The sequence below is a fragment of the Pseudomonas citri genome, assembly GCF_025336485.1.
Lineage (GTDB): Bacteria > Pseudomonadota > Gammaproteobacteria > Pseudomonadales > Pseudomonadaceae > Aquipseudomonas > Aquipseudomonas citri.
Map to the genome: position 1 here is coordinate 1 of NZ_JAODAB010000035.1, position 46,627 is coordinate 46,627.

Annotated in this window: 43 protein-coding genes; 26 read left to right on the forward strand and 17 right to left on the reverse strand. The window is 60.9% G+C overall.

All coding sequences use genetic code 11. The features are described 5' to 3' along the window. From N4Q37_RS25490 to yjiA, 3 genes are all read left to right on the forward strand, one after another. Nucleotides 1-408: carbon starvation CstA family protein (locus N4Q37_RS25490; protein ID WP_313958333.1), on the forward strand; the 408-nt coding region annotated here is incomplete at its 5' end. Nucleotides 409-424: 16 nt separating this feature from the next. Then, nucleotides 425-622 carry a YbdD/YjiX family protein gene (locus tag N4Q37_RS25495; RefSeq protein ID WP_260962866.1) on the forward strand — a complete coding sequence of 66 codons (198 nt, stop codon included), beginning with the start codon at nt 425-427 and terminating at the stop codon, nt 620-622. 113 nt (nt 623-735) lie between these two features. Next, nucleotides 736-1,707, forward strand: a complete 972-nt coding sequence (yjiA, locus tag N4Q37_RS25500) for a GTPase (RefSeq protein WP_260962868.1) — start codon at nt 736-738, stop codon at nt 1,705-1,707. Here the strand turns inward: yjiA and N4Q37_RS25505 are convergent. From N4Q37_RS25505 to N4Q37_RS25530, 6 genes are all read right to left on the reverse strand, one after another. Beyond that, nucleotides 1,696-2,415: a GntR family transcriptional regulator gene (locus tag N4Q37_RS25505; RefSeq protein ID WP_260962869.1), complete on the reverse strand. Its 720-nt coding sequence runs from the start codon at nt 2,413-2,415 to the stop codon at nt 1,696-1,698. The genes yjiA and N4Q37_RS25505 overlap by 12 nt on opposite strands. A 22-nt stretch (nt 2,416-2,437) precedes the next feature. Further along, nucleotides 2,438-3,142 (reverse strand): FadR/GntR family transcriptional regulator, encoded by a 705-nt coding sequence (locus tag N4Q37_RS25510; RefSeq protein ID WP_260962871.1) that lies wholly within the window; start codon nt 3,140-3,142, stop codon nt 2,438-2,440. A 59-nt stretch (nt 3,143-3,201) separates the two neighbouring features. Beyond that, nucleotides 3,202-4,515 (reverse strand): C4-dicarboxylate transporter DctA, encoded by a 1,314-nt coding sequence (locus N4Q37_RS25515; RefSeq protein WP_260962873.1) that lies wholly within the window; start codon nt 4,513-4,515, stop codon nt 3,202-3,204. Nucleotides 4,516-4,821: 306 nt separating this feature from the next. Beyond that, nucleotides 4,822-5,352, reverse strand: coding sequence for a hypothetical protein (locus tag N4Q37_RS25520; RefSeq protein WP_260962875.1), 531 nt, complete (start codon nt 5,350-5,352; stop codon nt 4,822-4,824). 205 nt (nt 5,353-5,557) lie between these two features. Then, nucleotides 5,558-6,811, reverse strand: a complete 1,254-nt coding sequence (glyA, locus tag N4Q37_RS25525) for a serine hydroxymethyltransferase (RefSeq protein WP_260962877.1) — start codon at nt 6,809-6,811, stop codon at nt 5,558-5,560. A 278-nt stretch (nt 6,812-7,089) separates the two neighbouring features. After that, on the reverse strand, nt 7,090-10,938 hold the full coding sequence (locus N4Q37_RS25530; protein WP_390897962.1) for a sensor domain-containing protein: 3,849 nt from the start codon (nt 10,936-10,938) through the stop codon (nt 7,090-7,092). 269 nt (nt 10,939-11,207) lie between these two features. Here N4Q37_RS25530 and ettA point away from each other — a divergent pair, with 269 nt between their 5' ends. After that, entirely contained in the window at nt 11,208-12,872 is a 1,665-nt protein-coding gene (gene ettA, locus N4Q37_RS25535) for an energy-dependent translational throttle protein EttA (RefSeq protein ID WP_260962879.1), read from the forward strand. 91 nt (nt 12,873-12,963) lie between these two features. On the opposite strand, the gene lanM is transcribed toward ettA, so the two are convergent. The 6 genes from lanM to N4Q37_RS25565 all read right to left on the reverse strand — a co-directional run bounded on the left by lanM (nt 12,964) and on the right by N4Q37_RS25565 (nt 20,033). Then, a complete protein-coding gene (gene lanM / locus N4Q37_RS25540; protein ID WP_260962881.1) occupies nt 12,964-16,035 on the reverse strand; it encodes a type 2 lanthipeptide synthetase LanM in 3,072 nt (1,023 codons plus the stop codon). 88 nt (nt 16,036-16,123) lie between these two features. Further along, nucleotides 16,124-16,282, reverse strand: coding sequence for a hypothetical protein (locus N4Q37_RS25545; protein ID WP_260962883.1), 159 nt, complete (start codon nt 16,280-16,282; stop codon nt 16,124-16,126). Between the two features lie 304 nt (nt 16,283-16,586). Beyond that, nucleotides 16,587-17,078 carry a GreA/GreB family elongation factor gene (locus N4Q37_RS25550; RefSeq protein WP_260962884.1) on the reverse strand — a complete coding sequence of 164 codons (492 nt, stop codon included), beginning with the start codon at nt 17,076-17,078 and terminating at the stop codon, nt 16,587-16,589. 70 nt (nt 17,079-17,148) lie between these two features. Further along, nucleotides 17,149-17,505: a hypothetical protein gene (locus N4Q37_RS25555; protein ID WP_260962886.1), complete on the reverse strand. Its 357-nt coding sequence runs from the start codon at nt 17,503-17,505 to the stop codon at nt 17,149-17,151. Nucleotides 17,506-17,603: 98 nt separating this feature from the next. Then, on the reverse strand, nt 17,604-19,457 hold the full coding sequence (locus tag N4Q37_RS25560; RefSeq protein WP_260962888.1) for an Lnb N-terminal periplasmic domain-containing protein: 1,854 nt from the start codon (nt 19,455-19,457) through the stop codon (nt 17,604-17,606). An 87-nt stretch (nt 19,458-19,544) separates the two neighbouring features. Further along, the gene (locus tag N4Q37_RS25565; RefSeq protein WP_260962890.1) at nt 19,545-20,033 is read right to left on the reverse strand and encodes a DUF3015 domain-containing protein; all 489 of its coding nucleotides are present in this window, start codon (nt 20,031-20,033) and stop codon (nt 19,545-19,547) included. A 250-nt stretch (nt 20,034-20,283) separates the two neighbouring features. Here N4Q37_RS25565 and N4Q37_RS25570 point away from each other — a divergent pair, with 250 nt between their 5' ends. From N4Q37_RS25570 to N4Q37_RS25585, 4 genes are all read left to right on the forward strand, one after another. Beyond that, nucleotides 20,284-22,722: a Lon protease family protein gene (locus N4Q37_RS25570; protein WP_260962891.1), complete on the forward strand. Its 2,439-nt coding sequence runs from the start codon at nt 20,284-20,286 to the stop codon at nt 22,720-22,722. Between the two features lie 275 nt (nt 22,723-22,997). Continuing rightward, a complete protein-coding gene (locus tag N4Q37_RS25575; protein ID WP_215005809.1) occupies nt 22,998-23,339 on the forward strand; it encodes a PA4575 family protein in 342 nt (113 codons plus the stop codon). 134 nt (nt 23,340-23,473) lie between these two features. Continuing rightward, complete coding sequence (locus N4Q37_RS25580; RefSeq protein WP_260962898.1) at nt 23,474-23,962, forward strand: TIGR00645 family protein; 489 nt, start codon at nt 23,474-23,476, stop codon at nt 23,960-23,962. 201 nt (nt 23,963-24,163) lie between these two features. Continuing rightward, nucleotides 24,164-24,781, forward strand: a complete 618-nt coding sequence (locus N4Q37_RS25585) for an FKBP-type peptidyl-prolyl cis-trans isomerase (RefSeq protein WP_260962899.1) — start codon at nt 24,164-24,166, stop codon at nt 24,779-24,781. 67 nt (nt 24,782-24,848) lie between these two features. Here N4Q37_RS25585 and N4Q37_RS25590 read toward each other — a convergent pair whose 3' ends face one another. The 3 genes from N4Q37_RS25590 to N4Q37_RS25600 all read right to left on the reverse strand — a co-directional run bounded on the left by N4Q37_RS25590 (nt 24,849) and on the right by N4Q37_RS25600 (nt 26,737). After that, nucleotides 24,849-25,106 carry a PA4570 family protein gene (locus N4Q37_RS25590; protein WP_260962901.1) on the reverse strand — a complete coding sequence of 86 codons (258 nt, stop codon included), beginning with the start codon at nt 25,104-25,106 and terminating at the stop codon, nt 24,849-24,851. A gap of 196 nt (nt 25,107-25,302) precedes the next feature. Beyond that, on the reverse strand, nt 25,303-25,644 hold the full coding sequence (locus N4Q37_RS25595) for a zinc ribbon domain-containing protein YjdM (RefSeq protein WP_158960870.1): 342 nt from the start codon (nt 25,642-25,644) through the stop codon (nt 25,303-25,305). Between the two features lie 124 nt (nt 25,645-25,768). Beyond that, nucleotides 25,769-26,737 carry a polyprenyl synthetase family protein gene (locus N4Q37_RS25600; RefSeq protein ID WP_260962907.1) on the reverse strand — a complete coding sequence of 323 codons (969 nt, stop codon included), beginning with the start codon at nt 26,735-26,737 and terminating at the stop codon, nt 25,769-25,771. Between the two features lie 239 nt (nt 26,738-26,976). On the opposite strand from N4Q37_RS25600, the gene rplU reads away from it, so the two are divergent. From rplU to N4Q37_RS25625, 5 genes are all read left to right on the forward strand, one after another. Next, nucleotides 26,977-27,291: a 50S ribosomal protein L21 gene (rplU, locus tag N4Q37_RS25605; RefSeq protein ID WP_003176051.1), complete on the forward strand. Its 315-nt coding sequence runs from the start codon at nt 26,977-26,979 to the stop codon at nt 27,289-27,291. Nucleotides 27,292-27,326: 35 nt separating this feature from the next. Continuing rightward, nucleotides 27,327-27,584 (forward strand): 50S ribosomal protein L27, encoded by a 258-nt coding sequence (rpmA, locus tag N4Q37_RS25610; RefSeq protein WP_016773121.1) that lies wholly within the window; start codon nt 27,327-27,329, stop codon nt 27,582-27,584. Nucleotides 27,585-27,773: 189 nt separating this feature from the next. Further along, nucleotides 27,774-28,997 carry an Obg family GTPase CgtA gene (gene cgtA / locus N4Q37_RS25615; protein ID WP_260962915.1) on the forward strand — a complete coding sequence of 408 codons (1,224 nt, stop codon included), beginning with the start codon at nt 27,774-27,776 and terminating at the stop codon, nt 28,995-28,997. A gap of 249 nt (nt 28,998-29,246) precedes the next feature. Further along, entirely contained in the window at nt 29,247-30,365 is a 1,119-nt protein-coding gene (proB, locus tag N4Q37_RS25620; RefSeq protein WP_260962948.1) for a glutamate 5-kinase, read from the forward strand. Between the two features lie 9 nt (nt 30,366-30,374). Next, nucleotides 30,375-30,839 (forward strand): CreA family protein, encoded by a 465-nt coding sequence (locus N4Q37_RS25625; RefSeq protein ID WP_260962917.1) that lies wholly within the window; start codon nt 30,375-30,377, stop codon nt 30,837-30,839. A gap of 127 nt (nt 30,840-30,966) precedes the next feature. Here the strand turns inward: N4Q37_RS25625 and rpsT are convergent, their stop codons facing one another. Further along, complete coding sequence (rpsT, locus tag N4Q37_RS25630) at nt 30,967-31,245, reverse strand: 30S ribosomal protein S20 (protein ID WP_260962920.1); 279 nt, start codon at nt 31,243-31,245, stop codon at nt 30,967-30,969. Between the two features lie 253 nt (nt 31,246-31,498). Between rpsT and murJ the strand changes: the two genes are divergently transcribed. From murJ to ispH, 6 genes are all read left to right on the forward strand, one after another. Then, the gene (gene murJ, locus N4Q37_RS25635; protein ID WP_260962921.1) at nt 31,499-33,037 is read left to right on the forward strand and encodes a murein biosynthesis integral membrane protein MurJ; all 1,539 of its coding nucleotides are present in this window, start codon (nt 31,499-31,501) and stop codon (nt 33,035-33,037) included. Nucleotides 33,038-33,166: 129 nt separating this feature from the next. Then, on the forward strand, nt 33,167-34,105 hold the full coding sequence (ribF, locus tag N4Q37_RS25640) for a bifunctional riboflavin kinase/FAD synthetase (RefSeq protein WP_260962923.1): 939 nt from the start codon (nt 33,167-33,169) through the stop codon (nt 34,103-34,105). Nucleotides 34,106-34,118: 13 nt separating this feature from the next. Further along, nucleotides 34,119-36,950, forward strand: a complete 2,832-nt coding sequence (gene ileS, locus N4Q37_RS25645) for an isoleucine--tRNA ligase (protein WP_260962925.1) — start codon at nt 34,119-34,121, stop codon at nt 36,948-36,950. Beyond that, nucleotides 36,943-37,467, forward strand: coding sequence for a signal peptidase II (gene lspA / locus N4Q37_RS25650; protein WP_260962927.1), 525 nt, complete (start codon nt 36,943-36,945; stop codon nt 37,465-37,467). Before ileS ends, lspA begins: the two co-directional genes overlap by 8 nt. Then, a complete protein-coding gene (gene fkpB, locus N4Q37_RS25655; RefSeq protein WP_260962929.1) occupies nt 37,460-37,897 on the forward strand; it encodes an FKBP-type peptidyl-prolyl cis-trans isomerase in 438 nt (145 codons plus the stop codon). Before lspA ends, fkpB begins: the two co-directional genes overlap by 8 nt. A gap of 192 nt (nt 37,898-38,089) precedes the next feature. Continuing rightward, the gene (ispH, locus tag N4Q37_RS25660; RefSeq protein WP_260962931.1) at nt 38,090-39,037 is read left to right on the forward strand and encodes a 4-hydroxy-3-methylbut-2-enyl diphosphate reductase; all 948 of its coding nucleotides are present in this window, start codon (nt 38,090-38,092) and stop codon (nt 39,035-39,037) included. Here the strand turns inward: ispH and N4Q37_RS25665 are convergent. After that, a complete protein-coding gene (locus N4Q37_RS25665) occupies nt 39,014-39,529 on the reverse strand; it encodes a GspH/FimT family pseudopilin (RefSeq protein ID WP_260962933.1) in 516 nt (171 codons plus the stop codon). The two genes, ispH and N4Q37_RS25665, sit on opposite strands and share 24 nt — an antisense overlap. A gap of 115 nt (nt 39,530-39,644) precedes the next feature. Between N4Q37_RS25665 and N4Q37_RS25670 the strand changes: the two genes are divergently transcribed. Genes N4Q37_RS25670 through thiO form a run of 7 tightly spaced genes read left to right on the forward strand, consistent with a single transcriptional unit; the run spans nt 39,645 to nt 46,432 of the window. After that, nucleotides 39,645-40,118: a GspH/FimT family pseudopilin gene (locus N4Q37_RS25670; RefSeq protein WP_260962935.1), complete on the forward strand. Its 474-nt coding sequence runs from the start codon at nt 39,645-39,647 to the stop codon at nt 40,116-40,118. After that, the gene (gene pilV, locus N4Q37_RS25675) at nt 40,115-40,573 is read left to right on the forward strand and encodes a type IV pilus modification protein PilV (protein ID WP_260962937.1); all 459 of its coding nucleotides are present in this window, start codon (nt 40,115-40,117) and stop codon (nt 40,571-40,573) included. Before N4Q37_RS25670 ends, pilV begins: the two co-directional genes overlap by 4 nt. Continuing rightward, entirely contained in the window at nt 40,570-41,283 is a 714-nt protein-coding gene (locus tag N4Q37_RS25680) for a PilW family protein (RefSeq protein WP_260962939.1), read from the forward strand. Before pilV ends, N4Q37_RS25680 begins: the two co-directional genes overlap by 4 nt. An 11-nt stretch (nt 41,284-41,294) precedes the next feature. Next, nucleotides 41,295-41,771, forward strand: coding sequence for a pilus assembly PilX family protein (locus N4Q37_RS25685; RefSeq protein WP_260962941.1), 477 nt, complete (start codon nt 41,295-41,297; stop codon nt 41,769-41,771). After that, nucleotides 41,758-44,865, forward strand: coding sequence for a pilus assembly protein (locus N4Q37_RS25690; protein WP_260962942.1), 3,108 nt, complete (start codon nt 41,758-41,760; stop codon nt 44,863-44,865). Before N4Q37_RS25685 ends, N4Q37_RS25690 begins: the two co-directional genes overlap by 14 nt. Before the next feature lie 10 nt (nt 44,866-44,875). Continuing rightward, entirely contained in the window at nt 44,876-45,277 is a 402-nt protein-coding gene (locus N4Q37_RS25695) for a type IV pilin protein (RefSeq protein ID WP_260962944.1), read from the forward strand. 54 nt (nt 45,278-45,331) lie between these two features. Next, nucleotides 45,332-46,432 (forward strand): glycine oxidase ThiO, encoded by a 1,101-nt coding sequence (gene thiO / locus N4Q37_RS25700; RefSeq protein WP_260962946.1) that lies wholly within the window; start codon nt 45,332-45,334, stop codon nt 46,430-46,432. The last annotated feature ends 195 nt before the right edge of the window (nt 46,433-46,627 follow it).

A 46,627-nucleotide genomic window follows, 5' to 3' on the forward strand; every position in this document is an offset into this window, starting at 1 on the left:
CAGATGCTGGCCGGTATCGCCCTGATGCTCGGCACCGTGGTGCTGATCAAGATGAAGCGCCAGCGCTACGTCTGGGTTACGCTGCTGCCGGCGAGCTGGTTGCTGATCTGCACCACCACGGCGGGCCTGATCAAGCTGTTCGACGCCAACCCGGCGATCGGCTTCCTGGCGCTGGCGCGTAAATACAACGAAGCCCTGGCCGCCGGGCAAGTCCTGGCCCCGGCCAAGAGCATCGAGCAGATGCAGCACGTGGTGTTCAACGCCTACACCAACGCGACGCTGACGGCGCTGTTCCTGTTCGTGGTGCTGAGCATCCTGTTCTATGCGCTCAAGGTCGGGGTTGCTGCCTGGAGTGCCAGGGAACGCACGGACAAAGAAGCGCCATTCCAGGCCCTGCCGGACGCCTGAAGCGAGGATTGCAACGATGTTCAATGACCTGAGTCGCCTCGGTAAATACCTCGGTCAGGCCGCGCGCCTGATGGTCGGCATGCCCGACTACGACAACTACGTCGAGCACATGCAAACCAAACACCCGGACCAGCCGCCGATGGACTACGAGGCGTTCTTCCGCGAACGCCAGGAAGCCCGTTACGGCGGTAAGGGTGGGCCGAAGTGTTGTTGAGCCACCTGCCTTGAGATGATCTTCTATGGGAGCAAGCCTTGCTCCCACAGAAGCTTGCCCCTCAGTGATTCTTGTGCATTTTCCTTTAACTTTTTTGAAACAGGAGAATCCCGTTGTCCTCTCCCATTCCGGTCACGATCCTCAGCGGCTTCCTCGGCGCCGGCAAGACCACGTTGTTGCGTCACCTGCTCAAGGCCGAGCATGGCCTGAAGATCGCTGTGATCGAGAACGAATTCAGTGACGCCGGTATCGACACCCAATTGCTGGGCGCTGAGCCGGTGCAAGTCATGACCCTGGCCAATGGCTGCGTGTGCTGCAGCATCCACACCGACCTGACCAAGGCCTTGTACCTATTGCTCGAACGGCTGGACAGCGGTGAGATCGCCTTCGATCGACTGGTGATCGAATGCACCGGCCTGGCCGATCCGGCGCCGGTGGCCCAGACGTTTTTTATCGACGAGGAGCTGCGCGAGCGCTATATCCTCGACGGCATCCTGACCCTGGTGGACGCCGCCCACGCCGAACTTCACCTGACCCAGGCCATCGCCCAGGCCCAGGTCGGGTTCGCCGATCGCCTGCTCCTGAGCAAGACCGACCTGGTGGACGCCGCCCATGTCCAGGCCCTGAGCGAGCGCCTGACGCGTATCAACCGGCGCGCGCCGATCCGGGTGGTCGAGCACGGCAAGATCGACCTGGCCGAACTGCTCGATATCCGTGGCTTCAACCTCAATGCAGACCTCGGCGCTGGCTTCAGCCTGCGGCCGGTGAGCAAGGCCACCACCGCCGACCGCATCAGCAGCCTCGTGCTGCGCACCGACCAGCCGCTGGATATCGACAGGCTCAGCGAGTTCATGAACCAACTGCTGGAGGAGCATGGCAAGCAACTGCTGCGCTATAAAGGCGTGTTGAACATCGCTGGCGAACCCCGTCGACTGGTGTTCCAGGGGGTGCTCAAGCTGTACGGTTTCGATTGGGACACCGAATGGGCCCCGGAAGAACCCCGCGAAAGCGTGATCGTGTTCATTGCCGACGAGTTGCCCGAAGAAAAGATCCGCGCAGGTTTCGACGCTGTCCTACTGCGATGAATCGGAGCCTGCGGCCTTCAACAGCTTTTGCTCAAGATGGTCCAGGTGCTCGTTCATCAAGCGCGTCGCTTGCTCGACGTTGCCGGTTTCGACGGCATCGGCGATTTCCAGATGCTCTTGCCATGCGCAGTGCCGGCGCGACTTGATCTCGTGGCGCGCCAGGGCCAGCGAGGTCAAGGGCACCAGGCTGCCGAGGAACTGGGCCAGCGGCGCATTGCCGGCCATGGCGGCCAATTGCAGGTGAAACTCACCGGACAGGCGGATCGCCGGGCCGCGCTCGCCGCGATCCAGGCACTGGCGCTCGCGCTCCACCAGATCCCGCAAGCGCTGCACATCCGCAGGCAACGGCGCCCGGCAGGCCAGGCGCACCAGGGTCTGTTCGGCCAGGCGCCGGGCGTGCAGGATCTGCCGGGTCTGCTCCAGGTCGGGCGCGGCGACTTGTGGCCGATGGTTGGGCCGCAGGATGACCACTTGCTGATGGGACAGACGCGCCAGGACGCGACGAATGATGCTGCGACTGACGCCGAATACGTCCCCCAGGCTTTCCTCGGTAAAACGGCTGGCCGGGGCGATGCGCTGTTCAAGGATGGCGTCGAAGATCCGCGGGTAGATATCGTCCACCGATGGTTTGCCAACCCGGCCGGGCAGCGGCAGGGAGGCAAGTACGTGACGGTTGTGCAGGTCTTGCTGGGGCATGAGGTGGTTCATGGCGGTCTCCGCAGGCCGTGGTTCAAGCGCCGAGGTTGTCATCCGGAATATTCAGTTCGATGCCCATGCGCTGGCCTTCCCGAAGGATGTGGCGGCGCATTTCGGCGCTGGCCTGGGCGCTGTTCTTGCCGCGGATGGCGCGTACCACGGCTTCGTTCTCTTCCAGGCGTTCGGCCAGGTGCTGAGGTGAGTTGCGCAGCACATCGGCGCTTTGCTTGAGCGCGTTGCTGGTTTGCTGCACAACGCTCTGGAAGATCGGGTTGGACGTCAGGGCAAACAGCTCTTCGTGGAAAGCGATGTAGGCGTTGGCGCAGGCATCGGTGTCGTTGGCGTCCAGGGCTTCACGCATGTCCATGAGGGTCAGGCGCAACTGGCCGACCTCCTTGCTGCTGATGGACTGGGCCACCAGGCCGACAATGAAGGGTTCCAGGGTGTAGCGCAGTTGCAGCACATCTTCCAGGCTCGCGCCGGCCATGGCGCTGCCTTCGTGGGGGGCGTCGCTGAGGCTGGCTTCCAGCACCACGACACCCTTGCCGGGCATCGAGCGCACCAGCCCCAGGGTCTCCAGCACGATCACCGCTTCACGCAGGCTTGGCCGGCTGATGCCCAGTTGTTCGGCCAGTTCCCGCTGGCCGGGCAACATCTCGCCCGAGCGCCACTGGCCCCGGGCGAGGGCGGCGCGTAGTTTCTCCACCACGGAATTGACGACGGTTGATGAACTGATCACAGGTAACTCCTTGGCAATCAATCAGGCGATGCCGGCGCGCGGGCCGGCATCGCCGTCTTTCAGAATTGCTGATGGTGGGTGTTGCCCACCGGTTTTCTGGGTTGGAAGGTATAGCCTTGTTGGCCGGACAACACTTTGCGCGCCCGAGCGACGTCGATGTCTTTTTCCCAGCGGGCAATCGCCACGGTAGCGACGCAATTGCCGATCAGGTTGGTCAGGGCACGCCCGATGCCCATGAACCAGTCGACCGCCAATACGAGCACCAGGCCGACCACCGGAATCGCCGGGATGGCCGTCAACGTCGCCGCCAGGATCACCAGCGCCGAACCGGGAATCCCGTGGGCGCCCTTGGAGGTGATCAGCGACACCAGCAGGATGGTCAGCAGATCGCTCAGGGCCAGCGGCGTACCGGTGGCGTTGGCGATGAACACAATCGCCAGGGTCAGGTAGATCGAGAAACCGTCCAGGTTGAAGGAGTAACCGGTGGGAATGACCAGGCCCACGGTGGAACTGCCGATCCCCAGATGTTCAAGCTTGCGCATGACCTGAGGCAGAACCGCGTCGGACGAAGCGGTGCCGAGGACAATGAGCAGCTCCTCGCGCAAGTATTTGAGGAACGACAGCATCGGTAGGCCCGATGCACGCATGACGACGCCCAGGATCACGGCGACGAAGGCGACGCAGGTGAGGTAGAACAGGCCGACCAGGCTGCCCAGGTGTTGCAGCGAATCCAGGCCGTATTTGCTGGTGGTGAAGGCGATGGCACCGAAGACACCGATGGGCGCCAGACGCACGATCATGCCCATGATGCGAAAGATCACGTGGCTCAGTTCGTTGATCAACCGTGAGATGCTGCTGGCCGCGTCGCCCACCAGGTTCAAGGCGCTGCCGAACAGCACTGCAAACAGCAGCACCTGCAGGATGTTGTTTTCAGCGAAGGCGCCGATCACCGACGTTGGAATCAGGTTCATCAGGAATTGGGTGGTACTGACCATGTGCTGGCCGCGCTGGGCAATGTCGCCCATGTCGGCGCTGGACAGTTGCTCCAGATGGATATTCGCCCCACTGCCGATGCCGGTGGTAAAGGCAAACACCAGGCCGATGAGCAGGGCGATGGTGGTGAGGACTTCGAAGTAGATAACCGACTTGAGGCCGATGCGCCCGACCTTCTTGAGGTCGCCAGCGCCGGAGATGCCGCTGACCACCACGCAGAACACGATCAGGCCGATGAGCATCTTGATCAGCTTGATAAAGCCGTCGCCGAGGGGTTTGAGCTGGGTTGAGTATTCGGGAAGGGTAAGCCCGCAGACGATGCCGAGCACCAGTCCGAGGACAACTTGAAGGAAGATCGACCGCGAGCACCATTTGAGCATGGGAGAGATTCCTGGTTCGGTGTCCTTTTTCGCCGGCGCTGGGCAGATGGCGTCAGGACTTCATTATTGTGGTCTTACCGGTTTGTCCAGTGCAGGCGCAGTCTAGGCGCGGATTTTACAGTGAGGCAAGCAAAATTATGACGGTTTGGCTTTACCGGTCTTACCAGTTGCGACGAAAGCCTTGTGCTTGAGCCTTTCTCCGGGTCGAAAAAATTTATGATGATCCTGCCAGTCGGCATGGAGCCCTGTAATGTCAATCTGTGGCGAGGGGATAAATCCCCTCGCCACAACGGCTGTATCTCGTTATTAGAGAATGCTCAGAATGAACATCACTTTTGACGGTTCTTCTGTCTCGGCAAGATAGAAATAAGGCGAGCCGCGTAGCCTTAATCCTCCTACATGTTTTTTATGGGCAGTCATGAGCGTGATGGGGGTGTGGCTGGAGGTAATGTTTTTTCGCGTGATGATGTTTTGTTGATGATCGACAAGAGTGAAAAGCGTCGGGTTCCGAGTGTTGGGATCTCTTGCGCCAAGTACTTCGAACCAATGTTTCCCCAATTGTTTGTTGTAGTGTTCGCCCCTGTTTTTCAGGGTCAGGACATACCCGTCGGGGGTATGGCCGAAGTGCAGTCGCAATGGCTCGCTGCGCACGTCCTGCCCTTCAGGGCGCATGCCCAGGAGGTTCGAGTGGTCGTGGGTCTGGGGCTTGCCGGTAAAGAATCCACCGCTGAATGAACTGATGGTTGCCATTGCAGGTTTGCCATGCAGATTTTCCAGCAGGTTGATGTGGGTCTTGAACATGCCGAGAGTTGCATAAAAAGATTGTTCACTGTCCATGTGAATAAGACTCCTGTCTTTAATGACTGTGTTTGGATTGGAAGGGACAGGATCTTATTGATTTATTAAGAAAGTGTGGTTTTTTCTATATTGCAGGAAATTAAATGCTGGCTTGCCTTAGTTGTTTTTTTATGTGTTTGCAGGGCAATAAAAAAGGCCCGCATCTTTCGATGCGGGCCTTTCAAGAGGCACTCTGACGAGCGGATTAAGCGCCGTACACCGGCAGCTTCTTGCAGATTGCCTTGACCTTCTCACGCACGGCGTCGATCACCGCTTCGTTGTTCAGGTCAGCCAGGATGTCGCAGATCCAGCCAGCCAGCTCCTTGCACTCGGCTTCCTTGAAGCCACGAGTGGTCACGGCCGGGGTGCCGAAGCGCAGGCCCGAAGTGACGAACGGCGAGCGTGGGTCGTTTGGCACCGAGTTCTTGTTCACGGTGATGAATGCCTTGCCCAGCGCGGCGTCGGCGTCTTTGCCGGAGATGTCCTGCTTGATCAGCGACAGCAGGAACAGGTGGTTCTCGGTACCGCCGGAGACTACGTCGAAGCCGCGGTCGATGAACACGCCGGCCATGGCCTTGGCATTCTTCACCACTTGTTGCTGGTAAGCCTTGAACTCAGGCTGCAAGGCTTCCTTGAAGCAGATCGCCTTGGCGGCAATCACGTGCTCCAGTGGGCCACCCTGGGCACCCGGGAAAACAGCGGCGTTCAGTTTCTTCTCGATGTCGGCGTTGGCGCGAGCCAGGATCAGGCCGCCACGTGGACCGCGCAGGGTCTTGTGGGTGGTGGTGGTGACGACGTCGGCGAATGGCACCGGGTTCGGGTAGACGCCAGCGGCAACCAGGCCGGCCACGTGGGCCATGTCCACGAACAGGTAGGCGCCGACCTTGTCGGCGATGGCACGGAAACGTGCGAAGTCCAGCACTTGCGAGTAGGCGGAGAACCCGGCCACGATCATTTTCGGCTTGTGCTCGACCGCCAGGCGCTCGACTTCGTCGTAGTCGATCAGGCCGTTGCCGTCGATGCCGTACTGGATGGCGTTGTACAGCTTGCCCGAGGACGAAACGCTGGCGCCGTGGGTCAGGTGACCGCCGTGGGCCAGGCTCATGCCCAGGATGGTGTCACCGGCCGACAGCAGCGCCAGGTAAACGGCGGCGTTGGCCTGGGAACCGGCGTGGGGCTGGACGTTGGCGTAATCGGCGCCGAACAGCTCCTTGGCGCGATCGATGGCCAGTTGCTCGACCACGTCGACATACTCGCAGCCACCGTAGTAGCGCTTGCCCGGGTAGCCTTCGGCGTACTTGTTGGTCAATACCGAGCCTTGAGCTTCCATCACCGCGGGGCTGGTGTAGTTTTCCGAAGCGATCAGCTCAATGTGTTCTTCCTGGCGCTGGGCTTCTTGCTCCATGGCGGCAAAGAGATCGGCGTCGTACTTGGCAATGGTCAAATCACGGCTGAACATGGCGGTCCTCAAGGATCGGGGGGCAGAAAAGGGAGGCATTCTACCCCAACCGGTTTTGGAAGGCATATGAAAGGACGTCATGTCGCGGACGAATGGGGTTCATCCATGAGGGATGTTGCCTGTGCGGGCCTCATCGCGGGCAAGCCTTGCTCCCACAGAAGCGGACTGTCTCCAAGGGTTGGATTTGTGTCCAACTTCTTGGGGACAGTCCAGAAGTCTGAGTTCCCCTGTGGGAGCAAGGCTTGCCCGCGAGGGGCCGGCCCAGAGGGTGCAAGGCCTCAGTCAAGCATGAACAGCGCATCATTGCTGAACTGCGCTTCGAACCGGTTGGCCGGCATCGGGCGGCCGAACAGGTAGCCCTGGACTTCGTCGCAGCCGTGTTCGCGCAGGAAGTCCAGTTGCTCATGAGTCTCGACACCCTCGGCGATCACCGCCAGGTTGAGGCTGTGGGCCATGGCGATGATCGCGCGGGCGATCTGCGCGTCCTGCTCGCCGGACGGCAGGCCGTCGACGAAGGTGCGGTCGATCTTCAGCACGTCGATGGGGAATTGCTTGAGGTAGTTGAGCGACGAATAGCCGGTGCCGAAGTCATCCACCGCGATGCTCAGGCCGAGGTTCTTCAGGCCGGCGAGGATCTGCATCGCCTCGCTGACTTCGCGCATCAGGATGCTTTCGGTCAGTTCCAGTTCCAGGCAGGCCGGTGGCAGGCCGGTGCTGCGCAGAATGTTGGCGATGCGTGTCCCGAGCTGACCGTCGGAGAACTGCCGGGCCGAAATGTTGACCGAGACTTTCGGCACCCTGACCTTGGCCTGGTGCCAGGCCCTCAGTTGCCGGCAGGCCTCGTCGATGACCCAGTCACCGACATCCACCACCAAGCCGAGTTCTTCGAGCACCGGGATGAAGTCCCCTGGCGGCACCAATCCGCGTCGCGGATGACGCCAGCGCAGCAGGGCCTCTGCGCCAGTCAAACGTTTGCCATCGCCGCTGAATTGCGGCTGGTAATACAAGATGAATTCGTTCTGCTCCAAGGCGTGGCGCAGGTCGCTCTCCAGTTCCAGTCGCTCCAGGGCGCTGGCGTTCATATCCGCCTGGTAGAACTGGAAGTTGTTCTTGCCGCGTTCCTTGGCGTGGTACATGGCCGTGTCGGCGTTCTTCATCAACTGGCTCAGTTCGTTGCCGTCCTGGGGGCTCAGGGCGATGCCGATACTGGCGGTGACGAAGAACTCCCGCCCTTCGAGCACGAATGGCCGCACCAGGCTGGCGAGGATCTGCTCGGCCACGGCAATGGCCCGGTTCAGCGCCATGTCGCGGCTGGCGCGCGGTTGCAGGAGCAAGGTGAACTCGTCGCCGCCCATGCGCGCCACGGTGTCGTCGTCGGCGACGCAGCCCAGCAGTCGGGCGGCCATTTCCTTGAGCATCCGGTCGCCCGCGGCATGGCCCAGGGAGTCGTTGATCGGCTTGAAGCGGTCCAGGTCGAGGAACATCAGCACCACCCAGGTCTTCTGCCGATCGGCCGATTGCAACGCGGTGTGCAGGCGATCCTGGAACAGCGTGCGGTTGGGCAGGTGGGTCAGGGCGTCGTAGTAGGCCAGGCGATGAATGCGTTGCTCGCTGGCCTTGCGTTCGCTGATGTCGCTGAAAAAACATACATAGCTGGCCAGGTCACCTTCGTCGTCGAGCACCGCCGTGATGCCGACCCACGCCGGGTAATGCTCGCCATTGCGGCGCTTGAGCCAGACTTCGCCTTCCCAGGTGCTGTGCTGTTGCAATTGCTTGAGCACATAGCGCAGGTGGGCTTCCTGCTGGTCGTCCACGGTCAGCATGTTGGGCAACTGGTCCAGCACTTGCGAGACGGCGTAACCACTGACGCGGCTGAAGGCCTCGTTGGCCTGCACGATGTAGCCGGCCGGGTCGGTGATCAGGATCGCCGAAGTCGAGTGTTCGAATACCGTGGCGGCCATGCGCAGGTCTTTCTCGGCGCGTCGCTGCTGGCTGATGTCGCGGCCCACACCCAATACGCCCTCGAAAGCACCCCATTCGTCCCACACCAGCACCAGCCGCAATTCAATAGGGATCTTGCGTCCATCGGCACGCAGGCAGTCGAACAGGAACAGCTGGGTCTGCATCTGGCTGCGCAGCTCGGCCAGTTGTTCGGGCATGTCGAGGGCCCTGCTGACCCGGTCGAACAGGTTGTAGATACCGCTCAGTTGTTGTGGGTTGGCGATGATCGATTGCCAGCCGTTCTGGAAGATCCAGTCAGCGTTGTAGCCCAGCACGGCTTGCACCGATGGGCTGACGTAATTGAAGGCAAGCTTGTTGTCGGTGGAGAAAATCACATCACTGATGCTTTCGGCGAGCATCCGGTAGCGTTGCTCGCTGTCGCGCAGCGACTCGCTGGCCTCGATTTGTTCGGTGACGTCCTTGGCCACGCCAATGATTCGCGTCACTTGATCGTAGCGGTCGCGGGCCAGCGCCTGCTCACGGATATCGAAGCGTCGCCACTTGCCATTGCGATGGCGAAAGCGCAGTTGGCATTGCAGCAGTTGTGTATACCCGCCGCGTCGTTGTTCCTGGCGCAGGTGGTGGTAATGGTCGGCGTCTTCGCTGTGCAATAGGATTTCCCAGAAGTATTCGCCCATCTGGTGCAGTTCGGTGCGGTCGTAGCCCAGGGTCTGGCCCAGGTGATGGTTGCTGAAGATCATCCGCTGGCTGATGACGTCCTGCACGTAGAGATGGTCCGGCACGGTGCGCACGACATCGGACCAGAACCCCTCGCGTTCGAGCAACGACAGCTCGATCAACTTGCGACTGGTGATGTCGCTGATGCTCAGGATGACCGCGTTGTAGTCCTGTTGTTTTTCCGGCAGGCGCAATACCAGCCACAGGTGTTGATCGCGGCCATGGGTGTCCTGGAGCTTGATTTCCAGTTCCAGCTGTTTGTGCTGGTCGAGCAGTGCCTCGAGCAGCTTCGAGCCCACCGGGTGGTTGTCCTGCGCACCCTTGCCGACCAGCAGTTCCCAGGCCTGTTCGCGGGACTCGACGTTGAGCAGTTTCAACGCCATCTGGTTGACTTCGGTGACGTGGATTTCCTGGCGCAGTTGCTCGAGCTGATGCGGAGTCTGCATCCAGGTGCGCAATTGATCGCCATTGTGCAGGCCGGCCCGTCCGAAAAAGCCCTTGAGCCCCGACAGATCGAGCACGCACAAGGCCACGCCAGTGCCTTCGAAAATATCCTGGTAGCGACGACGGCCTTCATGCAGTTGGCGCTGGCGCCGGCGCATGCTCAACAGCGCGATCACCGGCAGCAAGGAAAGCGCCAGGCCCAGCAAGCATTTGCCGATGAAGGCCGGTAGCAACTGCTCGATCACCTGGCTGCTATCGAACAGCCCGCGCAATTGCCAATCGCTGCTGCTCAAGGGCACGGTCAGTACGGTGTTGTCCAGGTCTTGCTGGGATACGCGGGCAGGGCGGGTGGGGGGAGGGGCTTCGTCGCGGCTGATGATCTGTTGGTTGAGATGATTTTCCACCAGCCACAACGGGCGCAGGCCCGCGTCGGCCTGTTTGGTCAGCGTGGCGAAAAAGTTCGGGGTCAGGCGCAGGGCCCAGTAGCCACGGTTGCTGCCGCTGGCCTGGTGCAGGAGCAAGTGCACCACCGAGCCGTCGTCGGCGTTGCTGAAATAGTGCGCCTGGGCATGGCTGCGTCGCACCAGTTCGCCCAGGTAGTTGGCATCCTGGCTGGCGGTGTCGCTGTCGCTCAGGACCTGGCCGGAAGGGCTCAGCAGCGCCAGGCTGCGAAGCTCGGGCAGCGATTGCTGAAGTTTGTGCACCAGGGCCTGCTGTTCGTCGGCTGTTTGCGGTTGTTCGACGATCGGTAGCAGATTGAGGGCGACCTGGGCGTTCAGGGCCATGTTCAGGCTGATTTGTTCGGCCAGGTCGGCGCTGTAGTCGATGGTGTACTGGCGTTGCTGCTGTTGGGTTTCGCGCAGTTGGTCGAGCAATTGCCAGAAGAGCAGCCCGAGCAACAACAGCACCAGCATCGCCAGTGCGCCCTTCAATGACCCGCGCAGGGGCGAGCCAGCCACCGCAGTCGGTGCACGAGGGGACAAGGGCGGCATGACGTTGGACAAGCTGTGATCCTGCGGTTTGCTGGATTGGCGCGACGTGCACTATAAGCTGACGCCCGAAGGGCGGCTAGCATGCCTTGACTTGTGGCGAAGTGCCAGCCCTCGGCGGCTGGACCTTGACGGACGGTTGAGGTAGCTTTGCCGGTCAAACTGAGCGCGCAAGCTCCGGATCCCCAGGCTTTTCCTGCCCGCAGGCGTTGATGACCATCGAGCGCCGGCGCTGCGCATGGCCTGGCTCGTTTTTTTCACCTGTCACTGACGCTAGGTTCACCATGGCTCAATACGTCTTCACCATGCATCGGCTGAGCAAAGTTGTTCCGCCGAAGCGGGAAATCCTGAAAAACATTTCATTGTCGTTCTTCCCCGGCGCCAAGATCGGCGTGCTGGGCCTCAACGGTTCGGGTAAATCCACGTTGCTGAAAATCATGGCCGGCGTCGACAACGAATTCGACGGCGAAGCCCGTCCGATGCCCGACCTGAACATCGGCTACCTGCCCCAGGAACCCCAGCTGGATCCGACCAAGACCGTGCGCGAAGTGGTCGAGGAAGCGGTCAGTGTGATCAAGGATGCCCAGGCCCGCCTGGACGAAGTCTATGCCGCCTACGCCGATCCGGACGCCGACTTCGACAAGCTGGCCGCCGAGCAGGCCAAGCTCGAAGCCATCCTGCAAGCCAGCGACGGCCACAACCTGGAGCGCCAACTGGAAGTCGCCGCCGATGCGCTGCGCCTGCCGGCCTGGGAAGCGAAGGTCGAACACCTGTCCGGCGGTGAAAAACGCCGGGTGGCCCTGTGCCGTCTGCTGCTGTCCGCCCCGGACATGCTGCTGCTCGACGAACCGACCAACCACCTGGACGCCGATTCGGTCGCCTGGCTCGAACACTTCCTGCACGACTTCCCGGGCACCGTGGTGGCGATCACCCACGACCGGTACTTCCTCGACAACGTGGCCGGCTGGATCCTGGAACTGGACCGCGGCGCCGGCATTCCGTACGAGGGCAACTATTCGGGCTGGCTGGAAGCCAAGTCCGAGCGCCTGGCCCAGGAATCCAAGCAGCAGTCGGCCCATGAAAAAGCCATGAAGGAAGAACTGGAGTGGGTGCGCAAAGGCGCCAAGGCCCGCCAGTCCAAATCCAAGGCCCGCTTGCAGCGCTTCGAGGAAATGCAATCCCAGGAATTCCAGAAGCGCAGCGAAACCAATGAGATCTACATCCCGGCCGGTCCGCGCCTGGGCGACAAGGTCATCGAATTCAAGAACGTCACCAAGGGCTATGGCGACCGCGTGCTGATCGACAACCTGTCGTTCTCCATGCCCAAGGGCGCCATCGTCGGCGTGATTGGTGGTAACGGCGCCGGTAAATCCACGCTGTTCCGCATGCTGATGGGCAAGGAAACCCCGGATTCGGGCAGCATCGAAGTCGGTGAAACCGTGCAACTGGCCTGCGTCGACCAGAGCCGCGAGGACCTGGACGGCAGCAAGACCGTGTTCCAGCAGATCTCCGACGGTTCCGACCAGATCCGCATCGGCAACTATGAAATCCCGTCGCGTACCTACGTGGGGCGTTTCAACTTCAAGGGTGGTGACCAGCAGAAATTCGTCAAGGACCTGTCCGGTGGTGAGCGCGGTCGCTTGCACCTGGCCCTGACCCTGAAAGAGGGCGGCAACGTCCTGCTGCTCGACGAACCGTCCAACGACCTCGACGTCGAAACCCTGCGTTCCCTGGAAGAAGCCCTGCTGGACTTCCCGGGCGCCGCCATTGTGATCTCCCACGATCGGTGGTTCCTCGACCGCGTGGCGACCCACATCCTGGCGTACGAAGACGATTCGCAAGCGGTGTTCTTCGAAGGCAACTACACCGAGTACGAAGCCGATCGCAAGAAACGCCTCGGCGAAGCCGCTGCCCAGCCGCACCGCGTACGGCACAAGAAACTGGCCTGATCCGGTTGGTTGCATGAAAAAACGGAGCCTGCCAAGGCTCCGTCTTTTTTATGGGTCCAAATCCCCTGAGGGCGCTAGCCTGCGCGTTCCCTCAGTTATTGAGCTGCGTCGGCGCCGCGAATTCGAGCGAGAGGATGTTGGCAAGCGTCGGGTCCATCTCGTACAGCAGCGCATAACCCACGCCCGTTATTCCCGTCAGCAGACTGACATCGGGAACCCGGTCGCTATCCAGGGACGGTCCCTCGAAAAACTGCCGGGTGGCTTCATCGAGTGCTTGCCTGACTCTGTCGAGGCCTTCGCGGTTGCCTGAATCCCGATACCCGTCATACAGGCAGAGCAGATTGCCGAAATCGCCATGGCACAGGTTATAGCCATCACCAAACCCGTGCTGCCAGAGATTGTTCTCGCATTGCCGTATGTCCTTGAGCACTGTCTGCCGGGTCGCTTCGTCCAGGGCAGTTCCCATGGATTTCATCAACTGTCGCCGGGCGATGAGGATGCCGGCGTCTCCGTGGCACCATTTGGACATATGCTCCGCAGGCCCCAGGTTTCTCAGGTCCAGCCAGAACCCCTCCCGACTCAGGCGGTTCTCGCCCTCGAGCATCTGGAGGGCCAAGGGGATCAGCGCCACATCGCCCGTCGCGTCATAGGCTTTGCACAATGCATGGATGACGCCGGAGAGACCGTGGGACAGGCCCGTCAAAATGACAGAGCGGTCGTCGCGCCGTAGAAGCTGGCCTTCTTCGATCAGTACTTGGTCCTTCAGGTAGTCGACCATGCGACGAATGGCCGGCAGCACGGCCGCTTGCCCCGACAATCCATGGATGTTGGCCAGCAGCGTTACCGCACCGCAACAGCCGCCCAGGAAGTCGAAATCGTAGTCTTCAGGCGGGATCTCGATCAGTTGGGTCAGCAGGCTGGCGATTTTCTCATCGTGCTTCGGATTGCCCGTTATCTGGCGACGATTGATGAGCAGATAGAGATAGGAGCCCAGCCCGTGATAAGCACTGACGGTCAGGTCGGTTCGGAAGTAGCCAAAGTGCTGCTCCATCGAGTCCAGGACCCGATCTGTGCGCGACAGCCAGTGTGGCATGCCGCTCACCTTGAACAGGCTCAGGTAAAACAGGCCAATCCCGGCGAGACCGGAATACAACCCGTGATCCATGGGGCGAGGGTATTTCCTACGGGTGGTAGGGTGCGTATGGAAAGACAACCAGCGTCTGTCTTTTGCCGCGCCAATGACCGCCAGTTCCTCAAGGCGCGAGGCAATGCTCAGGATTGCGTCGAGGCGGTTTGTCCGAAGTGGAATTTCCTGCTTCGGCGGGCCTCCATTCGACTTGGGAAACAAACAGAGTTCGAGCAATGTGAGTTGTAGAGCCCTGTCTGCCTGGGACAGGTTGGCGATTTTCCGCAGGCAGCCTTTTATGGGGGGCTCTACGTGGGGCATTTCGATGGGTTCATCTTGTGCGCTCGTCAGGCAGTTGGACCTGAGGGGCAAGCTGAAGCAGGGAATGCTGGATCTCTGCAGGTCGGCTATTTCGTAACGGGGAATGGCCGCCGCCAGATGCGAGCCCTTGGCATCTTTCCACAGGGTGGCGAGCAGAAGTTCTCGATCCGGCATGTTTTGCATAAACCGTGGATGACGGCTCAGCCCGATAAAGTCAACGTACCGCTGGGAGTTCTTGAACAATAGACGTGTTGAAAGTAGGTCTGCGGCTTGTTCAAGCATCTGCGCAATCACGTGCTGATGTTTAATCAATTCGCCATAGGCATATTCAAAACCATGGAGAAGTTCTGTTTTATACGCTTCCAGTCCCTGGCGTTCGCCCTGTAGCAGCGGCAAATGTTTTTGCATCAGGTGGTGTTCGAAGTTGGTTTTGCGCAAATGGTAAAAACCATTCTCGAAAATCAATGCGTGGCGGGTGGAAATGAACAGTGCTTGTCGGGTCAGTCCGCTCTGGTCGTTATGGGCATCTTGTGAATAAGGCAAAAAGCCGCTGGAACATACCGACTGCTGAATGATTTTAAAGGTATTGAATAATGCGCAGTCGCCAGGCAGTTCGAGCAGCGGATCATTGGTGGCGGTGGTAAACAGGCACTCGAGATCGATCATCACGGGGTCGCTGGCGCAGGCGATAATATTCTCGTAGTGGAAGTCGATGCCATTCAAGGCATGAATGACCGCCATTTGTGCGCCCATCTTCTGATAGAACAGTTGGACATCCGCTTCGCTGTCGCAAGGCCGGTTGTCGATCTGTTCTACCCAACTGTGTCGCCCGCGACTGAGGATTATTGGCGCGTAGACAGAAAAACAACCCGCTCCCGTTTGTGCTTGCAAATACTGGAGAAGCTGATTGAAAAAAATCGCCTCCCGACTTGCCCTCGGTTTGTAGATCAATGAGGTCGTGCCGATCTGCACGTGGCAGACCGTTTCGCCACGACCATGGGGGTCTCCCAGGCCGAGCTCGATGGCGTCGATGGTCCGGGACGAGATCGAAAACGCCGTCTTCAGCGCTTCAATATCGTCGGCGAAGTCGAGAATGACCGCATAAAGATAGTCGAGGGTGTCTTCCAGCAACTCCAGCAACAGTGTCGCCAACACCGGATAGGATTCGAAAAATGTGAGCAATGGCAACGTGCGCAGGTGTTCGTTGAAACGGCTCAAATCGATGTCGTCGCCCGCGGCAATTCGCGTGTTCAGGTGATGGACCAGGCTTTGTTCCGACGTGCGTCCGACCCGGGCCAAGAGGTAGCGCTCGAGGCTTGCCAGCAGGGTGGTTTCATCAATGTGCTGCGAGGCTTTGCAATAGCGCCTGTCCGCTTTGAATGTGTCGATGAAAAAAAGAAAAAAACGGTAGCCAAACCAATAGAAATTGCCGTTGCCGCCCCCAGCCTTTCCCGTGTCGACGTCAATGCGGTCAAGGCGGGTGAGTTTTTCCTGCAAGGCCATCAGGGCCGTTTCGCCGTCGATGGGCAGGCGATGGTTGCCGATGGGTTCCTTGGCGTACGCCGCCAGTTGCTGGCTGTCCAACCCGAAGTGATTGAGCAAGGCCTGGTCATCGGCATGCAGGCGGCTCAGATTGTTTTCGAAAAGGGCGATGTCGCCGTCGGAAGAGAATCGGTACTGACCTCGCTGATTCAACTTCAAAGCATTAACAAGCATGCCGTGGCTCCTGACATGAATAGAGCAGGCATTGCCTGCTCTATGTTGTTACATGGTGGCCGGTCCTGACGATCGGTCGAGGGACTGATTAACAGCCGAGCGACGAGCAGCCGATATTGGTGCATGTTCCAAAGGTGTTGCATTCGATCGTTGTTACAAATATTTCTCCCATGTTGTTGACGGGAGTCTGATAAGCATCGAACTCGAGATCGAAGTCGCCGGACATATTCAGGATGTGTTCGCTCATGGTGTTTTCCTCATGATCTTTTAATTTTAATTACAGCGCCCCGTGGGCAAAGGGAGGCCCGTCGCGTCCAACCGCGTAGGCGGTTGGCGAGATGTTGTTATTGGTTGAGGCTACTGCAAGCACCGGCTGGGGTGCGGGGGGCACAGTAGCATGCTTCGGAATTAACGCCAGTCTGCGGTTATAAGCTGATGTTGCAGTTACATATGGCTACAGGCATGTTGTGGAACATGACTTGCTCGTAGTGTTAGAGGCGTTGCTGAACTTGTACGAGTGTTCGATGTGATAAGCGAGTCAGCTAGCAAAGTTATCGCAGATCGATTGCAAGCACTTCAATGGCGAGGTCGCCCACCGGTCGTTTCCAGGTCACTTCATCCCCGACCTTCGCCCCCAGCAACGCTCGTCCCAGTGGCGAGCCCCAGTTGACCAGGCCATTGGCGGCATCGGCCTGGTCCTCTCCGACCAATTGAACTTGTTGCTGGTGATCCTGTTCATCGACAAACGTCACCCAGTGCCCGATGCGCACCTGATCGGTCGCCGTCGGCGCTACCACCTGGGCACTTTGCAGGCGCTGGTTGAAATAGCGAAGGTCTCGCTCGATGTCCGCGATTCGTTGTTTGTCCGCCTGCTCGGCTCTTTGTGACTGTTGGCCATGCAAGGCTTGCAGCTCGGCGACCCGGGTCTGCAACTGGACGAGCCCGGCGGGGGTGACGTAGTTAGGCTGGGTGCTGACCTGGCGTTCGACTGGCTGGTCGGCCTGGGCCGCGGCGTTGTCTTCGTTGACGAAGGCTCGACTCATGGTGTGCTCCTCTGTTGGAGTTTGGGCCATGGTCGCAGGCTTTTGGTTTCGACGAATGTCTGTCAGCGACTCATTGCGAGCGATAAGCCCGGGCGGCGTCCCGCTCCTTCTCTTGCTGCCAGGCACGTTCGCGCTCGTCCCAATGCCGTTCGCGGTAGGCGTCCCGCTCCTCGCTTTCGCGCATGGCCTGGCACTGGCGGAAACCGTCGCTCCAACCTTCGGCGTAACGGGGATCCTTGAGGTAACGCGGCACGTCTTTGCGGAACTGGCCGGTGATCACGCCGGCCGCCTGCCGGCCACTGCTGCAACCGTCATCGAAACCGTCGGCGAATGCTGGCGGATAACCACGGGCGATCAAGTCCTCGTGGGTCGTTTCGCAACCACCCAGCACCATCAATGCAGCCAATACCAGTACCGCGCGCCTCATTTTTTGCCTTTCCGTAGGATCCACCTATAGGACAAGTCTAGAAGTGGATTCGTCAGGAAGGCGTGAAAGCCTCGTAATTTATCCGTTCGCGTCTGTGTTCAGTAGTGATACCACTTCATTTCCAGCATCACTTCGTTCTCTGGCGCGGCCAGGTGGCTGAACGCCCGCTGGGCGCTCAGGCGCAGGCCGAGATTGCGGGACAATTCCCACTGCTGGTTCAGGCTCAGGCTACGACGTATTTCTCCGTTGACGAAGTAATCGCCCTTGGCTTCCAGGCTCAGGTTGCCCAGCGGGTTCTTCCACAGCACGCCGCTGTTGAAACCGGCGGCCGGGGCGATGAATTGGGCGAAGTCGTTGTTGTGCTCGACCCGCACGGTGCCCAGGGCAAAGCCCAGCACATCGTCGCCCAGCGCCCAGGTGCCGCCGGCACCGCCGTTGACGTGGCTGACCAGGGTTTCGTCGTCGTGCTTGCCCGGCACCCGCTCCAGGCCGCCGGTGACCTGCCAGGACAGCGGTTGCAGCAGTTCGTTGCGTGGGGTGAGGGAGCGAATGGTCGCCAGGTCCAGTCGCTGCAACTGCCAGTCGTTGCCTTCGTACTGGCGCAGCTTCAATTGCAGGATTTCAATCTGTGCCCCCAGCGGGAAGCTTTCGGCGTTGTCGTTGAGATCGTGATAGGCCATGCGCAAACCGTACTCGCCGAACGCCCGGTCGCCCCGGCTGCCAAGACCGGCTTGCCAGGTGCGTGATTCATGGCCGTCTTCGGGCAATCCCGGTGGTGGGATATCGAGCTCCGGTGCAGGGTTCTGGTTGATCGCCCGCAACAACTCGAAACTGCGTTGGGCGCGCTGTGGATCGCGCTCCTGGCCATTGGCGCGGTAGCGCTCCAGGCGATAGGCCGCGTCGATGATCAACGCCTGGCGTTCGCGTGCCAGTGCCTTGAAGGCGGGGGCTTGCAGCTGTTGTTGATCGGCACTGACTTGCAGCACCCATTGCTGTTCGTCGTCCGTGAGGGGCTTGGCACGGCTGAGCAGTTCGCGTTCGCGGGACGGTCGGTATTCGATGCTCTCCACCAACCCGGCTTCTTTCACAGCCTTGACGGTGTCGGTGGGGATCGCCGTCAGTGGGAACTGGTCGGTCAGGCGCAGGCTGGGACGGGCCACCTGTAGCAGTTCGAGCAGGCGGTAGGAGCAGTTTTCGTCGAAGAAGAAGTAGTCGAACTGGATCTGCTTCAGCTCCCAGACGTGTTCAACCATGCGCTCGGTTTCCGCCTGGCTCAGGTTGAGGCGGTATTCCCACAGGTCGCGGTTCTCCAGGCTGCGGTATTCGGCGAGCTTCTGCTGGTACGGCACCAGCGCGAACAGACCGGGATAGCCGCCCATCAGGCCTTTCCAGGCATAGAGGATGCTGTTGTCGGAGCCTTCGATGTAGGCGCCGAAATTGATCGCGTAGCTGAGCAGCGCGGTCTTGTCGCGTTGTACGTCGGCCTGGTCGATGCGCAGCAAGGTGTGGCCGAACATCGATGACGGACTGTTCAGGTAGGCGGCGGGGAAAATCATCACCGCGCTGTGGGGCGACACGTCCTTGAACCATTGGGTGAAATCGCTGCAATTGACCGCCGGCAGATCCGTCAGGTTGAGCTGCGCCTTCAACCAGCGTGTGCGCGCCGGGTACACGCACTGGGCATGTTGCTGGCCGGCCTCGGCCGGGCCGTACAAGGCGCGCAGCGTGGCCGTCAGTTCTCGGTCGGGATGGGTATTGCCGTCGGGCGCGAGGAAGAATTTCTTGTCGCTGATGTAGCTGCGCCAGCCACCGAGCTTGGCGGTTTCATAGTGGCCCAGGGAAATCCAGAAGCGATCATTGGCCAGTTGCTGCAAACGTTGAGGGTCGACATAGGACGCGGCGGACAGCGGGGCGCACACACAGAGCGCCAGCCAGGCAAGGCGTTTGAGCATAATCGGCTACTTGGAAAATCGAAAATAAAGACCGAAGGGGCCCCAAAAAGAAAACCCGCTCCCCGAGAGGAGCGAGTGTTGTCGAGCTTAAGCTGGAGTGGCGTACTTGGCCAGGCGTGGGTCGTTCTTCAGTACGGCCAGGGTGTTGGCATGCACGTCTTCGGCGGTCACGTCCGCCTTGCTGAAGATCTGCTGGAAGTGCTCGTGGGTCACGGCGGAGAAATGCGCACGGTCTTCTGGCGCCACACCCAGTACCACGGCGTAGGTGGTCAGCGCTTCGCCCTGACCCTTGGCCATGTCTTCGGACAGCTCGTTCATCATGCCATTCATGGCCAGCCAGGACTTGCCGCCATAGGTCAGCGCCGCGTTGGTCGAGCAGCCGTTGGTGCCGGAGGTCATGCCGAAGGTGGCGTTGCCGGAGGTGCCGTTGGTGGTGGATGCGAGGAAGTGAGCCGGGGTGCCACGCTGGCCTTCGAACAGCATGTTGCCCCAGCCGCAGTCCGGACCGCCTGGCGCCTGAGCCATGGCGTTGATGGATACAGCGGTGAAGAGAGTACCGAGAAGAATCCGTTTCATAGCTATGTTCTCTTTATGTGCATACCAATGGACAGGGTCTGGCCCGTGGCCTGGACGGCCAGATGCCAGTGGGCCGGTTATTCATCCAGCCGCGCAATTTGGAGTTTAGGCACGATCTGCCGGTTCCGTTGCATTTTGCTAAAACTACCCGGCCAGCCACAGCTATGCTCTGGCCCGAGGCGCTCCTTGCCAGCCAGGTAGGGGAGCGCCAGAATGCCGTTATCTGCCCCGCCTGATGTAAGGAAGCCCGATGCCTGATCCTGTTGCTGCCAGCTTGCGTCTAGCGCCTGAAGCGCTGACCCGTCCGTTTTCCGCTGAACAGTTCAGCTTCTCTACCACCAATGATCTGGAGCCCTTCCGCGGTGTGCTTGGCCAGGAACGTGCGGTCGAAGCATTGCAATTCGGCGTGGCGATGCCACGTCCCGGCTATAACGTGTTTGTCATGGGTGAGCCCGGCACCGGCCGGTTTTCGTTCGTCAAGCGTTACCTCAAGGCCGAAGGCAAGCGCCTGCAGACCCCGGCGGACTGGGTCTACGTCAACAATTTCGATGAACCCCGCGAACCCCGCGCTCTGGAACTGCCGTCCGGCACCGCCGGAGCGTTCATCGCCGACATCAATGGCCTGATCGACAACCTGTTGGCAACTTTTCCGGCGGTGTTCGAGCACCCGTCCTACCAGCAGAAGAAAAGCGCCATCGACCGCGCCTTCAACCAGCGCTACGACCGTGCCCTCGATGTGATCGAACGTCTGGCGCTGGAGAAGGACGTCGCGTTGTACCGCGACAGCAGCAACATCGCCTTCACCCCGATGAGCGACGGCAAGGCCCTGGATGAGGCGGAATTCGCCCAGTTGCCGGAAGCCGAGCGCGAGCGCTTCCATGACGACATCGCGGCCCTGGAGGAGCGCCTGAACGAAGAACTCGCCAGCCTGCCGCAGTGGAAGCGCGAATCCAGCAATCAATTGCGCCAGCTCAACGAAGAAACCATCACCCTGGCCCTGCAACCCTTGCTGGCGCCGTTGTCGGAAAAATATGCGGAAAACGCGGCGGTCTGCGGTTATTTGCAAGCGATGCAGGTCAACCTGCTCAGGACCGTGGTCGAGCAGTTGGTGGACGACAGCAAGACCGACGCTGTCGCTCGCAAGCTGCTGGAGGAGCAATACGCCCCGAGCCTGGTGGTCGGGCATCCCACCAGCGGTGGGGCGCCGGTGGTGTTCGAGCCGCACCCGACCTACGACAACCTGTTCGGTCGTATCGAATACAGCACCGACCAGGGCGCGCTCTATACCACCTACCGGCAGTTGCGTCCCGGCGCGCTGCACCGGGCCAACGGCGGTTTCCTCATCCTGGAAGCGGAAAAAATGCTCGGCGAGCCGTTCGTATGGGATGCGCTCAAGCGTGCCCTGCAATCGCGCAAGCTGAAAATGGAATCGCCGCTGGGCGAGCTGGGCCGCCTGGCCACCGTGACCCTGACACCGCAGCACATTCCGTTGCAGGTCAAGGTCGTGATCATCGGTGCCCGCCAGCTCTACTACACCCTGCAAGACCTGGATCCGGACTTCCAGGAAATGTTCCGCGTGCTGGTGGATTTCGACGAAGACATCCCGATGGGCGACGAAAGCCTGGAACAGTTCGCCCAGTTGCTCAAGACCCGCACCTCGGAGGAGGGCATGGCGCCGCTGACGGCCGATGCGGTCGCGCGCGTGGCGACTTACAGCGCACGGCTGGCCGAACACCAGGGGCGTTTGTCGGCGCGTATCGGCGACTTGTTCCAATTGGTCAGCGAGGCGGACTTCATCCGCCAACTGGCCGGTGACGAGATGACCGACGCCGGCCATATCGAGCGTGCTCTCAAGGCCAAGGCGACGCGCACCGGGCGGGTCTCGGCGCGGATCCTCGACGACATGCTCGCGGGGATCATCCTGATCGATACCGCCGGCGCGGCCGTGGGCAAGTGCAACGGGTTGACGGTGCTGGAGGTCGGCGACTCGGCGTTTGGCGTGCCGGCGCGGATTTCCGCCACGGTGTACCCGGGTGGCAGCGGCATCGTCGACATCGAGCGGGAGGTCAACCTTGGCCAGCCGATCCACTCCAAGGGCGTGATGATCCTCACCGGCTACCTGGGCAGTCGTTATGCCCAGGAATTCCCGCTGGCGATTTCGGCGAGTATCGCCCTGGAGCAATCCTACGGTTACGTGGACGGCGACAGCGCATCGCTGGGTGAGGCCTGCACGTTGATTTCGGCCTTGTCGAGGACGCCGTTGAAGCAGTGCTTTGCCATCACCGGCTCGATCAACCAGTTCGGTGAAGTGCAGGCAGTGGGTGGGGTCAACGAGAAGATCGAAGGTTTCTTCCGCCTCTGCGAAGCCCGCGGGCTGACAGGCGAGCAGGGGGCGATCATTCCCCAGGCCAACGTCGCCACCCTGATGCTCGATGAAAAAGTGCTGGCCGCCGTACGGGCCGGGCAATTCCATGTCTATGCCGTGCGCCAGGCCGACGAAGCACTGAGCCTGTTGGTGGGCGAGCCCGCCGGCGAGCCGGACGAGAACGGTGAGTTCCCCGAAGGCAGCGTCAATGCCCGCGTGGTGGAGCGGCTGCGAGTGATCGCGGAGATGATCAGCGAAGACGAGATCAAGGAGGCGGAAGCCGAGCAGGCGCAGCAGGCATTGGTGGAAACCAAGCCGGCTTGATGCTTTCCTGATTCCGGCGGAGTTCAGTGCGAACGAACCTGTGGGAGCAAACTTTGCTCCCACAGGCACCCGAAGTATCTTGGATTGGTTGCAAGGGATGCCACCGTTTTGGCGTCAATATTCACACTATGACCATTCGGCGTATTCTGGTCTCGAAAACCCTTGCGCCAAGAACTTTTCTTCTATCCTGAGTTCAAGGATAACGAGAGCCATCATCGGATCGAAACAGCCTCATTTCCGGGGCTGAATACCGGATCTACCCGAGGGGCGCCGCCATGTCGCGCAACCTTTGCCTCACTCGCCAATGCCTGGGCCTTGTCACCCGTATCGAATGCGCTATCCGCCCCCTGGCGGGAGATACCGGAATGTGGACCTTGCTCTTCGCCGCCGGAATGGCCGGCGAACAACCCTCCGCCATCAAGGCCCAAGGACCGTTTGCCGGCCCCAATGCCGCCGAGTCCATTCTCGACACCATCGTTCAGAGCCTGACCTTGCACGGTTATGAGCTGGCCAATGATCCGCAGATCTGGTGCCTGCACATGCAGGCGCAATTGCGCGAGATCAATGGCGGTCGCTGTCGCAACGTCGGCGGTTTCGAGTTTCGCCCGCTGCATTGAAGGCCATCACGGCCCCGGGCGACTCACTGTAAGATCTTGACACAAGGGCAGGGGCCAAGGATCGGCCCGGCGTTTGTGGGGCAAGTCGTGGCTGATATACTCGCCGCGATTTTTCAGCCCTGGTATGAGATTCAATGGAACGCTTTATCGAAAATGCAATGTACGCCTCTCGTTGGCTGCTGGCGCCGATCTACTTCGGGCTGTCGTTGGGCTTGCTGGCCCTGGCGCTGAAGTTCTTCCAGGAAGTCTTCCACGTCATCCCGAACGTGTTCTCCATGGCCGAGTCCGACCTGATCCTGGTGTTGCTCTCGCTGATCGACATGGCGCTGGTGGGCGGCCTGCTGGTGATGGTGATGATTTCCGGCTACGAGAACTTCGTCTCGCAACTGGACATCGGCGAGGAGAAGGAAAAGCTCAACTGGCTGGGGACCATGGACTCTTCCTCACTGAAGATGAAAGTCGCCGCCTCGATCGTGGCCATTTCCTCCATCCACCTGCTGCGCATTTTCATGGATGCCAAGAATGTCGATCCCGAGCACCTGATGTGGTACGTGATCATTCACATGACCTTTGTAGTCTCGGCGTTCGCCATGGGCTACCTGGACAAACTGACCAAGCACTGAAGCCTGTACAGCGTGTCGGCGCGGCGCCCGTCTGTTGCAAGGCAGACGGGCGTCGTCGTTTTTGGCGTGGGGGGATGTCGATGCTCGTCATCGACCATGGCATCTGTGCTAGTCTGCTGGCCCTTTTTGGTTCCGGGCGCTCCGGAAGGCGCTGTGTCATGCACGGCCCTTTTCGAGCCGTCCGCACAGCGGAGCAACAGCATGTCCGAAGTTAACCTGTCCACCGACGAAACCCGCGTCAGCTACGGCATTGGCCGTCAGTTGGGCGACCAGCTGCGCGACAACCCGCCACCGGGCGTGAGCCTGAACGCGATCCTGGCCGGCCTGACCGACGCATTCGCCGGCAAGCCGAGCCGCGTGGGTCAGGACGAGATGTCCGCCAGCTTCAAGGTCATTCGCGAAATCATGCAAGCCGAGGCGGCTGCCAAGGCTGAAGCCGCTGCTGGCGAAGGTCGTGCGTTCCTGGCCGAAAACGCCAAGCGTGAAGGCATCACCACCCTGGCATCGGGCCTGCAATTCGAAGTGCTGACCCAGGGCGAAGGCGCCAAGCCGACCCGTGAGGACCAGGTGCGCACCCACTACCACGGCACCTTGATCGACGGCACCGTGTTCGACAGCTCCTACGACCGTGGCCAACCGGCTGAATTCCCGGTGGGCGGCGTGATCCCAGGCTGGACCGAAGCCCTGCAACTGATGAATGCCGGCAGCAAATGGCGCCTGTATGTGCCGAGCGAACTGGCCTACGGCGCTCAAGGCGTTGGCAGCATTCCGCCGCACAGCGTGCTGGTGTTCGACGTCGAGCTGTTGGACGTTCTGTAAGGCATCAACGTTTCAAACAGGCTTTTGTGGGAGCGAGCAGGCTCGTTCCCACAGGGTTTGTCTAGGTTCATCCATGGAACCTGTCAGTGAATTCGCCACTGGGGCGCAATGCCCGGGCGTAACAGAACAGGAACAGATTGCGCACCAGCTCCTTGAGCACCAAGGGCTCGCTGGAGTTCAGGCTGTTGAAGTCCAGGTCTCCCTGGTCCTGTAACTCGTTCAAGGCTTGCTCCTCAAGCACTGCACAGACTTCCCCGGTTTCCCGATGCAGGATCCTGAGGTAGGGATGTGGGCGGTCCAGCCAGGCATCGATCAAATAAGTCATGGTTCTCATCTCCTTGATGGGTTCAATGAGAATAATTCCTATTCGCTAAATAGCAAGTCTCTATTGGTGTTCCGATTGTTTTTCTGACGACGGGAGATGGCTGCTCAGGTGGCGGGCGTTGGGTTCGTGGGGGAGAGAGGGCGCAGGGAGAGGGGCACCACCCCGCACATGGGGTGCGGGGTGGAATGCAGTGAGATCAGACTTTTCTGACGAACTCGGATTTGAGTTTCATCGGGCCGATACCGTCGATCTTGCAATCGATGTCATGGTCGCCATCGCACAAGCGGATGTTCTTGACCTTGGTGCCGACCTTGACCACCAGCGACGTGCCCTTGACCTTGAGGTCCTTGATCACAGTGATGGTGTCACCGTCCTGCAGGACGTTGCCCACGGAATCTTTTTTTACGGTGTCGTCGGACGCCACTTCAGCTTCGCCGCTGGCGGACCATTCGTGGGCACACTCCGGGCAGACCAGCTGGGTGCCGTCTTCGTAAGTGTATTCGGAATTGCATTTCGGGCAGGGAGGCAGCGTGCTCACTAAGGTTCCTTGGGTATCAGGAGGACAAAAGGGCGCACATTATATAAGGTTTTGTGGCTGAAGTGGGGGGGGGCGCAGTCTTGTGGCAAGGAAGCGAGCTTCCTTGCCACATAAAGCCTATGTATCAGTGGGTACGAGCCACCGCAAACTCGCTCAGTTCCACCAGTGCATCGCGATATTCGCTGGCCGGCAGGGCGTCCAGGCATTTGATCGCGCGGGCGACGTAGTCCCGGGCCAGTTGCGCGGTGTATTCCAGCGAGCCGGAGGCTTCGACCGCTGCACGGATGCTTTCCAGGTCTTCGATCCCGCCTTTCTGGATCGCCTGGCGCACCAGTGCTGCCTGTTCCGGTGTGCCTTCGCGCATGGTGTAGATCAGTGGCAGAGTCGGCTTGCCTTCGGCCAGGTCATCACCGACGTTCTTGCCCAGGGTGTCGGCGTCGCCCTTGTAGTCCAGCAGGTCGTCCACCAGTTGGAAGGCCACGCCCAGGTGATCGCCGAAGGTGCGCAGCGCTTCGCTCTGTTCGGCGCTGGCGCCGGCCAGGGCGGCGGCACTGTGGGTCGAGGCCTCGAAGAGCATCGCGGTCTTGCCGCGGATGACCTCCATGTAGGTTTCTTCCGTGGTGCTGGCGTCGCGTACCTTGGACAACTGCAGCACTTCGCCTTCGGCGATGATGCGGGTGGCCTGGGAGAGGATCTTCATCACCGGCATCGAACCCAGCTCGACCATCATCTCGAACGAGCGCGAATACAGGAAGTCGCCCACCAGCACGCTTGGGGCGTTGCCCCACATGGCGTTGGCGGTCGAGCGGCCACGGCGCATGCCGGACATGTCGACCACGTCGTCATGCAGCAGGGTCGCGGTGTGCAGGAATTCGATGGTGGCGGCGAGCAGGCGCATGTCATCGCCTTCGCGACCCAGGGCCTTGCCACACAAGAGCACCAATAGCGGGCGCAGGCGCTTGCCGCCAGCAGAGGTGATGTAATCGCCGATTTTCGATACCAGAGGCACTCGGGAAGTCAGCTGCTTCTTGATGATACCGTCGACGGCACTAAAATCGTCCGCCACCGCGCGGTAGAAAGCTTGGGGTTGCATCAGCGACAGGTGCTCCAGAAGGGTTGCGCGGCATGCTAGGACCCACGTCCGCGGGTGTCAAGGCGCGATAGGCGGCTACTTGCAAGGCCTGATCAGCTTGCGTACAATCGCGCACCCTGAACTTCCTGGGCAGCACCTGCCTTACGCAATTGCATCCGGGCCTTCCAGCCCATGCAGCCATGCCAGCCAATACCTCTTTTTATAAAGCGCTGGGTGAGCAGGATTATCGGAGAAATACCATGTCGTATGCAGTAATCGTTACTGGTGGCAAGCAATACAAGGTCGCCCCAGGTGAATACCTGAAGATCGAAAAACTGGAAATCGCTACCGGCGAATCCGTCACTTTTGATCGCGTTCTGTTGGTCGCCAATGGCGATGACGTGAATATCGGCGCTCCAGTCGTTGCTGGCGCTACCGTTGTGGCTGAAGTGATCTCCCAAGGTCGTCACGATAAAGTCCGCATCATCAAGTTCCGTCGTCGTAAGCACCACATGAAGCGTATGGGCCACCGCCAGTGGTACACCGAGATCAAAATCACCGGTATTCAGGCTTAATTCCAGCCTAATTCCTCACTAGGAGAATTGAACTCATGGCACACAAAAAAGCTGGTGGTAGTACCCGTAACGGTCGCGACTCAGAAGCCAAACGCCTTGGCGTGAAGATGTATGGCGGCCAGGTCATCAAGGCCGGTAACATCATCGTGCGTCAGCGCGGCACCCAATTCCACGCTGGCTACGGCGTTGGCATGGGCAAGGATCACACCCTCTTCGCTAAAATCGAAGGCGTGATCAAGTTCGAAGTAAAAGGCGCCTTCGGTCGTCGTTATGTAAGCGTTATCGCAGCTTAATTGCGAGACCGCTGGAAAAGCCCTGTCTTGCGACGGGGCTTTTTCGTTTGTGGGGTGAGTCTCTTGCAAAACTGTTTGTATGGGCTGTCTGCGCTGCGGTAAGGGCGTTCATCGGGTCGCTGCGCTCATTTTTGCAAGAGTCTTATATTTTGTTTTTTCGGCTCGTCCGTATGGCGAGAGGCGCGTGTCATGAAGTTTGTTGATGAAGTATCGATTCGAGTAAAGGCCGGCGATGGCGGCAATGGCTGCATGAGCTTTCGTCGGGAAAAATTCATTGAAAATGGTGGTCCGAACGGCGGCGACGGTGGCGACGGCGGCTCGATCTTCATGATGGCCGACGAAAACCTCAACACCCTGGTGGACTACCGCTATACCCGGCACTTCGATGCCGAGCGTGGCTCCAACGGCGGCAGCACCGACTGCACCGGCAAGAAAGGTGAGGACCTGGTCCTGCGGGTGCCGGTGGGTACCACGGTGATTGACTCTGCCACTCAAGAAGTCATCGGTGACCTGACCAAGCCGGGCCAGCGTCTGCTGGTGGCTCATGGCGGCTGGCATGGCCTGGGCAACACCCGTTTCAAATCCAGTACCAACCGCGCGCCGCGCCAGACCACCCCAGGCAAGCCAGGTGAGCAGCGTGACCTGAAGCTGGAAATGAAAGTGTTGGCTGATGTGGGTCTGCTGGGCCTGCCGAATGCGGGTAAGAGTACGTTCATTCGTTCGGTGTCGGCGGCCAAGCCGAAAGTCGCCGATTATCCGTTCACCACCCTGGTGCCGAACCTGGGCGTGGTCAGCGTCGATCGCTGGAAGAGCTTCGTGATCGCGGACATCCCGGGGTTGATCGAAGGGGCCTCCGACGGTGCCGGCCTGGGGATTCGTTTCCTCAAGCATTTGGCACGTACCCGTTTGTTGCTGCACCTCGTGGACATGGCGCCGCTGGATGACAGCAGTGCCGCCGATGCCGCCGAGGTCATCGTCGCCGAACTGGCCAAGTTCAGCCCGGCCCTGGCCGAGCGTGATCGCTGGCTGGTGCTGAACAAGTGCGACCAGATACTTGAAGAAGAGCATGAAGAGCGGGTCAAGGAAATCGTCGATCGCCTGGAGTGGGAAGGTCCGGTCTACGTGATCTCGGCCATTGCCAAAGAAGGCACCGAGCGCTTGAGCCACGACATCATGCGTTACCTGGAAGATCGCGCCGATCGCCTGGCCAATGACCCGGCTTACAAGGAAGAGCTGGCTGAGCTCGATCAGCGCATCGAAGACGAAGCCCGTGCACGGTTGCAGGCGCTGGACGACCAGCGTGCCCTGCGTCGCAGTGGCGTGAAGTCGGTCCATGACATCGGTGACGATGATTGGGATGAAGAGGATGTGGACGACGAGGATGGTCCGGAAATCATCTACGTTCGCGACTGATCCGATGCTGCTCGGCCGGAGCCTCTGCCTGTGTGAGTGATCTGTGGGGGCAAAGCTTGCTCCCACAAGTATTCTTGGCTGGTGGGTGGCGGGCAGGTTCAAGTGTTTCGGCGCGGTGTTATCATCGCAGCCAGCCGGTTTCCAAGGCGCCGCTCATACGAGCGGCGTTTTGGTATCTGTAAAACGCAAATACGAATAATCCCATGGGCGGCGCTGGGTCGCGCCGTTCGCTGGCAAAGGTTGAAGATGATGCGGAGCAAGGTGACGGGTGCGCGGCGCTGGGTCGTGAAGATCGGCAGCGCACTGCTGACGGCGGATGGCAAGGGCCTGGATCGCCAGGCGATGGCAGTGTGGGTCGAGCAGATGGTGGCCTTGCATGAGGCTGGCGTCGAGCTGGTGCTGGTCTCTTCGGGGGCTGTGGCTGCCGGCATGAGCCGTTTGGGCTGGACGTCGCGACCCAGCGCGATGCACGAGTTGCAGGCCGCCGCCGCCATCGGCCAGATGGGCCTGGTGCAGGCCTGGGAGTCGAGCTTTGCCGAACTCGGTCGCCATACGGCGCAGGTCCTGCTGACCCATGATGACCTGTCCGACCGCAAGCGCTACCTCAATGCCCGCAGTACCTTGCGAGCGCTGGTGGAGCTGAAAGTCATCCCGGTGATCAACGAGAACGACACCGTGGTTACCGACGAAATCCGTTTCGGCGACAACGACACCCTGGCGGCGTTGGTGGCGAACCTGGTAGAGGCGGACCTGTTGGTGATTCTCACGGATCGCGATGGCATGTTCGACGCTGATCCGCGCAACAATCCCGATGCCAAATTGATCTACGAGGCTCGCGCCGACGATCCGGCGCTGGATGCGGTGGCCGGTGGCACGGGCGGTGCGCTGGGGCGTGGCGGTATGCAGACCAAGCTGCGGGCGGCGCGTCTGGCGGCGCGTTCCGGTGCTCATACCATTATCGTCGGTGGGCGCCTGGAGCGTGTGCTCGATCGCCTGAAGGCGGGTGAGCGCATCGGCACGTTGCTTTCGCCAGAGCGCGGCATGCTGGCGGCGCGCAAGCAGTGGCTGGCCGGCCATCTGCAAACCCGTGGCACGCTGGTGTTGGACGCTGGTGCGGTGACGGCGCTGTCCCAGGGCAATAAAAGCCTGTTGCCGGTTGGCGTCAAGCTGGTCCAGGGCAGTTTCCGGCGTGGCGAGATGGTGGTCTGCGTGGCGCCGGACGGTCGCGAGATCGCTCGCGGCCTGGCCAACTACAGTGCGCTGGAAGCGCAGAAAATCATCGGTCAATCGTCGGATGCGATTGTCGGCTTGCTGGGTTACATGGCGGAGCCGGAGCTGGTCCATCGCGATAACCTGATCCTCGTCTAAGGAAAAATCATGGGTTTGGCAAAAGGATTGATTGGCCTGCTGTTGGCGCTGCCGCTGCTGGCCTCGGCGGAAGAAATCGGCCAGGTGTCGACGGTGTTCAAGTTTGTCGGGCCGAACGACCGGATCGTGGTCGAGGCTTTCGATGATCCCAAGGTGGACGGTGTGACTTGCTACCTGTCGCGAGCCAAGACGGGTGGCTTGAAGGGTGGCCTGGGCCTGGCCGAGGATCGCGCCGAGGCGTCCATTGCCTGTCGTCAGGTGGGGCCTATCAGCTTCAAGGGTGAGCTCAAGGATGGCGAAGAGGTGTTTCGCGAACGCACTTCGCTGGTGTTCAAGACCATGCAAGTGGTGCGCTTCCTCGACAAAAAGCGCAATACGCTGGTGTACCTGGTCTACAGCGACCGCGTGATCGAGGGTAGCCCGCAGAATGCGGTGACGGCGATTCCGATCCTGCCGTGGGCGCACGCTCAATAGCTCGCGCAAACTCATTGTGGGAGTGGGTGGGGGCAAGGGATTGTTCCCACATTGTCCTTGCAGTGCCTGCTAAATCCCAGGCAATAAAAAACCGACCCAGGGGTCGGTTTTTTAACGAGCGTGTCGCTTAGGCAGCAGCGGCAACGTTCAGGGCCTTTACGTGGCCATTCAGGCGGCTCTTATGGCGAGCGGCCTTGTTCTTGTGGATGATGCCTTTATCGGCCATGCGGTCGATAACTGGCACAGCCAGAACGTAAGCGGCTTGGGCTTTGACAGCGTCTTTTGCGTCGATGGCCTTGACTACATTCTTGATGTAGGTACGAACCATGGAACGCAGGCTGGCGTTGTGGCTGCGACGCTTCTCAGCCTGTTTTGCACGTTTTTTGGCGGAAGGTGAGTTGGCCACCGTCGAGCTCCTCGAAAGACTTTTTAGGGAATAGCAAACAAAATAGGCCGCGAATCATGCCGATGAGTTTAGGTCTTGTCAAGGGCGGGTGACACGCTCCGCTGAATGGCAGGTACAACGCATCGGATGATTTCTTTCCGGCGTGCGACCTGTAAACTCGCGGGCTTTGGCGCTGAGCTGTTTAGCGGCGCGGAGTATCGCATAAGTGGGCGCGTGTTCGCCTGCTGTTCATCGACAGGCAAGAACTCTTTTCATGAATTTGCTCAAATCGTTGGCCGCTGTCAGCTCTATCACGATGCTTTCGCGCATCCTGGGGTTCGTTCGCGACACGCTGCTCGCGCGTATATTCGGCGCCGGGATGGCCACCGACGCCTTTTTCATTGCCTTCAAATTGCCTAACCTGCTGCGGCGAATCTTCGCCGAAGGGGCCTTTTCCCAGGCCTTCGTGCCGATCCTGGCCGAATACAAGAGCCAGAAAGGGGACGAAGCGACCCGCACATTCATTGCCTATGTCACCGGCTTGCTGACCCTGGTGCTGGCGCTCGTCACGGCCGCCGGCATGCTCGCCGCGCCTTGGGTTATCTGGGCCACGGCGCCGGGCTTCACCGATACCCCGGAGAAATTCCAGCTCACCGCCGACCTGTTGCGGGTGACCTTCCCCTATATATTGCTGATTTCCCTGTCGTCCCTGGCCGGGGCGATCCTCAACACTTGGAACCGTTTTTCGGTGCCGGCCTTCGTGCCGACCCTGCTCAACGTCAGCATGATCGTGTTTGCGGTGTTCCTGACGCCGTATTTCAATCCGCCGGTGATGGCCCTCGGCTGGGCGGTGCTGGTGGGTGGCCTGGCGCAACTGTTGTACCAACTGCCTCACCTGAAAAAGATCGGCATGCTCGTGCTGCCGCGCCTGAATCTTCGCGACAGTGGCGTCTGGCGGGTACTCAAGCAGATGCTGCCGGCAATCCTCGGGGTTTCGGTGAGCCAGATCTCCCTGATCATCAACACCATTTTTGCCTCGTTCCTGGTGGCGGGCTCGGTGTCGTGGATGTACTACGCCGACCGTCTGATGGAGCTGCCCTCCGGCGTGCTGGGCGTGGCCCTCGGCACGATCCTGTTGCCGACCCTGGCCAAGACCTATGCCAACCAGGATCGCCAGGAATATTCGCGCATCCTCGACTGGGGCCTGCGCCTGTGCTTCGTGCTGGTATTACCGTGTGCCCTGGCGCTGGGAATCCTGGCCGAGCCGCTGACCGTCTCGCTGTTCCAGTACGGCCAGTTCAGCGCGTTCGACGCGGCGATGACCCAGCGGGCGCTGATTGCCTATTCGGTGGGGTTGCTCGGAATCATCCTGATCAAGGTGCTGGCGCCGGGTTTCTATGCCCAGCAGAACATTCGCACGCCGGTCAAGATCGCCATTTTCACGCTGGTGGTGACTCAGTTGTTCAACCTGCTGCTGATCGGGCCCCTGGCGCACGCCGGCCTGGCCCTGGCAATCAGTGCTGGCGCGTGTCTCAACGCCGGGCTGCTGTTTTATCAACTGCGCAAGCAGAAGATGTATCAACCGCTGCCGGGTTGGGGCAAATTCGGTTTGAAGCTGCTGGTGGCCGTGGCGGTGATGTCGGCGGTGCTGATGGGCGCGATGCATGTCATGCCGGCGTGGGGCGACGGGCAGATGCTGGGGCGTTTCCTGCGCCTGGGCGTGCTGGTTGTCGCAGGTGTGGTGGCGTACTTCGGCATGTTGCTGCTGATGGGGTTTCGTCTGCGCGACTTCAATCGCAAGGCGTTGCACTGAGGATTTCCTGTCGATAAACCCGGGCCGGGCAGTGGTTTTGTCGGCTCGATCACTTTGGGTTACGGTGTTGCCTGTCGCCGGCCGCCGGGTGTGGTTATAATCGGCCACTTTATGAGCAAGAAGCGCGTTATGCAGCTGGTTCGAGGCCTCCACAACCTGCGTCCCCGGCATCGGGGCTGTGTCGCCACTATTGGCAACTTCGACGGTGTTCACCGTGGCCACCAGGCTATCCTGGCGCGGCTGCGCGAGCGTGCGCTGGAGCTGGGGCTGCCCAGTTGCGTGGTGATCTTCGAGCCGCAGCCTCGCGAATTCTTTGCCCCGGACACCGCGCCGGCGCGTCTGGCCCGGCTGCGGGACAAGCTGCAACTGCTGGCCGCCGAAGGCGTCGACCGGGTCCTGTGCCTGGCCTTCAACCAGCGCCTGAGCCAGCTCAGCGCCGCCGAATTCGTCGAGACCATCCTGGTGGACGGCCTGGACGTGAAGCATCTGGAAGTGGGCGACGATTTCCGCTTCGGCTGCGACCGGGCAGGGGATTTCGATTACCTGCAACAGGCCGGCATCGCCCGGGGCTTTACCGTCGAGGCGGCGCAGACCGTCGAGATGGACGGTTTGCGCGTCAGCAGCACCCAGGTCCGCAATGCGCTGGCAGCTGCCGACTTCGAAATGGCCGAGCGTTTGCTGGGCCGGCCGTACCGGATTGCCGGGCGGATCCTGCACGGGCAGAAACTGGCGCGTCAATTGGGCACGCCAACGGCCAATGTGCAGCTCAAGCGTCGTCGTGTGCCGCTGACCGGGGTGTTCCTGGTGAGTGTCGAGATCGACGGCAAGACCTGGCCCGGTGTCGCCAACATCGGCGTACGGCCCACGGTCCAAGGGGATGGCAAGGCCCACCTCGAAGTACACATTCTGGATTTTGCCGGCGATCTGTATGACCGGCGTTTGACGGTGGTTTTCCACCACAAGCTGCGTGAAGAGCAGCGTTTTGCCTCCCTGGAGGCGCTCAAGACGGCGATCCATGCCGACATCGCCGCCGCCCGTGCCCTTGTCGCAACCAGCGCCAATCGCTAATGAAGAGCCTTAAATGACCGACTATAAAGCCACGCTTAACCTTCCGGACACCGCCTTCCCAATGAAGGCCGGCCTGCCTCAGCGCGAACCGCAGATTCTGCAGCGTTGGGACAGCATTGGCCTGTACGGAAAGTTGCGCGAAATTGGCAAGGATCGTCCGAAGTTCGTCCTGCACGACGGCCCTCCGTACGCCAACGGCACCATCCACATCGGTCACGCGCTGAACAAGATTCTCAAGGACATGATCATCCGCTCCAAGACCCTGTCGGGTTTTGACGCGCCGTATGTCCCGGGCTGGGACTGCCACGGCCTGCCGATCGAGCACAAGGTGGAAGTGACCCACGGCAAGAACCTGGGCGCGGACAAGACCCGCGAACTGTGCCGCGCCTACGCCAGCGAGCAGATCGAAGGGCAGAAGTCCGAATTCATCCGTCTCGGCGTGCTGGGCGACTTCGCCAACCCGTACAAGACCATGGACTTCAAGAACGAAGCCGGTGAAATCCGTGCCCTGGCGAAAATCGTCGAGGGTGGTTTCGTATTCAAGGGCCTCAAGCCGGTGAACTGGTGCTTCGATTGCGGTTCGGCCCTGGCCGAGGCGGAAGTCGAGTACGAGAACAAGAAATCGTCGACCATCGACGTCGCTTTCCCGATCGCCGATGAGGACAAGCTCGCCGCCGCTTTCGGCCTGGGTGCGCTGGCCAAACCGGCCGCGATCGTGATCTGGACCACCACCCCATGGACCATCCCGGCCAACCAGGCGCTGAACGTCCACCCGGAATTCAACTATGCCCTGGTCGATATCGGCGACAAGCTGCTGGTGCTGGCCGAAGAGCTGGTGGAATCCTGCCTGTCGCGCTATGGCGTGGAAGGTTCGGTGCTGGCCACCGCGCCAGGTTCGGCGCTGGAGCTGATCAATTTCCGTCACCCGTTCTATGATCGTCTGTCGCCAGTGTACCTGGCTGACTACGTGGAGTTGGGCGCCGGCACCGGTGTGGTTCACTCCGCGCCGGCCTACGGCGTCGACGACTTCGTGACCTGCAAGAAATACGGCATGGTCAACGACGACATCCTCAATCCGGTGCAGAGCAATGGCGTGTACGCCCCGTCGCTGGAATTCTTTGGCGGCCAGTTCATCTGGAAAGCCAACCCGGCCATCGTCGACAAACTCACCGAAGTCGGCGCGTTGCTGCACACCACCGTCATCGAACACAGCTACATGCACTGCTGGCGCCACAAGACGCCATTGATCTACCGCGCCACCGCGCAGTGGTTCATCGGCATGGACAAGCAGCCGGCCGCGGGTGACACCCTGCGCCGGCGCTCGCTCAAGGCCATCGAGGACACCCAGTTCGTACCCGCATGGGGTCAGGCACGCTTGCACTCGATGATCGCCAACCGTCCGGACTGGTGCATTTCCCGCCAGCGTAACTGGGGCGTGCCGATCCCGTTCTTCCTGAACAAGGAAAGCGGCGAGTTGCACCCGCGCACCGTCGAGCTGATGGAAGCAGTTGCCCAGCGCGTCGAAGCCGAAGGTATCGAAGCCTGGTTCAAGCTGGACGCCGCCGAGCTGTTGGGCGATGAAGCGCCGCTGTACGACAAGATCAGCGATACCCTGGACGTCTGGTTCGATTCCGGCACCACCCACTGGCACGTGCTGCGCGGCTCGCACCCGATGGGCCACGAGAGCGGCCCGCGCGCCGACCTGTACCTGGAAGGCTCGGACCAGCACCGTGGCTGGTTCCACTCCTCGTTGCTGACCGGTTGCGCCATCGACGACCACGCGCCGTACCGCGAGCTGCTGACCCACGGCTTCACCGTCGACGAGTCCGGTCGCAAGATGTCCAAGTCCCTGGGCAACGTGATCGCACCGCAGAAAGTCAACGACACCCTGGGCGCCGACATCATGCGCCTGTGGGTCGCGTCCACCGACTATTCCGGCGAAATGGCGGTGTCCGAGCAGATCCTGCAGCGCAGCGCGGACGCCTACCGGCGCATCCGTAACACCGCACGCTTCCTGCTTTCCAACCTGACCGGCTTCAACCCGGCCACCGACCTGCTGCCGGCCGAGGACATGCTCGCCCTGGACCGTTGGGCCGTGGACCGTACCCTGCTGCTGCAACGCGAGTTGCAAGAGCACTACGGCGAATACCGCTTCTGGAACGTCTACTCCAAGATCCACAACTTCTGCGTGCAGGAGTTGGGCGGTTTCTACCTCGACATCATCAAGGACCGCCAGTACACCACCGGCGCCAACAGCAAGGCGCGTCGCTCGTGCCAGACCGCGCTGTTCCACATCAGCGAGGCGCTGGTGCGCTGGATCGCGCCGATCCTGGCGTTCACCGCCGACGAGCTGTGGCAATACCTGCCGGGCGAGCGCAACGAATCGGTGATGCTCAACACCTGGTACGAAGGCCTGACCGAATTGCCCGAAGGCTTCGAGCTGGACCGCGCGTACTGGGATCGGGTCATGGCGGTCAAGGCTGCGGTCAACAAGGAAATGGAGATCCAGCGCGCGGCCAAGGCCGTTGGTGGCAACCTGCAGGCCGAAGTGACCCTCTACGCCGAAGACGCCCTGGACGCCGACCTGGCCAAGCTGGGCAACGAACTGCGCTTCGTGCTGATCACCTCCACCGCCAGTGTCGCGCCGTTGGCGCAGGCGCCGGCCGATGCAGTGGTCACCGAAGTGGCCGGCCTGAAGCTCAAGGTGGTCAAGTCGAGCTTCGTCAAGTGCGCCCGTTGCTGGCACTGCCGCGAAGACGTCGGCGTGAACCCGGAGCATCCGGAGATCTGCGGCCGTTGCGTCGACAACATCAGCGGCAGTGGCGAGGTTCGTCACTATGCCTAATGCGGCGCCTAATGCAGCGGGCCGTTTCGGGCGGCTGGGCTGGCTCTGGTTGAGCGTGCTGGTACTGGTCATCGACCAGGCCAGCAAGTACTACTTCGAACACACGCTGACCATGTACCAGCAGATCGTCGTCATTCCCGACTACTTCAGCTGGACCCTGGCCTACAACACCGGCGCGGCGTTCAGCTTCCTGGCCGACAGCTCGGGATGGCAGCGCTGGCTGTTCGCCCTGATCGCCATCGTGGTCAGCGGCGTGCTGGTGGTCTGGCTCAAGCGGCTGGGGCGCGACGAAACCTGGCTGGCCGTGGCGTTGACACTGGTCCTGGGCGGCGCGCTGGGTAATCTCTACGATCGCATCGCCCTGGGCCACGTCATCGATTTCATCCTGGTGCATTGGCAGAACCGCTGGTATTTCCCGGCGTTCAACTTTGCTGACAGCGCCATCACCGTGGGCGCCATCATGCTCGCCCTGGATATGTTCAAGAGCAAGAAAACCGGAGAAGCCGTCCATGACTGAGCAGCGTATCGCTCAAAACACTGAAGTGAAGCTTCACTTCGCCCTGCGCCTGGAAAACGGTGACACCGTCGACAGCACTTTCGACAAGGAGCCGGCGGTGTTCAAGGTCGGCGACGGCAACCTGCTGCCAGGTTTCGAGGCGGCGATCTTCGGTTTCAAGGCCGGTGACAAGCGCACCGTGGTCGTTGCTCCGGAAAACGCCTTTGGTCAGCCCAACCCGCAAAATGTGCAGACCATGCCACGCTCCCAGTTCCAGGACATGGAGCTGTCCCATGGCTTGTTGGTGATCTTCAACGACGCGGCCAATACCGAACTGCCGGGCGTAGTGAAAGCCTTTGACGATGCCCAGGTCACCGTGGACTTCAATCACCCACTGGCGGGCAAGACCTTGAACTTCGAAGTGGAAATCCTCGACGTCAAGGCGGTTTAAGGACTGCTGGATCGGCTGTGGGAGCGAGCCTGTGGGAGCAAAGCTTGCTCGCGACGCAAGCGGCGCGGTTTAACTGCAAGACCGGGTCATCGTTCATCGCGAGCAAGCTTTGCTCCCACCGATTCGCTCCCCAAACGAGATATTCATTGTTCTGGCAAGTGATCATTCCTTGCGCAAGACACGAGGCACAGCATGCAAATCAAACTCGCCAACCCCCGTGGCTTCTGCGCCGGTGTGGACCGGGCGATCGAAATCGTCAATCGCGCCCTGGAAGTCTTCGGGCCGCCCATCTATGTGCGCCACGAAGTCGTCCATAACAAGTTCGTCGTCGAGGACCTGCGTAGCCGCGGGGCGATTTTTGTCGAGGAACTGGACCAGGTGCCGGACGACGTCATCGTGATTTTCAGTGCCCACGGGGTTTCCCAGGCCGTGCGCAGCGAAGCGGCCGGCCGTGGCCTGAAGGTGTTCGACGCCACATGCCCGCTGGTGACCAAGGTGCACATCGAAGTGGCCCGCTACAGCCGTGATGGCCGCGAATGCATCCTGATTGGCCACGAGGGCCATCCGGAAGTCGAAGGCACCATGGGTCAATACGACGCCAGCAATGGCGGCGCCATTTACCTGGTCGAGGACGAGGACGACGTGGCCGCCTTGCAGGTGCGTAACCCCGAGAGCCTGGCTTTCGTGACCCAGACGACCCTGTCCATGGACGACACCAGCCGGGTGATCGATGCCCTGCGCTCGCGTTTTCCGGCCATCGGCGGCCCGCGCAAGGACGATATCTGCTACGCCACCCAGAACCGTCAGGACGCGGTCAAGCAACTGGCCAACGAATGCGATGTGGTGCTGGTCGTCGGTAGCCCGAACAGCTCCAACTCCAACCGCTTGCGCGAATTGGCCGAGCGCATGTCCACCCCGGCGTACCTGATCGACGGTGCCGAAGACCTGCAGCGCCATTGGTTCGACGGTGTCGAGCGCATCGGTATCACCGCCGGCGCTTCCGCACCTGAAGTGCTGGTGCGCGGCGTCATCCAGCAGTTGCATACCTGGGGCGCAACCGGTGCCGATGAGTTGGCCGGGCGTGAGGAGAACATCACTTTCTCCATGCCGAAAGAGCTACGCGTTCGTTCTTTGCCCTAGGCTTTTCTCGCACACGGCCTGCTCGGCTACCTCGCTGCGCAGGCTGATGCGCCCGCTAGGTGCCAGCACTACCTGATGGTGGCTGATCGGCCCGTGTCTGGCGCAGATGTGCAGCGTGCCGGCTCGGAAACCTCCGTTGGGCAGTAGCGCCTCCCCCAGGCCGTTGAAACTTACCGAGCGCCTCACCGGCTGATTGCCAACGACCCGGGCATGGCCGCTGCGCTCCATCAGCAAGGTCTTCTGCTTGTCGTCCAGCGTAATCCGCCAGCCCCGGCCCCAGTCGTTGTCGATCCCCCTGATCACCACCGTCCGGTTACGGATGATGGCTTCGCTGCGCGCACTGCGCATCCCGACGGCCAGCGACTGGGCGGCATCCTTGCGCTCGTTGGCTTCGACCAGCTCTTTGTAGCCTGTGGCGGCCCAGGACAGAACAATCGCGGCAATCGCCAGTCCCATGAGCAGTTCGATCAGGCTGAGCCCTTGTTGATGCATGACGTCTCCTCCCTGGAGAGCTTGTTTTGGCGAGGGAGCAAGCTCCCTCGCCACAGGCAGTGGTTTGTTCTAGCGTGTAAAAAGCAGGTATAGCCGACAGCGTCGGAGGACATCGATGGATCTTCGTACAAAAGGTTTCACGCTGATCGAGGTGATGGTGGCCCTTGGAGTGCTGCTGATCCTGATCACCCTGGCCGTCCCTGCGTTTACCGGCGTGGTGCAGAACACCCGGGCGGACACCGAGATCGGTGATTTGCGTCGGGCGCTGAACTTTGCCCGGATGGAAGCGATCGACCGAGGCATCACCACACGAATTCGCCCCACGGCCCAGGGCAGCGCCTGGAGCACGGAGTTGACGGTGTATGACAGCACCGGCTCGTCTCCCAATGTATTGCGGGTTGTTCCAGCGATGGGCAGCGGTGCGACTCTGACGCTAACCTCAGAGGTGACCAACGTTGATTTCAACAGCCTGGGCGGTTTGGCATCACCGAGCACGCCGGTGAGTTTCAGTTATGTACGAGGGGCGCAGAGCAGGACCCTGAGTGTTTGCCTCAATGGAAGAATCGTATTGGGTGGAAGTTGCGGATGAAGGATTGCAGCAGAAAAGCACAGGAGGGCATGACGCTGATCGAGGTGCTGGTGGCGGTGCTGATCCTGGGCGTGGGCTTGCTGGGTGCGGCGATGATCCAGCTCAATGCGCTCAAATACACCGACAGCTCACGCATGACCAGCCAGGCCAGCTTCATTGCCTATGACCTGCTGGACCGCATTCGCGCCAATTCCGCTGCCGACTACACCATTACCCCACCCAGTTCGCCCAACCTCAGCGTGGCGCGGGACCAGGACCTTTACGACTTCAAGACCAACATCATCGCCTTCGGCGGCGCCACGGCCACCGGCGCCGTTGCACTGAACCAGCGGGTCTACACCATTACCATTTCCTGGGATGACACCCGGGCTGCCAACACCACCAACACGGCCGATGCGCGGCGTAGCTTCGTGCTGTCCAGTCGCGTCGCCGTCGATCCGGTGGCAACGCCATGAACAGGCATAGCCGCGGATTCGGCCTCATCGAGTTGATGATCGCGCTGGTGCTCAGCCTGGTTGTCGTGCTGGGCGTCGTGCAGATTTTCATAGCGGCCAAGAACACCTACGTCAGCCAGAATGCAGCGGCGGTGATGCAGGAGGACGCGCGGTTCGCCTTGAGCAAAATGGTCCAGGAGATTCGCATGGTGGGCATGTTCGGTTGCCTGGGGAGCATTACCGACGCTTCCACGGCAGGGGATTTCAATGCCAGCCAGATGACGCCGATCCGTTGGGACAACACCAACCGGAAGCTGATCCTGGTGACTACCGACGTGGGTGCCGGGGGCAGCAAGCCAGACTGGACGGTGGTCTCCGATTGCCGCAACACCGCTACCGCCTACACGGGCGTGCGGGCCCCGGCCACCGGACAGTTGACATTTGCAGTACGGCGGTTGGTCTACAACTTCAGCAACAATCAATTATCGATGGGGGTGGGGGCCGGTGATCCACCCCTGTCAGTACTGGTCGACAACGTCAGGACATTCAGCGTGACCTTCGGCGTGGCCGCCAGTGCGACCGACGTGGCGGCGTCCGCCTACACCAGCAATCCGACCGACCCGGCCATGATCCGCAGCGTGCGCCTGACGCTGACGCTGTTCGATCCAAAGAACAACGTCCGTGAGCAGACCTTCAATGTGGTTGCCGCTTTGCGCAACCGGCTCTTGTGAGGGGGCGATCGATGAATCCGACGCCCATCCAATATCGCCAGCGTGGCATGGCACTGCTGGTCAGCCTGGTCTTCCTGCTGCTTTTGACCCTGATTGGCCTGTCATCGATGCAAAGTGCCACCCTCCAGGAGAAGATGACCAGCAGCGTCATGCTGCGCAACCAGTCCTTCCAGCTGGCCGAGGCGGCGCTGAGGATGGGCGAGAACGCGGTGCAGGCCGAGAATTATTCGTTGCCGGTCTGTAGCGGCACGACCGAATGCGCGCCGCCGGCCGAGTCGGCGACCCTCACGGCGGCCGGGCGCTACGCGTCGGGGGTGACATGGGTGGCGGTCCCTGGCGGGTTCTACGGCGTGCAGAATATCGGCGCGACGCTGACCGCGGTCAACGTACCGGTCAATACGTCGGCGACGCTGTACCGCATCACCGCGGTGGCTGTGGTGGGGAACAACCAGCGCAGCGTGGTGGAGAGCATCTATGCCAAGTATTAAGGTGTTCCAGGCCGCGCGGCAGGCGTTGTGCGGGGCCTTGCTCAGCCTGTACCTGGCGGCCCCGGCCTATGCGTTCACGCCTTCGGATTCGCCGTTGCTCAGTGCGGCCGCCGTCACGCCCAACGTGATGTTGCTGATCGATGATTCGGGGAGCATGAGTAACATTATCTGGGCGGCGGGGTTTGATCCGACGGTCAATTATCCCCAGATATCTATTTGCAGCGCCGATAAGAACTGCAACGACGACATTCCGCTATTAATGAGCAATGGCAATATCTCGCTGTCGAATCTGTTTCGAGGTGGCTGCTCCACTGGCTGGTATGGCTTCTATCGAGGCAACCTTGGTCGAGTCTGCCTGAAGTTGCCTGACCCGGTCGGTAATGAAGGTACCCGCTACACCGCCCAATACCTGTCTTATCTGCTGACTCTGGCCAACGGCTCGAACCGGGACTTCACCACCGGCACGATCCCCAATGACTACCGAATCAACGTGGCCCGGGATGTCTCCACCAACCTGGTGGCCAATAACCGCGCCTTGCGCATAGGTCTCGCCACCTTCAACCCACCCAACAGCAGCAACTCCGGCCCGGGCGGTTACATTGCCCGGGCCGTCAGCGACCTTTCGCCTGTCAGTGGCAGTGTGACCCAGAGCCAGGCCGACAGTAACTACAATGCTCTGATCAATGCCATCAACGCCCTAGGCGCTGTCGCGAATACGCCGCTGGCCGAGAGCTATTACGAAGTCACCCGCTATTTCCGGGGCATGGCGCCGTACTACAACAGCACGCCAAGCACCTATACCAGCCCGATCCAGTACCGTTGCCAGAAGAATTTTGGTGTGGTGATCACTGACGGTCTTCCCACCTATGACCGGACGTTCCCAAGTGACGACCCGCAGGCGCAGGGTCGCTCCCGGCTGCCGAACTGGGACGGCATCAACAATGATGGCGAGGATCTCAGTGGTGATCAGGAAAATGACACGCTGTACCTGGACGACATCGCCAAGTTCGCCTTCGACATCGACATGCGCTCCACCGGGACCGATGCCACGGGCAAGAGCTGGAACACCGTGGACTTTCCCCGGCAGTACCTCATTACCTACACCGTGGGTTTTACCGCCACCAACCAGATGTTGTCCGACGCCGCCCGCTACGGTGCGGGAACGTATTACCAGGCGAGTGACAGCGAGGGCTTGAGTTCGGCCCTGTCGTCGGCCTTGAACGACATCACCTCCAAGGCCGGATCGGGTGGCGGCGGCAGCACCAACAGTGCCACGCTGTCCAGCACTTCCAGTTTCTACCAGAGCACCTATGACCCCAAGGATTGGCGCGGCACTGTCCGGGCGTTCGGCTTCAACTCGGCCGGCGCGGTCAATCCCGCGGCGCTCCAGTGGACCACCGACACCGCCATCGTGCCCAGTGCCACGGCACCGATCTATCAATCCTGGAACACCACGACCAACGCGCCGGTAACCCTGGCCTATGGCAACTTTTCAGCGGCCCAACAAACCAGCCTCAACCAGAACCTGCCCATCGGGATCACCGGCAACGACCTGGTGGAGTGGAGCAAGGGCGTCAACAAGACCGGCCTGAAGGTGCGCACGGCACTGCTGGGGGACATCATCAACTCGCCGCTGGTGCTGGCCTCGCCCAACGACCAGACCGCCTCGGACCTGCTGAACGACACCAGCTACAGCAGCTACCTGGCGACCAAGGCGGCAGGCATGACGGCCAGCCTGGTGGTGAACGCCAACGACGGCTTCTTCAGCGTCATCAACAGCGCCAACGGGACGCGGCGTTACGCCTACATGCCGTCGAGTGTGCTGCCCTCGTTGCGGGAGATCGCCGACGTCAACTACGTCAATGGCACGAGCCATCAGTTCCTGGTGGACGGGCAGGTTGGCGTGTTCGATGTGCAATCGGGCAGCGCCTGGAAAACCGTGGCCCTGGGCGGGACCGGGGCAGGGGGCAAGACCTTCTATGCGGTGCAGCTGTACGATGCGGCGGCGGGCAATACCCTGCGGGCCTTGTGGGAAATCAGCGCGCCAACGGTGGCCAACACGGCAAACAACTTCAACGACCTGGGCTATGCCTATGCCCGACCCGAAGTCGCCCGCCTGGCGGACGGTCGCTGGGCCGCCTTCATCGCCAATGGTTACGGCAGCAACAGCGGCGTAGCGGCGTTGTACGTGGTGGATATCCGCGACGGTTCGCTGATCAGGAAGATCGTCGTCAACAGCAGTGAGACAGGCAACGGCCTGTCGTCGGTCAAGCTGCGGGTGAACTCGCAGAACGTGGTGCAGGCCGCCTACGGTGGCGATTTGAAGGGGCGGATGTGGAAGTTCGACCTCAGTGGTACGTCACCGAACACCTGGGGCCTGGCGTTTGCCGGCCAACCCCTGTTCACCGCTCCCGGTGGGGCGACCCAGCCGATTACCGTGCAACCGCTGCTGGCCGACAATCCCCAGGGTGGCACCCAGGTCTTCTTCGGCACCGGCAAATTCAACGAGACGACGGACAAGCTCACCAAGGATCTGCAAGCGTTCTATTCGATCTGGGACGCCGTCGGCGGCGCGGGGCAAATCACCGTGTCGAGCCTGCAAGCCCAGTCGATCACGGGGGTGTTTTCAGGCAGTACGGGGCAGTTCGTGACCACCAGCCAGACCGACGTGACATACCCTGCGAAAAAAGGCTGGTACCTGCCCCTGGTGTACAACAATGCATTGACCGGGGAGCGGGTGATCAACCCGGCCAACCTGGTGCTCGGGCGCGTGGTCTTCACCACGGCAGCGGTGGACACCACCGACCCGTGTGCCAGCTTCGGTACCGGCAAACTGATCGAAGTGGATGCGTTCAACGGTAAGATGCTCAACTACGCGCTGCTCGACACCAATGGCGACGGTTCGCTCACCAGCGCCGACACGATCTCCGCCGGGGTGGTCTTCACGGGCGGTATCCCGACCTTGAGCGCCGTCGTCAATGCCAACGGGGCCACCAACATGGTGGTCAACGACTCGGGTGGCGGCATCACCAACCTGCTGGGCAAAACCGTCGTCGGCGGCAGCCGCCGCATCATGTGGCGGCAAATACAATGAGAGGCAAGGCATGCGCAGATCCAACCGGGGCTTCACCTTGATCGAAATCATGATCGTGATTGCGATCATCGGTATCGTGATCACCATCGGCTATCCGAGCCTGACCGAATACATGAAGAAGGGGCGACGAGCCGAAATCGCCGGGCTGCTGTCGGAGCAGGCGCAGATTCTCGAACGCTATTACTCGAAGAACAACGTCTACACCAATGCCACCGGGCTGAGCAGCGGTAACGCTTACTACACCATTACCCAGACGCTGGCGGACCAGAGCTTTACCCTGACCGCCGTGCGCAAGAGCGGCTCGTCCATGGCAACGGACAAATGCGGTGATTTCACCCTCAACAATACCGGGGCACGGAGCATGCTCAACGCTGCTGCCGGGCTGACTGCCAAGGATTGCTGGGGCCGCTGAGTTTTTTATCCGGGTGCGTTCTTGCACCCCCTGTCTTATGAGTTGAATCAGAACATGACCAGGCAACAGCAAGTGGTGATTGTCGGCGGCGGAGTCATTGGCCTGCTGACCGCGTTCAATCTCGCGTCCGAAGGGCAGCAAGTGGTGCTGTTGGACCGTTCCGGCGTGGGCTCGGAAGCCTCCTGGGCTGGCGGCGGTATCGTTTCACCGCTGTACCCTTGGCGCTATAGCCCGGCGGTCACTGCACTGGCCCATTGGTCGCAGGATTTTTATCCACAGCTGGGCCAGCGTCTGCTCGCCGCCACCGGGGTCGACCCGCAAGTGTATGTCACCGGCCTGTACTGGCTGGACCTGGACGACCAGGCGCAAGCCCTGGCCTGGGCCGAGCGCGAAGGGCGCCCGATGCAGGCCGTGGACATCTGCGCGGTCCGTGACGCCGTGCCGGCGCTGGGGGCGGGTTATTCCAACGCGATCTACATGCCCGACGTGGCCAACGTGCGCAATCCGCGCCTGGTGAAATCCCTCCGGGCAGCGCTGTTGGCACTGCCCAATGTCACGCTTCATGAACACTGCGAAGTCAGCGGTTTCATTCGCGTGAATGAGCGCGTGGTAGGGGTGACCAGCTCCGCGGGAGATATCCGGGGCGATCAAGTGGTGGTGGCTGCTGGGGCCTGGAGCGGTGAGTTGCTCAAGTCGTTGGGCCTGAACCTGCCGGTCGAACCGGTCAAGGGCCAGATGATCCTGTACAAGTGCGCCACGGATTTCCTGCCGAGCATGGTCCTGGCCAAGGGGCGCTATGCCATTCCACGTCGCGACGGGCACATCCTGGTGGGCAGCACGCTGGAGCGTGACGGCTTCGACAAGACGCCGACCGACACTGCACTGCAAAGCCTGAAGGCGTCGGCCGAGCAACTGATTCCCGCGTTGGCGGATGCCGAAGTGGTGGGCCATTGGGCCGGGCTGCGCCCCGGGTCGCCGGAGGGCATTCCCTACATCGGCGAGGTGCCGGGGTTTGCGGGTCTGTGGCTGAACTGTGGGCACTACCGCAACGGGTTGGTGCTGGCGCCGGCGTCGTGTCAGTTGTTTGCGGATTTGATGTTGGGACGCAAGCCAGTGATCGATCCGGCGCCGTATTCGCCGGTGGGGCGGCTGTAAGTCGCGACTGGCCTGAGCCAGCCCGGCAACCAACCATCTCTTGTACACAGCTTCGCTTTGCTTTTGATTTTGATCTGAAAGCCCCATTAACCACGCTGGCCGAACGCAGGCATTGCGTAGTGGGCATCCCGGCATGGATGCCGGGATAGCCGCGCTGGGCCATGGAGGGCCCTTCGCGGCGGGCCCACGGAGCAA

Excerpts from the sequence above, each read along its gene's own strand:
- N4Q37_RS25495 (WP_260962866.1), top strand. The coding sequence starts at position 425 with ATGTTCAATGACCTGAGTCGCCTCGGTAAATACCTCGGTCAGGCCGCG.
- N4Q37_RS25505 (WP_260962869.1), bottom strand. The coding sequence starts at position 2,415 with ATGAACCACCTCATGCCCCAGCAAGACCTGCACAACCGTCACGTACTT.
- N4Q37_RS25515 (WP_260962873.1), bottom strand. The coding sequence starts at position 4,515 with ATGCTCAAATGGTGCTCGCGGTCGATCTTCCTTCAAGTTGTCCTCGGA.
- N4Q37_RS25520 (WP_260962875.1), bottom strand. The coding sequence starts at position 5,352 with ATGGACAGTGAACAATCTTTTTATGCAACTCTCGGCATGTTCAAGACC.
- glyA (WP_260962877.1), bottom strand. The coding sequence starts at position 6,811 with ATGTTCAGCCGTGATTTGACCATTGCCAAGTACGACGCCGATCTCTTT.
- ettA (WP_260962879.1), top strand. The coding sequence starts at position 11,208 with ATGGCTCAATACGTCTTCACCATGCATCGGCTGAGCAAAGTTGTTCCG.
- lanM (WP_260962881.1), bottom strand. The coding sequence starts at position 16,035 with ATGCTTGTTAATGCTTTGAAGTTGAATCAGCGAGGTCAGTACCGATTC.
- N4Q37_RS25545 (WP_260962883.1), bottom strand. The coding sequence starts at position 16,282 with ATGAGCGAACACATCCTGAATATGTCCGGCGACTTCGATCTCGAGTTC.
- N4Q37_RS25550 (WP_260962884.1), bottom strand. The coding sequence starts at position 17,078 with ATGAGTCGAGCCTTCGTCAACGAAGACAACGCCGCGGCCCAGGCCGAC.
- N4Q37_RS25555 (WP_260962886.1), bottom strand. The coding sequence starts at position 17,505 with ATGAGGCGCGCGGTACTGGTATTGGCTGCATTGATGGTGCTGGGTGGT.
- N4Q37_RS25560 (WP_260962888.1), bottom strand. The coding sequence starts at position 19,457 with ATGCTCAAACGCCTTGCCTGGCTGGCGCTCTGTGTGTGCGCCCCGCTG.
- N4Q37_RS25565 (WP_260962890.1), bottom strand. The coding sequence starts at position 20,033 with ATGAAACGGATTCTTCTCGGTACTCTCTTCACCGCTGTATCCATCAAC.
- N4Q37_RS25570 (WP_260962891.1), top strand. The coding sequence starts at position 20,284 with ATGCCTGATCCTGTTGCTGCCAGCTTGCGTCTAGCGCCTGAAGCGCTG.
- N4Q37_RS25575 (WP_215005809.1), top strand. The coding sequence starts at position 22,998 with ATGTCGCGCAACCTTTGCCTCACTCGCCAATGCCTGGGCCTTGTCACC.
- N4Q37_RS25580 (WP_260962898.1), top strand. The coding sequence starts at position 23,474 with ATGGAACGCTTTATCGAAAATGCAATGTACGCCTCTCGTTGGCTGCTG.
- N4Q37_RS25585 (WP_260962899.1), top strand. The coding sequence starts at position 24,164 with ATGTCCGAAGTTAACCTGTCCACCGACGAAACCCGCGTCAGCTACGGC.
- N4Q37_RS25590 (WP_260962901.1), bottom strand. The coding sequence starts at position 25,106 with ATGACTTATTTGATCGATGCCTGGCTGGACCGCCCACATCCCTACCTC.
- N4Q37_RS25600 (WP_260962907.1), bottom strand. The coding sequence starts at position 26,737 with ATGCAACCCCAAGCTTTCTACCGCGCGGTGGCGGACGATTTTAGTGCC.
- rplU (WP_003176051.1), top strand. The coding sequence starts at position 26,977 with ATGTCGTATGCAGTAATCGTTACTGGTGGCAAGCAATACAAGGTCGCC.
- rpmA (WP_016773121.1), top strand. The coding sequence starts at position 27,327 with ATGGCACACAAAAAAGCTGGTGGTAGTACCCGTAACGGTCGCGACTCA.
- cgtA (WP_260962915.1), top strand. The coding sequence starts at position 27,774 with ATGAAGTTTGTTGATGAAGTATCGATTCGAGTAAAGGCCGGCGATGGC.
- proB (WP_260962948.1), top strand. The coding sequence starts at position 29,247 with ATGCGGAGCAAGGTGACGGGTGCGCGGCGCTGGGTCGTGAAGATCGGC.
- N4Q37_RS25625 (WP_260962917.1), top strand. The coding sequence starts at position 30,375 with ATGGGTTTGGCAAAAGGATTGATTGGCCTGCTGTTGGCGCTGCCGCTG.
- murJ (WP_260962921.1), top strand. The coding sequence starts at position 31,499 with ATGAATTTGCTCAAATCGTTGGCCGCTGTCAGCTCTATCACGATGCTT.
- ribF (WP_260962923.1), top strand. The coding sequence starts at position 33,167 with ATGCAGCTGGTTCGAGGCCTCCACAACCTGCGTCCCCGGCATCGGGGC.
- ileS (WP_260962925.1), top strand. The coding sequence starts at position 34,119 with ATGACCGACTATAAAGCCACGCTTAACCTTCCGGACACCGCCTTCCCA.
- lspA (WP_260962927.1), top strand. The coding sequence starts at position 36,943 with ATGCCTAATGCGGCGCCTAATGCAGCGGGCCGTTTCGGGCGGCTGGGC.
- fkpB (WP_260962929.1), top strand. The coding sequence starts at position 37,460 with ATGACTGAGCAGCGTATCGCTCAAAACACTGAAGTGAAGCTTCACTTC.
- ispH (WP_260962931.1), top strand. The coding sequence starts at position 38,090 with ATGCAAATCAAACTCGCCAACCCCCGTGGCTTCTGCGCCGGTGTGGAC.
- N4Q37_RS25665 (WP_260962933.1), bottom strand. The coding sequence starts at position 39,529 with ATGCATCAACAAGGGCTCAGCCTGATCGAACTGCTCATGGGACTGGCG.
- N4Q37_RS25670 (WP_260962935.1), top strand. The coding sequence starts at position 39,645 with ATGGATCTTCGTACAAAAGGTTTCACGCTGATCGAGGTGATGGTGGCC.
- pilV (WP_260962937.1), top strand. The coding sequence starts at position 40,115 with ATGAAGGATTGCAGCAGAAAAGCACAGGAGGGCATGACGCTGATCGAG.
- N4Q37_RS25680 (WP_260962939.1), top strand. The coding sequence starts at position 40,570 with ATGAACAGGCATAGCCGCGGATTCGGCCTCATCGAGTTGATGATCGCG.
- N4Q37_RS25685 (WP_260962941.1), top strand. The coding sequence starts at position 41,295 with ATGAATCCGACGCCCATCCAATATCGCCAGCGTGGCATGGCACTGCTG.
- N4Q37_RS25690 (WP_260962942.1), top strand. The coding sequence starts at position 41,758 with ATGCCAAGTATTAAGGTGTTCCAGGCCGCGCGGCAGGCGTTGTGCGGG.
- N4Q37_RS25695 (WP_260962944.1), top strand. The coding sequence starts at position 44,876 with ATGCGCAGATCCAACCGGGGCTTCACCTTGATCGAAATCATGATCGTG.
- thiO (WP_260962946.1), top strand. The coding sequence starts at position 45,332 with ATGACCAGGCAACAGCAAGTGGTGATTGTCGGCGGCGGAGTCATTGGC.